Below are 56065 nucleotides of genomic sequence, written 5' to 3'. Positions count from 1 at the left end.
CGCCGGGCTCCTCGCCCGGGCGGACCGTCACTCCGTGCAGCTGGAGCAGCCCGCGGACCACGCGGACGTCACGGATGTCGGGAACGTTGCGCAGGCGGCTGGGGCCGCTGCCGAGCAGGGCGGCGACCATCGCCTTGGGCACGAGGTTCTTCGCGCCGCGGACGCGGATCTCGCCCTCCAGCGGGGTTCCGCCGTGGACAAGCAGGACATCGTCTGTGCCGGTCATGAATCTCGCGTTCCGAAAGTGGGGTCCGACGGGTGGCCAGAGAAAAGGGTAAGGGCCCATGAGACCCCGATCGGGTGCCTCATGGGGCCTGTCAGATGTAATGAATTCGGCACAACACCCTCTGTTCCCATGATCTTGCGGAGCGTCACCGTCCGCTTGTTCTCGCGGTGCGGCCCGGCGCCGCGGCCCGGTCCGTCCTGAACTGCGGTGGGGGCCGCCTTCCCGCCATCCCGTCCGACAACCCCCGCGAACGCCGAAGATGCGGGATCATGTGTCGCATGACCGAGGTGTCCTCGCTCACAGGACGGCTGCTCGTGGCCACCCCCGCGCTGGCGGATCCGAATTTCGACCGCGCGGTCGTCCTGCTGCTCGACCACGACGACGAGGGCTCGCTCGGCGTCGTCCTCAACCGGCCCACGCCGGTCACCGTCGGCGACATCCTCGCCCCCTGGGCCGCCCTCGCCGGCGAACCGGGCGTCGTCTTCCAGGGCGGCCCCGTCTCCCTCGACGCGGCCCTCGGCGTGGCGGTGATCCCCGGCGACGAGGGCCCCCTCGGCTGGCGGCGGGTGTACGGCGCGATCGGCCTGGTCGACCTGGAGACCCCGCCCGAGCTGCTCGGACCGGCCCTCGGCTCGCTGCGGATCTTCGCGGGGTACGCGGGCTGGGGCCCCGGCCAGCTGGAGTCCGAGCTCGACGACGGTGCCTGGTACGTGGTCGAGTCGGAGCCCGGCGACGTCTCCTCGCCGCACCCCGAGACGCTCTGGCGGCAGGTGCTGCGACGGCAGCGCGGCGAACTCGCGATGATCGCCACGTACCCCGACGACCCGTCCCTCAACTGAGGCCCCGGCCTTTCAGTACCCTTGGCGGTTATGAGCACTCTCGAGCCCGAGCGCGGGGCAGGTACGGGAACCCTCGTCGAGCCGACGCCGCAGGTGTCCCACGGTGACGGCGACCACGAGCGCTACGCCCACTACGTCCAGAAGGACAAGATCATGGCGAGCGCCCTCGACGGCACGCCCGTCGTGGCGCTGTGCGGAAAGGTCTGGGTGCCGGGGCGCGACCCCAAGAAGTACCCGGTCTGTCCGATGTGCAAGGAGATCTACGACTCCATGGGCGCCGGCGGTGGCGACAAGGACAAGGGCGGCAAGGACAAGTAGTACGGCCTTGACGTCGGGGCGGCCCTTCCGCGGCCCCCGTCGTGCGTGCTTCGGCGCGTGCGGCGGGGGCCGTTTCGCGTTCCGGGGGGGCGGCGCTTCTGCCGGGCGAAGTGGTCGAGACCTCTTGTCGGCCGGCCCGGGACGCCCCTAGTCTCACGCATGTTGTGCGGTGCGAAACGCTCATTGCGCATGATGCAACGGATGTGTGAGGACTGACGCGATGACCTTCCCCCCGGACCTGATCCCGGCGCCCCTGTCCGCCGAGTGCCGGAGCGGCGCCCCGGGCCGCCGCCCGCTCGACGGGCGGACCACGCTCGACGCCGGCCCCGGCACCGAGGCCACCGCCCGCTGGATCCGTGCCGCCCTCGGGGCGGCCACCGGACTGCCGCTCGCCGACGGCGCCGGGCCGCACGCGATCCGGCTGCGGATCGCCGGGGGGACGGCCGGAGGACGCGGCCCGGAGGCGTACCGCCTGACCACCGAGGACCCGGACGCCGCCGTCGTCATCGAGGGCGGCGGCCCCGCCGGGGTGTTCTGGGGCGCCCAGACCCTCCGCCAGCTCCTCGGCCCCGACGCGTACCGCAAGGCGCCCGTACGGCGGGACGGGACCTGGGGCCTGCCGTACACGACGGTCGAGGACGCCCCCCGCTTCGGCTGGCGCGGGCTGCTGCTCGACGTCTCCCGCCACTTCCTGCCCAAGGACGACGTCCTGCGGTACCTCGACCTGCTCGCCGCCCACAAGCTGAACGTCCTCCACCTCCACCTCACCGACGACCAGGGCTGGCGCGTCGAGATCGAGCGCCACCCGAGGCTCACCGAGGTCGGAGCCTGGCGGGCCCGCACCAAGTGGGGGCACCGGGCCTCGCCGCTCTGGACGGAGACCCCGCACGGCGGCTTCTACACCCGGGACGACATCCGCGAGATCGTCGCGTACGCCGCCGAGCGGCACGTCACCGTCGTCCCCGAGATCGACCTCCCCGGCCACGCGCAGGCCGCCATCGCCGCCTACCCCGAACTCGGCAACACCGACGTCGTCGACACCGCGGCCCTCACCGTCTGGGACACCTGGGGCGTCAACCCCAACGTCCTCGCCCCGACCGAGGCCGTCCTGCGCTTCTACGAGGGCGTCTTCGAGGAGGTCCTCGACCTCTTCCCGTCCACCTTCGTCCACGTCGGCGGCGACGAGTGCCCCAAGGACCAGTGGAAGGCCTCCCCGACCGCCCAGGCCCGCATCGAGGAGCTGGGCGTGGGCGACGAGGACGGCCTCCAGTCCTGGTTCATCCGCCACTTCGACCGCTGGCTCGCCGCCCGAGGCCGCCGCCTCATCGGCTGGGACGAGATCCTGGAGGGCGGCCTCGCCGAAGGGGCGGCCGTGTCGTCCTGGCGGGGGTACGCGGGCGGGATCGCCGCCGCCGAGGCCGGCCACGACGTCGTCATGTGCCCCGAACAGCACGTCTACCTCGACCACCGCCAGGCGCCCGGCGAGGACGAGCCGATGCCCATCGGACACGTCCGCACCCTGGCGGACGTCTACCGCTTCGAGCCCGTCCCGCCCGGACTCTCCCCGGAGGCCGCCGCCCACATCATGGGAACCCAGGCCAACGTCTGGACCGAGGTCATGGAGAACCGCTCCCGCGTCGACTACCAGGTCTTCCCGCGCCTCGCCGCCTTCGCCGAGGTCGCCTGGTCCGCGCTGCCCGCGCCGGAGGCGCGCGACCACGCCGGTTTCGAGCGCCGCATGCGCACCCACTACCGGCGCCTGGAAGCCCTCGGCGTCGACCACCGCCCGCCCACCGGGCCCCGCCCCTGGCAGCGGCGGCCCGGAGTCGTCGGCCGCCCCCTGGAGGGCACACCCCCGAACGTGTGAGAGACCCCCCGTCCCCCCGTCACCCAAGAGCGGCGAAACGGAAGTCGCCGTCACACCCGGGGCGTCCCGGACGGAACAGTCCTTCGCGGACCCTCGCTCCGGACTGCTCGGAAGATGTGCCAGAGTTGCCACGTCCGGCCTGTGAGCACGTACGGTACGCCCACACGCAGGCGCGACGGCCGGGCACAGTCGGGGACCACCGGGACACCGGGAAGGGGCAGCGGGTTGACCACGCACGCACCACAAACAACGCAGTCCGTGACGCTGCCCGCCTCGCTCGACGAGGCCGTGGCAGCCCTCACGGCCATGCCGGCCGCCGTGCCCGTCGCCGGTGGCACCGACCTCATGGCGGCCGTCAACAAAGGCCAGCTCCGCCCCGCCGGACTCGTCGGCCTGAGCCGCATCAACGAGATCCGCGGCTGGCAGTACCAGGACGGGCACGCCCTCCTCGGCGCGGGCCTCACCCACGCCCGGATGGGCCGCCCCGACTTCGCCGCCCTCATCCCGGCCCTCGCCGCCGCCTCCCGCGCGGCCGGACCGCCCCAGATCCGCAACGCGGGCACCCTCGGCGGCAACATCGTCACCGCCGCGCCCACCGGCGACTCGCTGCCCGTCCTCGCCGCCTTGGAGGCCGACCTCGTCGTCCTCGGCCCGCTCGGCAGCCGCGAGATCCCCGTCTCCCACCTCCTCGCGGGCCGTGACCTGCTCGCCCCCGGCGAGCTCGTCGGCTTCGTCCGCGTCCCGCTGCTCCACGCCCCCCAGGTCTTCCTCAAGGCCACCGGCCGCACCGGCCCGGCCCGCGCCACCGCCTCCGTCGCCGTCGTCCTCGACCCGGCCCGGCGCGGCGTGCGCTGCGCCGTCGGCGCCGTCGCGCCCATGCCGCTGCGCCCCCTGGAGGCCGAGCGCTGGATCGCCTCGCTGGTGGACTGGGACAACGACCGGGGGCTCGCGCCGGAGGCGCTCGCGGCGTTCGGCGAGTACGTCGCCGCCGCCTGCATCCCGGACCCGCCGGGCGACGAACAGTTGCCGCCGGCCGTACTGCACCTGCGGCGCACGGTCGCCGCACTCGCCCGACGGGCACTGGGGAGGGCACTGGCATGAGCGACGAGCACGCGGGTCAGACGGGCGGCTGGGAGCCGCTCCCGCAGAGCGAGGGGTACGACGGCGACGCGACCGCCTTCGTCCAGCTGCCGCCCGACTTCATGCTGGACGGCGTCCCCCTGGAGGCGCCGGGCCACGGCTACGTGCCGCCGATGATCACCCCGCTCCAGCCGCTCGCCCCGCCCGCTGCGCCGGACCCGGCGGCGACGGGCACCTGGACGGTGCACGTCCCGACGGAGGCGCAGCAGACGCAGTACTTCGAGGGGTACGAGGGGGGCGAGTACGGGGAGCGGGACGGCTCGCTTCAGGAGGGTCCGTTCCAGGAGGGGCCGTTCCAGGACGGTGCGTTCCAGGACGGTGCGTTCCAGGACGGTGCGTTCCAGGAGGGGCCGCTTCAGGACGGCCCGTTCCAGGGCGGTTCGCTCCGGGAGGGTTCGCTTCCCGGCGGGGAGCACTTCCGGCCGCCGGCGTACGTCGAGAACGCCGTCGAGCACGTCGAGGACCCGCAGGCGACGGCCGAGTGGCGCTTCGACGAGGCCACGGCGTCCGCCGCCGACCCGGGCTCCACGGGCCAGTGGCAGATCCCCGCAGTCCCGGACACGGCCGGGCAGGCGGGACCGGGGGAGCCGGGGGAGCCCGAGGAGGCCCCGGCGCCCGCCGCCCCGTACGCCGAGGCCCCGGCGACGCTGCCGGGCGGCGCGCCCGCCCCCTGGGCGCTCCCGGAGGAGCCGCCGGCGCAGGAGCCGGAGGCGGTCCACGAGGCCGTGCCGGAGGCGGTCCCCGAGGCCGTACCGTCGCCCGCTCCGGACGAGGAGGCCCCCGCGGCCCCCGTGCCGACCGTCGTCGTCGACCCGGAGACCACGGACGGCGTGAACGTCACGGACGTCACGGACAGCAGGGACAGCGACGAGCACCCCCACACCTCGTACACGCTGCGGGTCAACGGGACCGACCGTCCCGTCACCGGCTCCTGGATCGGCGAGTCGCTGCTCTACGTCCTGCGCGAGCGCCTCGGCCTCGCCGGGGCCAAGGACGGCTGCTCGCAGGGCGAGTGCGGCGCGTGCAACGTGCAGGTCGACGGCCGGCTGGTCGCCTCCTGCCTGGTGCCCGCGGCGACCGCCGCCGGAAGCGAGGTGCGGACGGTCGAGGGCCTCGCGGTCGACGGCGAACCCTCCGACGTGCAGCGGGCGATGGCCAAGTGCGGCACCGTCCAGTGCGGCTTCTGCATCCCCGGCATGTGCATGACCGTGCACGACCTCCTGGAGGGCAACCACGCCCCCACCGAGCTGGAGACCCGCCAGGCCCTCGCCGGCAACCTCTGCCGCTGCTCCGGCTACCGCGGCGTGCTCGACGCCGTCCGGGACGTCGTCGCCGAGCGCGAGGCCGCCGCGGCGGCCACCGCGCCCGAAGCGGCCGACGAGGTCCGCGTCCCGCACCAGATTCCCCACCCGCACGACGGAGGCATGGCGTGAGCAGCGACGCGACGACCGCGGCTCTGGACACCCCCGATCAGGAACAGGCCACGCGCGGAATCGGCGCCTCGCTCCCGCAGGCCGAGGCGCGGGCGAAGACCGAGGGCACCTTCCCGTACGCCTCCGACCTGTGGGCCGAGGGGCTGCTCTGGGCCGCCATCCTGCGCTCGCCGCACCCGCACGCGCGGATCGTGTCGATCGACACCACGGCGGCGGCCGCCATGCCGGGCGTACGGGCCGTGGTGACGGCCGCCGACGTGCCGGGCGCGGCGACGTACGGCCGCAGGGTCGCCGACCGGCCCGTCTTCGCCTCCGACCTGGTCCGGCACCACGGCGAGGCCCTCGCGGCCGTCGCCGCCGACCACCCGGACACCGCGCGCCTTGCGGCCGCGGCGATCGCCGTCGAGTACGAGCTCCTCGAACCCGTCACCGACCCGGAGAAGGCCTTCGCGGCCGAGGCGCTGCACCCCGACGGCAACCTGATCCGGCACATTCCGCTGCGCTTCGGCGACCCGGAGGCGACGGGCGAGGTCGTCGTCGAGGGCCTGTACCGGATCGGCCGCCAGGACCCGGCGCCGATCGGCGCCGAGGCGGCCCTCGCGGTTCCGCGCCCCGACGGAGGCGTCGAGCTCTACACGGCCTCCACCGACCCGCACACCGACCGCGACCTGGCCGCCGCCTGCTTCGGCCTGCCGCCCGAGCAGGTCAAGCTCGTCGTCACCGGAGTCCCCGGCGCCACCGGCGACCGCGAGGACCCGGGCTTCCAGATCCCGCTGGGCCTCCTCGCGCTGCGCACCGGCTGCCCGGTCAAACTCACCGCCACGCGCGAGGAGTCCTTCCTCGGCCACGCCCACCGCCACCCCACCCTGCTGCGCTACCGCCACCACGCGGACGCGGAGGGACGCCTGGTGAAGGTGGAGGCGCAGATCCTGCTCGACGCGGGCGCGTACGCCGACTCCTCGTCCGAATCCCTGGCGGCGGCCGTGGCCTTCGCCTGCGGCCCGTACGTCGTCCCGCACGCCTTCGTGGAGGGCTGGGCCGTCCGCACCAACAACCCCCCGTCCGGCCATGTGCGGGGCGAGGGCGCGATGCAGGTGTGCGCGGCGTACGAGGCCCAGATGGACAAGCTGGCCGCGAAGCTGGGCGTGGACCCGGCGGAGCTGCGCATGCGGAACGTCATGGCGACCGGCGACATCCTGCCGACGGGTCAGACGGTGACGTGCCCGGCCCCGGTGGCCGAACTCCTCGCCGCGGTCCGCGACTTCCCGCTCCCCGCCCTCCCCAAGGACACCCCCGAGGGCGACTGGCTGCTGCCCGGCGGCCTGGAGGGCGCGGGCGAACCCGGCGCGGTACGGCGGGGCGTGGGCTACGCGCTCGGCATGGTGCACATGCTGGGCGCCGAGGGCACCGACGAGGTCTCGACGGCCACCGTCCGCGTCGTGGACGGGGCGGCGACGGTCATCTGCTCGGCCGTGGACACGGGCTCCGGATTCTCCACCCTCGCCCGCCAGATCGTGCAGGAGACCCTCGGCATCGACGAGGTCCACGTCGCCCCCGTCGACACCGACCAGCCCCCGGCGGGCCCGGCCGCCCACGGTCGCCACACATGGGTCTCGGGCGGCGCGGTCGAACGCGCGGCGAAGATGGTCCGTACGCAGCTACTGCAGCCGCTGGCCCACAAGTTCGGCATGTCGACCGAGCTGCTCCAGATCACGGACGGCAAGATCACCTCGTACGACGGAGTCCTCTCGACGACCGTCACGGAGGCGATGGACGGCAAGGAACTCTGGGCCACCGCCCAGTGCCGCCCCCACCCCACCGAACCCCTCGACGAGTCCGGCCAGGGCGACGCCTTCGTCGGCCTCGCCTTCTGCGCGATCCGCGCGGTCGTGGACGTCGACATCGAACTCGGCGCGGTACGCGTGGTGGAGATGGCCGTCGCCCAGGACGTCGGCCGCGTCCTCAACCCCGCCCAGCTGGCCGCCCGCATCGAGGCGGGCGTCACCCAGGGCGTCGGCGCGGCCCTCACGGAGAACCTCCGCACGGCCCGCGGCCTGGTCCGGCACCCCGACTTCACGGGCTACGCACTCCCGACATCCCTGGACGCCCCGGACATTCGCATCGTGAAACTCGTCGAGGAACGCGACGTCGTGGCCCCCTTCGGCGCGAAGGCGGCGAGCGCCGTCCCCGTCGTCACCTCACCCGCCGCAGTGGCCTCAGCCGTGCGCGCGGCGACGGGCCGCCCGGTCAACCGCCTCCCGATCCGCCCCCAGGCGGCGGTCGCCGTGCCCAATTCGTAACCGTGTGATGTCCGTTGCTTGTGCAACCGAGAGGTGCGGACTGTCGTCGTTCTTGACTACAGTGGACTTCTAGACTTGTGCCGTACACGGCATGGTGGTTCACCGGGGGAGGAGCGCGAGCATGCTTGCTGCGATGGAAGGAATGGCGTCCGGGATGCGGACGCAGGCCGTCAAGTACAGCGCCGACTCCATGCAGAAGTTCAAGCAGCGTGTCGACGAGCTCATCGAGGAGCTCAACGGCTCCCCCGCGAGCGCCGGCAAGCTGAAGTCGGATCCGGTGTCCCGCGCCCAGTTCGGCGGGGGCGGCGCGGCCTGGGCCGAGGCCCAGGACGCCTACGCGGCGTACGACGAGACCCTTCACCGCCTGGTGGAGCTCTCCAGCCTGCTCAAGGACTGCCTGGAAGGGCTCGGGATCGCGGTCGTCGCCTCCAAGAACGGCATGGAGGCCATGGACGACGACATCAAGCGCAAGATGATCCAGATCCACCAGCGGACGTACGACGCCAAGCAGAAGGCGGACAAGGAAGCGGGCCGCAGCGAGCCGAACAGCGACGGCAGCGGAGCGACCGAGGGCGGCGGCGCCTTCAAGTAGGCGGGCGCGAACGGAATTTCGGGGACACGGGGAAGAGGCGGCACATGAGAATGGAAGAGGGCGGCAGGGGCGGGGCGACCAACTTCGCCGCCATGGACCACGGCCAGATGGTGGCGTGGCTGGACGAGGCGAGCCACGCTCAGGTCAACGAGGCGGCACGGCGACTGATGAGCGTCTCGGACCAGATGCACACGATCGCCGAAGACCTGCGCGCCAGCATGAGGAACATGGACTGGGAGGGCGAGGCCGAGAAGGCCTTCGTCGAGTGGGCCACCGACGTGGCCAACTCGACCACGCGGCTCTCGGAGTACAGCAAGCGCGGGTCCACGTGCATGACGGACAACGCCACGGCCATCGCCTCGGCGCAGAGCGCCATGCCCCGGGACCTCCCCAAGCCGAGCGCCAAGGAGGAGCTGGATCCCGCCGCCGCCGATGCCGCCGCGAAGAAGCAGCAGGCGACCAAGGAGGCGGCGGCACGCGAGATGTACCGCCTCTCGGACGCGTACGCGTGGTCGAGCTCCCAGATGAGGGGCGACCAGCCGCCGACGTTCCCGCCGCCGCCGGGGGCGTTTGTGCCGGAGGACAATGGCTCGTACGGGGGCGAGAGCTCGTACATCGGCTCCACCCAGCAGAGCGGCAGCCACTCCACCGGCACGGACACGAGCACGAGCACGGGCACACACACCACCCGCCCGCAGTCGGACACGCACTCCACGACCGACACGACCACGACCCAGCCGACGGGTGACACGACCCGGCCTACGCATGTGATCAAGCCCGAGGTCCGGCCCGACGCCCCCGTGGACCTCGGCATCGACAGCGTGGAGACCCTGCCGAAGCCGGACACCACCGGGCCGACGACGCACACCCCGGGCGGTCCGCCGCCGCTCACCAAGCCGGACGGCGGTACGCCTCCGTTCGTGACGACCACCGGTGTTCCCCCGCTCACCGGGAAGGGCGTTCCGGGGCTCCCGGGCCCCACCTCGCCCTTCACCGGCGGTACCGGCAACCCCCGCAACCCGGTGACCGGCGGCCTCCGTACCACCCCCGGCATGCCCCGCGAGGGCATCAGCGGCGGCCGCCAGGTTCCCAGCACCATGGGCCGGCCTCAGACCGGCATCCCGCGCAGCACCGTCATCGGCAACGAGCCCACCGGACAGAACCGGACGGGCATGGGCCGCGGCATGGGCGGCGCCCACGGCATGGGCGGTCCCATGGGCGGCGCGGCCGGCCAGAACGGCATCACCGGCGGCCGGCGCCTCGCCGGCGAGACCGGCGGAGTCGTCGGCGGCAAGGCGCAGCGCGCCGGTGCCGCGGGTGGCGGGAAGCCCTTCACGGCCGGTGGCTCGGGCCTCGTACGCGGAAACGCCGCGAAGCCGGGCGAGCGCGAGGAGCAGAACGGAGAGCGTCCCGACTACCTCGTCGAGGACGAGGAGACCTGGCAGCAGGGCCGCCGCGTGGCGCCGCCCGTCATCGACTGATCAGCGCGAGGAAGCAGATGCGTACCAGCAGTATTCGTCGGAGCCGTGTCCGAGCCACCGCCTCGGCCGCCTTGGGGATGCTGCTGGTGGGCATCGCTTCCGTTCCCGCCCACGCGGAGAACTTCCGGTCTCAGCAATGGCACCTGGACGCCATGGGCGCCGAGGAGATCTGGCAGCTCAGCACCGGTAAGGGCGTCACCGTCGCGGTGATCGACTCCGGTGTGGAGAAGGACAATCCAGACCTCCGCGGCCGGGTGCTTGAAGGCAAGGACTTCGCGTCGCCGGAGGAGTCGGGTGACCAGTTCACCGACTACGACGGTCACGGTACGGGTATGGCCGGCCTGATCGCCGGCACCGGAGTAAGAGACGGCGGGAACGGGGCCTTCGGCTTGGCACCGGGCGTCAAGATCCTGCCGGTGCGCGTTCCCGGGCTCAAGGGGGGCGACGTCAACATGGTGGAAGGCAGCGAAAGATTCAACCGCGTCATCCCTCCGGCGATCAAGTACGCGGTCGATTCCGGTGCCAAGGTCATCAACATGTCCCTGGGGAATAACGAAGGCTCGCAGGCGCTCACCGATGCGGTGAAGTACGCGCTGGACAAGGGGGCTCTCGTCTTCGCCGGCGTCGGGAACGATGGCGACAAGGGCAATTCGGTCAAGTATCCGGGAGCGACCCCCGGTGTGGTCGGTGTCGGTGCCGTCGACAACAAGGCGCAGCGCATTCCGATGTCCCAGCACGGCGACCAGGTCGACATCGTCGCTCCTGGCGAGGACTTGATTCACGCCTGCGGTGGCGGCACAGGCATGTGCAAGTCCAGCGGTACCAGTGACGCCACCGCCCTTGCCTCCGCCGCCGCCGCGCTGCTCTGGTCGAAGCACCCCGACTGGACCAACAACCAGGTCCTGAGGGTCATGCTCAACACCGTCGCCAAGCCCAAGGGGGGAGAGAAGCGCAGTGACTTCGTCGGTTACGGCGCCATCCGCCCCCTCCGTACGCTGAAGACCCCCGGCGACCCCGGCCCGGCCGACGTCCGGCCGATCGACGACCTCGCCGAGGCGCCGACCGCGACTCCCACACCCTCCAGCAAGGGTGACCTCCCGTCGGCAGACCCGGCACCCTCGAAGTCCTCCGCCGCGCCTGCCCCGGCCCCCCAGGCGGCCGCCAAGGACGACGGCGGCAACACCGGCCTCTGGATCGGCCTCGGGATCGGGGCCGCCGTCCTGATCGGTGCCGCCGTCGCCGTACCCGTACTCCGGTCGCGGCGGGGCTGAGTCCCGCCCCCTGCCCTCGGCCGTCCGTAACTCACTCATGGGGAAGTAGATGTCGTTCGACGAGGAGTGGAGCCAAGTCCGCAGCCAGACGGCGGCGATGAGGCTCAACAGCGTGCCCGCCGAAGGTGGCGGCGGTGGTGGAGGTGCCAGCGACTACAAGGTGACCTCCGCCGACCTCAAGGCCATCGGCAACGAGGCCCAGGAGCTCTTCCACTGGTTCGAGCGGGACGCCTTCCACGCGGGCGCCCAGACCGGCACCGCCGCGAAGAGCCTCGACGGCGACGGGTTCCTGACCGGATCGGCGATGTGGACGATGTGGGACACCTGGCGCGACCAGGCCGAGGCGCTCCTCAGCGCCTGCGCCCACATCCACAACCACCTCGAGGACACGGTCATCAGCCACACCAACCATGAAGAAGTGCTCGTCACGAACTTCTCCATGTCCGAGATCGACAAGCACTTCACATAAGCCGGAGCCGGTGACGGCCACGACGATCGCGCACGGCTGACGAGGGAAACAGATGCTGAAGTTCGACCAGGTCCTCCATGCCAACCTCAGCGGCCTCAAAGAGGCCGTCACCGTCTGGGGGGAGACGGTGTCCAAGCTGGAGAAGACCAAGGAGAAGGCCGAGACCGGCCTCCAGGGCAAGGCCGACAAGGCCGACTGGAAGGGCGAGAACGCCGGTGTGACCCAGGCGTTCGTCCGCAAGACCGCCAAGGAGTTCGGCGACGCCCTCACCGAGGCGCGCAGCATCCGCAACATCCTGCGGGACGCGGAGAGCGAGTTCCAGGCCGCGAAGACCGAGCTGGAGAAGCTCGTCGCGGAGGCCCCGGGCAAGGGAATGCGAATTGATCAGGAGGGCGTCGTCAGCCATCTGATCCGCCCCGACAGCCGGTCCAAGGACTACGACGGACCTAAGCCCGAGGTAGCTGACTTCGAGGCGATGAACGCGGCGATCAAGGCCGCGATCGACCGGGCGAACAACGCCGACGACGTCGCCTCCCGCGCCCTGCGCGGACTCGTCGGCAGCGACAAGATGAACTTCTCCGGCACGAGCTACGACTCCCTCAAGGCCGCCTCGAAGGCACAGGACGCCGAGGACGCGCACGCCGCCTACGAGCTGTACAAGAAGGGCGACGACGCCACCCCCCAGGAGATCGACAAGCTCAACGCCCTCTTCAAGGCCAACCAGAAGGACCCGTACTTCGCCGAGAAGTTCGCCCTGGAGGTCGGGCCGAAGGGCAGCATGGAGTACTGGGCCGACATGGGCGACCCGAGCGACGGCTCCCGGCTCGGCGTCGACCACCGCGACAAGCTCAAGGAACTCCAGACGAACTGGAGTATGACGCTCGCCACCGCGACCCATTCCACGAGCCCCGAGATGGAGCAGTGGAAGGCCGACGTCATCAAGGCCGGCAGCGAGCCGATCCAGACGCGCGGCACCAGCCCGTACGGCTTCCAGGTCATGAGCAACCTGATGCGGGTCGGCGACTACGACGACAAGTTCCTGAAGGACTACGGCACCGGGCTCGTCGTCACCGAGCGGAAGATGACGCACGACGGCGCGCTGACTCCCGCCCGGGCCTGGCATGCGATGGGCGGCATGCCGAGCCACCTGAACTGGCAGGGTGGCGGCCTCGGCGACGACCCCATGGTCGGCTTCATGGAGGGGCTGGGACACAACCCCAAGGCGTCGACGGACTTCTTCAACGGCAACATCGACCTCACGCCCGAGAACACCAAGGACGACAAGAAGCTCGACCCGTTCGACTACTTCACCAAGGACCGTGAGTGGCCCGAGGAGTTGAACGACAAGGGTGACCGGACCAAGGAGCCCGGCTACAACGCGCTCGGCCACGCCCTGGAGTCCGCGACCACCGGCCACCCGTACGACGCCGAGGCCGAGGGCCTCAAGGACGTGCGGACCAAGGAGAACGCGGAGGTCATGCAGAAGGTCGTCGAGCGGTACGGCAGCGACCCGAAGTACATGCACCAGCAGCCGGGCATCGACGACAGCCTCGGCAAGATGGGCGCTGCCTACATCGACGAGCTGAACCGCTCCCTGGAGACGGACAGCGACACGACGATGGAGGAGAAGAGGGACTCCCCCTTCGGCTCCAACGATGCCCACGGCAAGTCCCGATTCGGCGACGAGTTCGACACCAAGCTGCTCTGGAACCGCGGCGACGCCGTCAACTTCATGGGCATCGTGGCGCAGAGCGAGACCGGTCACTCGACACTCTCGGCAGCCGAGATGCTGTATACGACGAGCGTCCTCGACGAGGTGGGCCCGAAACCCGGACCTACCTACGACGAGCGGGACCTCACCGACGTGAAGACCGCTGTGCGGATCGGGTCAGAGGCGCAGGGAATCATGGACGAGACCCGCATGGCGCAGATCGACAAGGACTACGAGAAGGACTCCGAGGAGCACAAGAAGGCCATCGGCAAGACGACCGAATGGGTCAAGTTCGGCGTCGGAGCGGTCGCAGCAGGCGGTGTCGTCGCCCTGACCGGCGGTGCAGCCGGCGTACTCGTACCGTTGGCTGCCGAGACAGTGGGCGGTGCCGTGACGACCTTCATCGGCATGGAAGCCGACGATGTGGCGGAGAAGTACGAGAAGGACGAACTGCTCAAGAAGAACTCGGACGAGCTGAAGGCGAACGCACTGGAAACGGGCAAGCAGAACTCGCTCAGGCCGGGCACTGCCTACGCGACCGCTCCCGGCTGGAGCAGAGAGGCAAGCAACGACCTCGACGAGCTACTGGTCAAGTACACCCTGGACTCCCGCTTGCACGGCCACGACAACAACCTCCCCGACCCGTACGAGAAGAAGTGACACACATGCGCTCTGCGCTGGCACGAATCGGATCGGTCGTCGCCATCGCCGTGTTCCTCACGAGCTGCTCCGGCGGTGGCGACGCTACGGAGGCGCCGGAAGGTCTGTCGGCGAGCGCGGTCTGCGGAGGCTTCGCCAAGGACGCCGGAGCCACGGCCGCACTCAAGGCCGCCACGGGAAGCGAGCGCTTCGACGATGATCTGTCGACACCCCAGAAAGCCGTCGACGGACTGCGCGATGCGACCCGTGCACCGCTTGCCGACTCCTACCGGCCGCAGCCGGTGCCGTACTGCTGGCTCCTGCCTGCCGGGGGCGGGGAGAAGACCCTCATCGTGAAGTTGAGCCCGACCAATAAGGCCCCGGGGTTGACTCCCGGGCACGCCAAAAGGGTGACCTCCTACGCTTCGGGACTGCGGGCTTTCTCCTCCTCCGGGCTTGGCTTCCTCTATTTCCCCTGCGGCCTCAAGGAACCCGCCCATGACTTCGTCGTCGAAGTGCAGGTCTGGGGGCCCCCGGGGGTCCCGGAGACGGACCTGGCACAGCGGACCCGGCTGATCACCCTCGCCAACGCGGCGGCCCAGAAGGTCTCGGCGGAGCTGGGCTGCCAGGGGGACCGGCTTGCGACCGGGGTACCGGTGGCCATCCCAAACCCCTCCTCGACCCCGTGAGAACCCCCGTCTACACGTTCGTGCTTCCGGTCGCCGCCCTCGCGTTGGCGGCGACCGGCTGTACCTCGGTCACCGACGAGGCATCCGGCAAAGGCCGCTCGGCCGCGGAGGTCTGCGGGGGCTTCGCCAAGGAGCCCGGCGCGGCCTCGGCGCTCCAGGCCATCGCCGGCAAGGACGTCCGGCTGACGGCCGACCGGTCCGAGCCGGACCGGGTCCTCGACGAGCTGCGGAAGGCGGCGCGGACGCCGCAGGGCGGCAAGCAGCGCATGGAGGGCATCCCGTTCTGCACGCTGGAGGCGGCCGGGGACGAGAAGAACGTCCTGAGCATCACCCTCCGCGAGGCCCTCGCCGTCCCGAGGGGCGAGGCCGCGAAGGCGTCCGTGACGGCCTACTCCACCGGGCGCCTCGCGACCTCGTCCGACCTCTTCGCCTCGGTCTACTTCACCTGCCGGACGCCGGCGCCGGCCCACGAGGTCGTCCTCGCCGCCGAGCTGGAGCGCGCGGACGAGAACGAGGCCGACCACGCGGGCATCAGGGACGAGCAGATCACCCTGGCCAACGCGGCGGCCCGGCACGTCGCCGCCGAGCTGGGGTGTACGGGGACGGGGCTGGTGAAGGGCGTGCCGGCGAAGGCGCGGCCGTGAGGGGCGCAGAAGCGCCTCTCACTCGCCGTAGACCGGCATGGCCGCGATCCTGCCGCCGCGTGCGATGAAGACGCGGTGGGCGTCGCTGACGAGCTGGTAGGGGCCCTCGCGCTGCATCTCCATGGTGAACAGCGTTTCAGCGGTGATCTTGTTGACCACCCGGACGGCGCTGTCGTCGGGTTCGGGCAGCCAGGCCGTCATGCCTTCCACCGCCGGGGCGGTGAGAGTGCCTTCCGGGCTGCCGTATTCGCCCAGGATCTCCGACCACTCCGTGCTCGCGCGGCCGCCTCCGGCGATCGTGCTGTAGCGGACGGCCCAGTAGGCGTCGACGGCGACGACGGTGTCGCCGTCTGCGGTCGGACTGCCGAAGCCCAGCTGCGGCTGGACCAGGTTGCGCGTCCTCTCCTCCCATACGGAGTCGCCCTTGTCGAGGCGTCTGGCCGCCAGGTTGGGGCCGCCGAGATAGACGGTGTTGCCGCTGATCGAGGGGGCCTGACCGTGGGTGCCCTGGCCCACGAGCTTCCACGTGGTCTCGCCCGTCGTGGTGTCGACGACGTCGACCAGCCCGTCCCGGCCGTGGATCACGAGCCGCTTCCCGCCCGTGGCGGCCTTCGCAGGGCCGTTCGGGGAGCGTGGGGAGGCCATCGGACGGGTCCAGGCGATGGCGAGCGTCCAGGCGTTCACGGCGCGCAGCTGGTTGTCCTCGGTCACCACGTAGACATGGGTGTCGTCGGCGGCGAGGACGTCGCCGACATCGCCGCCGGTCTGCCAGACCGGCGCGCCGGTGGAAGCGACGAACGCGTTCAGGACGCCCTTCTCGTCGACACCGACGACGAGTCGGTCGGCGACGGACACGAAACCCGCGTCCGCGGCGATGTCCTTCGCTCGCCATCGCTCCTTGCCGTTCGTGACGGAGAGGGCGAGCAGGCCGCCCGTCTTCGCGTGTACGACCAGCACGTCCCGTACGGGGAGCGGGAGGCGGCCGTTCGGGGCAGTGACGTCGAGAGGGCCCCACAGAGTCTTCGGAGGCTCCTCCGGCTTGCTGTCGATGAGTGAGATGAAGGCCGCCTCCGGGGTGGCGACGGCCGGCGGCACGTCCGCCGTCGGGGACTTCTCGCCGTTTCCGCTCAGCCACCAGGTCCCGCCACCCACGCCGAGCACGGCCACGCCGGCCGCCGTCATCGTGAGGAAGCGGCGCCGGGACGGCGCGGAGGAGGGCACGGCGGTGTCCTCGGGTGCCGCCAGGCGCTTCGTGGCCGTCTCGCGCCGCTTGACGTCCTCGGCCAGCGGGCCCTTGCGCCAGGCGCGGTCGGCGCCCTTCGGCGGGGCGAACGCCTCCGCGATCTGCGGGGGAGCCGGGCGGAACGCCGGGTCCTTCGCCAGGCACGGCCCGATCAGCTCCCGGAGCTCCGGCGGCACCAGGCTCAGGTCCGGCGCCCCGTGCACGACCTCGTACTGGACCGCCGCCACGTGCGCGCCGTCGAAGGCACGCCGTCCGCTCGCCGCGTACGCGAGGACCGCGCCGAGCGAGAACACGTCCGAGGCCGGGCCGACGCGCTGTCCGAGGACCTGCTCGGGAGCTCCGTACCCCGGGGTGACCGGGATCTGGCCCGTCGTCGTGAGCGTGAGGCCGTGCTCGGGGCGGGCGATGCCGAAGTCGATGATCCGCGGGCCGGTGGAGGTGAGCACGATGTTCGCGGGCTTGAGGTCGCGGTGGACGAGACCCGCCGCGTGGATGTCGTGCAGCGTGTGCGCCAGCCGGGCGGCGAGGGTGCGGACCGTCGGCACGTCCATCGGGCCGTACGTACGGACGGCCTCGTCGAGCGTCGGGCCGGCGAGGTACTCGGCGGCGATCCACGGCCGTCCGCCCTCGGTCTGCGTGCCGAGGACCCGGGCCACGCCCTTGCTCGTGACGGCCCGCGCCATGTCGGCCTCGCGGACGAACCGCTGCGCGAGGTGCCGGTCGTGGGCGAGTTCGGGGCGCAGGACCTTGACGGCCGCGGTCGTACCGGCGTCGTCCCGGCCGATGTACACCTTGCCCATGCCGCCCTCGCCGAGGACGCCGAGGAGCCGGTACGGGCCGAGCCGGAGCGGGTCGCCGGCGGCGAGGGGGTGTGCGGTCACGAGAACTTCCGGGTCGGTGGGAGAAGGAGGGCGCATGGTCAGGCGAGCGGGATGGCCACGACGGACGACGGGCCGGCCCCGAGGATCCGGGCCCGTGCCCTGTCGACGACGTACCGGGTCGCGTCCGTCGGGAAGACGAAGTCCGAGCGGTGGGTCGCCCGGTCGACCGCGCTCAGCCCGCCCCGGACGGGGGCGTACACGTACTTCGTCCCGACCACCGGGACCGAGTGGAAGTCCGGGGACAGGCTGCGGCCGGAAGGGGCCTCCTCCCAGCGCGCGGCGCCCTTGTCGGCGCTGACGACCACGAGACCGCGGCCGGCCTCGTTGGCGTGGACGAGACCGCCCGAGACGGCCGGCATGCCGAAGACGGAGCCCTTGCCGTGTTCCCAGGCGACGGCGCCGTCGGCGAGGCGCAGCGCCCTGAGACGGTCGCCGCCGAGGTACACGTGCCGGTCGTCGGTCGCCAGCTGGCCGGGACGGAAGTAGAGGGAGTCCTCGAGCGGGAGGCTCCGCTGCCACAGCCGGCGCCCGGTGCGCACGTCCCGTGCCTGGAGGTCGAAGGAGTCGAGGTCGTCGCTGTTCCTGCCGAGGACCAGCAGATCGCCGACGACCCGGGACAGCAAGGGGCGGGCGTTGTGCGAGGCGAGAGGCTGCCGCCAGATCTCCTTGCCCGTGCGCAGGTCGACGGCGAGCAGGTGCCGGCCGTGCTTCGGGTCGTCCGTCTGGCGGCCGACGAGCGAGGCGGCGAACAGCCGCCCTCCGGACGCCGCGAGGAGGGATGTGCCGAACGAGGAGCCCTCGAAGCCCTTGAGTTCGATGAGCGGGGCCGTCTCCTTGCCCGTGCGGGGCGCGAAGGTGCGGATCTGCAGGGCGGGCGGGCCGTCGCTGGGGCCGTCCGACGTGTAGAAGCGGGTTCCGTCCGTGATGATCTGGTTCGGCTCCGGCATCATGCTGGTCCACAACTCGGTACCGTTCCGCGTGTCCAGCGCCCGGAAGGACACCGTCTCCGCGAAGCCCACGACGTCTCCCGCGAGCAGCGGCGTGATGCTCTCCTCCCGGTCCAGCGACTTCCCCCGCCACAGCGCCGCCGGCGCCCCGTCCGAGGCCGTCGTCGCCGGGATCGCGGTCGGGCCGGTGGCGGACGGGCTGCTTCCGGCGTCGGTCCGGGAGCCCAGCCACGCCCACGCCCCGCCACCCGCTCCCGCGAGCCCGATCAGAGCGGCGCCGCCCGCCGAGAGCAGACGGCGCCGCGAGACCGGAGTGCTCGGGACCGTCGCCGTCGTCGCGGATTCCGCCGGTGCCGGCAGGCGGTGGGGCGTGTGCAGCCACACGTCCGTCGCCCGGCGGGCGATGTCCGCGAGGAGGAGGGGCGGCAGGTGGTCCGCGAAGTCGCCGTGGCCGTCGTGGAGGTGGTTCGTCAGGGCGCCCGTGGTGGAGCGGGACGACGGGTCCTTGGACAGGCAGGCCGTCAGGAGGGGGAGGAGGGCCTCCGGTACGCCGGTGAGGTCGGGGTCGGCGTAGCGGACGCGGTAGAGGAGGTCGGCGGGGGAGCCGGTGCCGAAGGGGCCGTGGCCGGTGGCGGCGAAGACGAGGACGCCGGCCAGGGCGAACACGTCGCCCGCCGCGGTGTGTTCCTCGCCGCTCGCCTGCTCCGGCGACATGAAGGCGGGCGTGCCGGCCGCCGCCCCCGTGCGGGTGAGGTGGTCGTCGCCGGCCGCGCGGGCGATGCCGAAGTCGATGATCTTCGGGCCGTACGCGGTGACGAGGACGTTCGAGGGCTTCAGGTCGCGGTGGACCACGTCCGAGGAGTGCAGCTGGGCGAGGGCCCCGGCGAGTGCGGCGCCGAGGGCGCGGACGGTCGGTTCGGGGAGGGGGCCGCCGAGCGCGACGGCGTCGTCGAGCGGCGGCCCGAGGACGTACTCGGTGGCCAGCCACGGCGTCTCGGCCAGCGGGTCGGCGTCGACGACGGCCGCTCCGTGCCGTGCGCCGATGATCCGCGCCGCGTCCGTCTCCAGGCGGAAGCGGCTGCGGAAGGCCGGGTCGGTGGCCAGGCGGGCGTGCACGGTCTTGAGGGCGACCGTGCGGCCGCCGGGCGTGCGCGCCAGGTAGACCGTGCCCATGCCGCCGGAGCCGAGGCGGGCGAGGAGACGGTACGTGGCGACCGTGGCCGGGTCGTCGTGGGTCAGGGGCGACAGCATGAGGTCAGGTCCGGGAGGGGGTGTCGGGGGCGTCGGCGGGGAGTTCGGCCGCGAGGAGTTCGGACGACTGGCGGGCCAGCGCCGCCACCACCCGGCCCGGCAGCCAGCCGGGCGTGAGCAGGGCGCCGGCCGAGTTCAGGACCGTCTGGTGCGGGGTGGGCGGCGCGAGGGCGGCCGTCAGGTGGGCGGCGGTCGGGCGGTCCGCCGGGTCGCGGGCCAGGCAGGAGGAGAGCACCGGCCGCAGTGCGGGCGGGAGTTCGTCGCGTTCGGGCACGGTGTGGCCGGTCGCGGCGTACGCGAGGACCGCGCCGAGGGCGTGGACGTCACCCGGCGGGCGCGGGCGGCCGCCGGTCGCCTGCTCGGGCGCGAGCGCGCCCGGGTCGAGCCCCGGCAGGCCGGTGCGCGGTTCGCCGTCGGCCGAGGCGGCCCGTACCGCGCCGAAGCAGGTCAGCCGGGGGCCGTCGGCGGTGAGCAGGACCGCGGCGGGGGAGACCCCGGCGTGGGTGAGGCCCTGGGCGTGCGCGGCGGCGAGCGCCTCGGCGAGGGCGGTGCCCACGGCCCGTACGGTCGCCTCGGGCAGCGGCCCGCCGTGGACGGCGAGGGCCACGGGGAGGGGGAGCGCGGGGAGGTAGGGGGTCGCGTACCAGGGGGGTTCGCCCGGGGCGGCCAGCTCCGTCACCGGTGCGATCCAGGGGCCGAGGAGGCGCCGGGCCGCGTCGGCCTCCGTGGCGAAGCGGGCCGGGTCGGCGCCGGGCAGCGGGGCGCTCAGGAGGACCGTGCGCTCCCCGTCGCCCGTACGGGCGACGAACCGGCGGCAGGGGACGGCGGAACCGGGCCGGCCGGGCCGGTCGGGCGGATCGAGGCGGGTGATCAGCCGGTACGGACCGATCCGGCGCGCGGATTCCTCCCGCGTGCGCGACTGTTCCACGTGTACGTTCCCCCGTCGTTCCGGCGCCCCGTGGCGACGGGGCGGGACGAGCCTATCGAGACGGGAGGGGAGGGCCGCGGCCGGGAGCACGGCGGCCAGGGCCGGGCCGGGTGGTCGGGCCTGGAACGTCCGGGCTGTCCGAGTTGCGAAGGTGAAGCATGCGTGTGTACGTCGTGATGAGCTCGCACCTGCCGTATTTCCCTTGCGGGGAGTGCTCGAACGGATGCCCGGGGGCTAGGATCTCGGTGCTTCACCGGCCGTGAAACTTGCTGAGGCGAAGCCGGAACGGTCAACGGTCAACGTCGCGAGGTCGCGGAAGCAGCGGGGGAGAGCATGTCGTTCGAGCAGGAGTGGGCGTCCGTACGGTCCGCCTCCACGGCCAACGTGGACACGAGGCTCAACCAGGTCGCCCTCGAACCCGGCGGTGGCGGCGCCGACCTGAGTGTCGACCAGGACAAGCTCGGCGCCATCGGCAGCGCCGCGTACGCCCTGCACGGCCGGCTGGTCAAGGACGGCAACCACGCCCGTACGAGCACGACGGAGGCGGGAACGGGCCTGGCCGGCCACGGCTTCCTCACCGGCTCCGCGCTGACGACCGTCCAGGAGACGTGGAGCTCGCAGCTGAACACGCTGCTCGACGCCTGCGCCAACATCTCCAACCACCTGGACTACAGCGCCGCCTCGCACGCCGAGGAAGAGGCGGACATCGCGGCCGCCCTCTCGGCGTCCAGGATCAACGAGTACCTCAAGTAGGCGGGGGACCTGCTGTGCTGACTTTCGACAACGTCTACCAGGCGCCGCTGGACAAGATGAAGGCCGCGGCCGACGACTGGGCCGCGATGAAGGGCAAGCTCGACACCCTCGCCCGGGACGCGCGGTCGACGATGGCCGCGAAGGCCGGGGACGACTACTGGCGCGGGGTGAACGCCGAGGTCACCAAGCCCTTCGTGGACAAGACGGCGAAGGAGTTCGGCGACGCCGCCAAGGCGGCCGACGGCATCCACAAGGTCCTGGAGGACGGCTACAACGCCTTCAAGAAGGCGAAGGACGAGCTCAAGAAGACCGTCGAGACGGAGGCCCCCGCCAAGGGCTTCCGGGTGAGGTCCGACGGCACGGTCGAGGCAGTCGATTCGCTGCTGGGCACGCATGCGTACCACTCGGCCGGTACCGGGCTCGCGCGGACGGTGAACGTGCTGATCGAGGATCAGGCGAGGGAGGGCAGGCCGCCGGGGCATCCCTCGATGTGCGAGGTCACCACCGAAGCCTCCCCGAGGAGCGGGATCGACATCGACGTCTGGCTGTACGACCGCGGCGCACTCTATGACGACGGCGCTGCCAAGTGGTGGACCAGCGGCCGGTACCTCTACGAGATGGGCCGCGAGACGAGCACGGACAACAAGTCGGCCTCCCTCTTCGTCCAGTGCACCAGCCCGCGCTTGAAGGGGTCGGACAAGCAGCCGGCCCCCGTCGGGGCCTCGCTCGAGTTCGACAAGCCGACAAAGGGCTCCTACCCCGCCAGCACCCCCGCCACCCGCGAGGCCTACCTCACCGTCCTCCACTCCGTCACGCTCGCGGTCGTGAAGAAGCCGGGCTGCGAGAACGACGCCGGGCTTCCCGAGACGCCCGTCTTCACCGGGAAGAAGTGGCGCGGCGAGAGTAGTGATCGGTGACGTCCCCGTCGTTCCGGCGCCCCCTGACGACGGGGCGGGACGAGCCTGTCGAGGCGGGCGGGGAGGGCCGTGGCCGAGCGGCAGGAGCTGATCCGCGAGATCGAGTCCTCGTACAACATGGGCGCGAAGAGCGTCGACGACCTGACGGCGAACAAGTGAGGCGGACGGTGAGCAACACGCGCAGGCTGTCGGGGATCGCCGTCGGCGCTCTGGCGGCCGTCCTCGTCGTGACCGGATGCTCCGGAGACGGGGACGGTGAGCGGGAGAAGGGCGCGGAGGCCGTGTCGCCGGCTGCCCTGAAGAACTGCGGGCAGGTGTTCGGGGAGCAGAACGTCGCGGCGCTCCGGGCCGGCCTGGGGGACGGTTTCCAGCTGCACGACCGCTCGCTCACCGAGATGAAGGAGCGGATGCTCACGGAGGCGCAGGTCTGGGATCCCGACACGGACAAGCTCTCGCGCACGACCTTCCGGCCCTGCCAGATCGAGGGCCGGATCGACGGGGAGCAGGCGTGGGTCAGCGCCTCGGTCGGCTGGTCGATGTACGACGTGACCTTCGTGACCGAGGGGAAGCACGCGCGTGAGTTCCGCGAGGTGGCGAAGGGGGTCTATCTCGACCGTATCGGGAGGAGCGAGGGCCCCTCCCTCATCATGCCGTGCACGGTCCCCGGCACTCGGGCCGGACAGGGCGAGGAGCTGCCGCTTCGGGTCTCCGTGGACACGGACCGCGCAGCAGCCCGGCCCGTGTCCACGGATCAGCTGCTGAAGGCGCTCGCGGAGAGCACCCGGGAGCTGCTCGGGTGCGCCGAGAAGGTCACCGTGCCGGAGAAGCTGCTGCCCTGAGGGCGCGGGGAAGTGGCAGGAGGCCGCTCAGTCCTCGGCCGTCTCCACGGCCGGGGACAGCTGGGACAGGAGCAGGACCGTCGCGCGGGTGATCAGGGCCGCGAGGAGGATCGTCGCGAGGCCCTCGACGTGCAGGTAGCCGATCTTCGGGCCCAGCCAGGACAGCAGCCACCAGATCAGGGCGTCCTGGGCGAAGCCGGCGAGGCCGAAGACCAGGAGGGCGGGGAGCGGGACGCGGCCCGAGGGGCCGATGAAGATCAGCTGGGTGAGGACCGTCATGACGACGGCCGCCATCAGGACGGCGAGGACCGTGTCCATGGTCTCCGTGCCGCCCAGGGTGATGCCGGGCAGCAGGCCGCAGGCGAGGCCCACGCCGACGAGGACGCCCAGCTTGCGTCTGCCTTGATCGTTCATGGGCGGACTGTCGCACACCGGGCCGCGGATTGTGAAGATCCCGTGAGCTCCCACGAAGGAGCTCGTCTGGAGACCGTGATCGGAATCGAACCGACGTAACTCGCTTTGCAGGCGAGCCCCTCAACCACTCGGGCACACGGTCGTGTTGTGCACTGGTACGACCGTAGGGCGGCGCCGGGAGGGGCTCAAGGGTTCCGGGAGGCGTGCCATACGACTGCCACACCGCCGCAACATTCCGTTCGCGGTCGTACGTCCAAGGGCCGAGGAGGACCGGGACTCCTGACAGGAGCCATCCCGGGGTTCGCCTCTTACCCTGGGGGAATGAGCGCCCTCGAACCCCGCGACGCCGACGTCGCCCCCGCCCCCGGACCCCCGGCCCCGCACGACGAAGCCGAGGGTTCCGTCCTCGATCCGGCCCACCGGGCGCTCAGCATCGGCATGGTCTCCGTCGTCCTGCTCATCGCCTTCGAGGCGACCGCCGTCGGCACCGCCATGCCCGTCGCCGCCCGCGAACTGCACGGCATCCCGCTCTACGCCTTCGCCTTCTCCGCGTACTTCACCACCAGCCTCTTCGGCATGGTCCTGGCCGGCCAGTGGTCCGACCGGAGCGGCCCGCTCGCGTCCCTCACCACCGGCATCAGCGCCTTCGCCGCCGGACTGCTCCTCTCCGGAACCGCCGGCGCCATGTGGATGTTCATCCTCGGCCGGGCCGTGCAGGGCCTCGGCGGCGGCCTCGTCATCGTCGCCCTGTACGTGGTCGTCGGCCGGGCCTACGCCGAACACCTCAGGCCCGCGATCATGGCCGCCTTCGCCGCGAGCTGGGTCGTGCCCTCCATCGTCGGCCCCCTCGCCGCAGGAACGATCACCGAGCAGCTCGGCTGGCGCTGGGTCTTCGTCGGCATCCCCGTCCTCGTCGTCTTCCCGCTGGCCCTCGCCCTCCCCGCGATACGCCGCACCGCCTCCGGGCCCGCCGACCCGGACGCGCCCCTCGCCTCCTGGGACCGGCGCCGGATCGTGCTCGCCCTCGGCATCTCGGCGGGCGCGGCCCTCCTCCAGTACGCGGGCGAGGAACTGCGCCCGCTCGCCCTCCTGCCCGCCGCGGCCGGGCTCGCGCTGCTCGTGCCCGCCGTCCGCGGGCTGCTGCCGCGCGGCACCTGCCGGGCCGCCCGCGGCCTGCCCTCCGTCGTCCTGCTCCGCGGCATCGCCGCGGGGTCCTTCATCGCCGCCGAGTCCTTCATCCCCCTGATGCTGGTCTCCCAGCGCGGCCTCAGCCCCACCCTGGCCGGCTTCTCCCTCGCCCTCGGCGGCCTCACCTGGGCGCTCGGCTCCTGGATCCAGTCCCGGCCGTGGACGGAGCCGTACCGGGAGCGGCTCGTCGTCCTCGGCATGGTCCTCATCGCCCTCGCGATCGCCGGTGCGCCCGGTGTGCTGATCGCGTCGGTGCCGGTGTGGACGGTCGCGGTCGTCTGGGCCTTCGGCTGCCTCGGCATGGGCGCGGTGATCTCCTCCACCAGCGTGCTCCTGATGAAGCTCTCCGCCCCCGAGGAGGTCGGCGCCAACTCGGCCGCGCTCCAGATCTCCGACGGCCTCTCCAACGTCCTGCTCCTCGCGGCCGGCGGCGCGGCCTTCGCGGCGCTCGGCGGCGGCGCGGTGGGCCACGCGATGGACGCCGGCGCGACCACCGGCTCCCACCCGGCCGCCTTCGCGGCCGTCTTCCTGCCGGTGGCGGGGGTGGCGGCGGTGGGGGTGTGGGTCGCGACGCGGCTGCGGGAGGTGCCGGAAAGCCGATGACACCGGGCGGTACCACGCGGTACCGTGGGGTATGGCTGGTCTGAATGTCAGGTTCACAGAAGAAGAGCTGGACGCGCTGCGCGAGCGGGCGGAGGCCGAGGGACGCAGCATGCAGTCCTTCGCCCATGACGCCGTGGTCCGGGCCATAAACGAGCACTCCCGCCTCTTCAACGAGGCGGCCGAGCACGTTCTCAAGGTCAGCGAGGAGCTGAACCGGAGGCTCGCGTGACGTACTACCTCACCCTTCCCGAGCTGCTGAACCTGGCAGCCCGGCTGGGGACGGACGAGGTGCGGGACTACGGCCTGCTCGACTCGGCCCTGGCGCGCCCGCAGTCCAGCGTCTTCGGCCAGGACGCCTACCCCGACGTGTGGCAGAAGGCCGCCGCGCTCATGGAGTCTCTGGCCCGCAACCACGGCCTCGTGGACGGCAACAAGCGCATCGCCTGGTACGCGACCTGGGTCTTCCTGCACCTGAACGGGCACCCGCTCGACGCGGACTTCGACGTCGACGAGGCCGAGTCGTTCGTCCTGGACGTCTGTCAGGGGGCCCTCGACGTCCCCAAGATCGCCGCGCAGCTCCCGAGGTTCGCGCGCTGAACCGGGGCCGGGCCGTGTGGCGGATGTGATGCTCGCCGCACGGCCCGAGGTCACAGCGCCGCCCGCTCCGTGTTCGATCGAGGTTCCGCCCGGGCCGCCGGTAAGGTGGCCCGGTTGTCATATCTGGACGAGCGTCGAACCCGGAGATCGTGACTACCACCACCGCCACCTCCTCCCATCACCTTTCTCCCGCCTTCCCCGGCCGGGCCCCTTGGGGTACCGCCGGCAAGCTGCGCGCCTGGCAGCAGGGCGCCATGGAGAAGTACATCCAGGAGCAGCCCCGTGACTTCCTCGCGGTCGCCACGCCCGGCGCCGGCAAGACCACCTTCGCGCTGACCCTCGCCTCATGGCTGCTGCACCACCACGTCGTGCAGCAGGTCACCGTCGTCGCCCCCACCGAGCACCTGAAGAAGCAGTGGGCGGCCGCCGCGGCGCGGATAGGGATCAAGCTGGACCCGGAGTACAGCGCCGGCCCGCTCAGCAAGGAGTACGACGGCGTCGCCATCACCTACGCGGGCGTCGGCGTACGGCCCATGCTCCACCGCAACCGTTCCGAACAGCGCAAGACCCTCGTCATCCTCGACGAGATCCACCACGCCGGAGACTCCAAGTCCTGGGGCGAGGCCTGCCTGGAGGCCTTCGAGCCCGCCACGCGGCGCCTCGCGCTCACCGGCACCCCCTTCCGTTCGGACACCAACCCGATCCCCTTCGTCACGTACGAGGAGGGGAACGACGGCATCCGGCGGTCGTCGGCCGACTACACCTACGGCTACGGCAACGCTCTCGGCGACGGCGTCGTCCGGCCGGTCATCTTCCTCTCCTACAGCGGCAACATGCGCTGGCGCACCAAGGCCGGCGACGAGATCGCCGCCCGCCTCGGCGAGCCGATGACCAAGGACGCCGTCTCGCAGGCCTGGCGCACCGCGCTCGACCCCAAGGGCGAGTGGATGCCGAACGTCCTGCGCGCCGCCGACCGGCGGCTGACCGAGGTCCGCAAGTCCATCCCGGACGCCGGCGGCCTCGTCATCGCCTCCGACCAGGACTCGGCCCGCGCGTACGCCAAGCTGATCCGCGAGATCACCGGCACCAAGGCCACCGTCGTCCTCTCCGACGACGCCGGCGCCTCGAACCGCATCGACGAGTTCAGCGAGAGCACCGACCGCTGGATGGTCGCGGTCAGGATGGTGTCGGAGGGCGTCGACGTCCCCCGCCTCTCCGTCGGCGTGTACGCCACCACCATCTCGACCCCCCTCTTCTTCGCCCAGGCCGTCGGCCGCTTCGTGCGATCCCGCAGGCGCGGCGAGACCGCGTCCGTGTTCCTTCCCACGATCCCCAGCCTCCTCGGTTTCGCCAACGAGATGGAGGTCGAGCGCGACCACGTCCTCGACAAGCCGAAGAAGGCCGGCGAGGACGAGGACCCGTACGCCGAGTCCGAGAAGGAGATGGCCGAGGCCGAGCGCCAGCAGGACGAGGACACCGGCGAGCAGGACATGCTGCCCTTCGAGGCGCTGGAGTCCGACGCCGTCTTCGACCGCGTGCTGTACAACAGCGCCGAGTTCGGCATGCAGGCCCACCCCGGCAGCGAGGAGGAGCAGGACTACCTCGGCATCCCCGGCCTCCTCGAACCCGACCAGGTGCAGCTGCTCCTCCAGAAGCGCCAGGCCCGGCAGATCGCGCACAGCCGCAAGAAGCCGGACACCGAGGCGGACCTCCTGGAGCTTCCGGCGGAACGGCGGCCTGTCGTTTCCCACAAGGAGCTGCTCGAACTGCGGAAACAGCTCAACACGATGGTGGGTGCGTACGTTCATCAGAGCGGCAAGCCCCACGGCGTGATCCACACCGAGCTGCGCCGGGTCTGCGGCGGACCGCCGAGCGCCGAGGCGACGGCGGGGCAGATCCGGGAACGGATCAAGAAGGTCCAGGAGTGGGCCACCCGCATGCGGTGATCCGACACGTCCGTGACCGAGGCCCGTACGCCGCCGCGCGTACGGGCCTCGCGCGTCCCGCTCGCGCATCCCATGAGGACGGGAGCGGGCCCGGAGGCCGGCCCCCACGGTCGGCCTCCCGCCGCCTCCACGCTACGTGCACGACATAACCGATCTTGTCCGCCAAAGTCCCTCGTCCGACCGACGAAGGTCCCGAAACGTCTTCATCCGGTCGCCTGCGCCCGGATTCTGGACGAGGTCTTCCGCTCAGCGGAGCGCGCCGCTACTGTCCCGGCTCACAAGCATTCGCCCCGTGGCAGCGCCGCCGCGGAGCGCAGCCGGTGTACCCCTTCCTGCCGGCGGCCTCTGACGTGCGTCGCCGCGGGACCGGCGCCGTAACTCCGTGAGAGCCCGCCGCCACTCACCCTGAAGGAGAGGGCGTCGTGACCGCGGAGACCTCCCAGACGCTCGACCGGGGACTCAGAGTCCTCAAACTGCTCGCCGACACCGACCACGGCCTGACGGTCACCGAGTTGTCCAACAAACTCGGTGTCAACCGGACCGTGGTCTACCGGCTCCTCGCCACGCTCGAGCAGCACGCCCTCGTCCGCCGCGACCTCGGCGGACGCGCCCGCGTCGGCCTCGGCGTGCTGCGGCTCGGCCGCCAGGTCCACCCCCTGGTGCGCGAGGCCGCGCTGCCCGCGCTGCGCTCGCTCGCCGAGGACATAGGGGCGACCGCCCACCTGACCCTCGTCGACGGCGCGGAGGCGCTCGCCGTCGCCGTCGTCGAACCGACCTGGACCGACTACCACGTCGCCTACCGGGCCGGCTTCCGACACCCGCTCGACCGGGGCGCTGCCGGCCGTGCGATCCTCGCCGCCCGCCAGGGCGGGCTGACCGAACCCGGCTTCACCCTCACCCACGGCGAACTGGAGGCCGGCGCCAGTGGCGCGGCCGCGCCCCTGGTCGGCGTCACCGGCGTCGAGGGCAGCGTCGGCGTCGTCATGCTCGCGGACGCGGTACCGGAGCGGGTGGGCCCGCGAGTGGTGGACGCGGCCCGGGAGGTCGCGGACGCGCTGCGCTAGGGCGCGCGGCAACGAGCCCCGGGCGCGAGCTGCGCCCGCGGGGGCGGTGCCCCCGCCGCCCCGCCCGTGTGGGCAATCGTCCCGCCCCGGCGGAACGAATGCCCACAATGGCCCGGTAGGCGTTACCGTCTCAGGAGTTCGCCCAGGGGCGTCGGCGTGTGGTGGACCGATCTGCCCGTGCGGGTCGTCGTGAGCAGCTCCGCCGCCCGGAGCGCCGCCGCGTGCTCCGAGGCCGTCGCGTTGCTGACGCCGAGGCACCGGGCCAGCTCCGTGGTCGTGCGGGGTTCCGTCAGGAGCCGCAGGAGTTCGGCGCGGGTCCGGCCCAGGACCCCGGCGAGGGCTTCCGAGCCGTCGGACGCCCCGGAGGGGGCGAGCGGCAATCCCCCGCCCGCCGGGTAGGCCAGGACCGCCGGGCGGCCCGGGAGGTCCTGGACGAGCGGGCCGCCCCGCCAGTGGAAGGTCGGCAGGAGGACGAGGCCGCGCCCGGCGAGCCGCACCTCGCGAGGGGCCCCGGGCCATTCCCAGACGCCGTCACGGAGCCCCGGCGCCAGCGCCGTCAGCGCCGCCCCCAGGCCCCGCTCGGCGACCGTCAGCGCGTGCCGGGTGAACTCCCCCCGGTGCAGGTCCTGGACCCGCCCCCACACCGGTGCCAGAACCGTCTCGTACGCCGCCCGCTGCGCCCGTTCCAGCACCCGCCACGCCCCCTCCTCCCCGTCGTGCAGGCCCCGGACCCACGGCGGCGGGACGGCGCGCTGCCCCGCGTACACCCGTTCCAGCTCGGACCGTACGAACTCCGGCCGGGCCGCCTCCCGGATCAGCGCGAGGCCTTCCTCCCGCGTCTCGCCCAGGACGTCGAGGAAGTACGGCGCCGTCCCGCCCGGCACCAGGTCCGCGAGCGGCTCGGCCGCGCGCGGCAGAGCGCGCAGCAGCCTGCCCCGCCAGCGCCCGAAGAGCAGCTCCTCGTGCGGGGCGCCGAGCATCATCAGCGCGGCGTGCAGTTCGGGCACGGGGGACGGGCGGGGCGCGAACCGCACCCGCGTGTAGTCCTCCGGCGTGAAGTGGATGCGCAGCAAGCTTCCCCCGGTTCGCCAGCCTTTCGGGCGAGGCCTCAACCTTCGCGCCGCACCCCGCCCCGCCCAAGGATGCCGTGCATGACCAAGCACCCCGCACCCAGCCGCCGGACCGTCGCCAAGAGCGCCCTCCTCGGTGCCGCCGCCGTCCTGCTCGGCCCCGCCGCAGCCCGGGCGGCGGAGGAGACCGCCGCTCTCCGGCTGCCCGCGCCGACCGGCCCCCACCGAGTCGGCCTCCGCACCTTCGCCCTGACGGACACCTCCCGCGACGACCCGTGGGAGCCCGGCGCCCGGGAGGTGATGATCAGCGTTCTCCACCCGGCCCGTACCGTCCGCGGCTTCCCGCGCGCCCCGCAGCTCACCCCCGCCGAGGCCCGGGAGTTCGCCGGCCTGGCGCCCCTGGTGCACCCCGGTCTTCCCGCCGCCGGCGTCGACTGGGGCGCGGTCCTCACCCACGGCCACGTGAACGCGCCTCCGCTCCCCGGGCGCCGCCCGGTGCTGCTGTACTCCCCGGGCGGCGGCGACTCCCGGACCCTCGGCACGACCCTCGCCGAGGACCTCGCGAGCCACGGCCGGGTCGTGGTCCTCGTCGACCACCCGGGCGACGCCAGCCAGGTGGAGCTGCCGAGCGGGATGCGCTGGACCGCCCTTCGGGGGAATCCGGACCCCGAGACCTTCCGCACCATGATCGACACCCGGGTCGCGGACCTCCGCTTCGTCCTCGACCGGCTCGGGGACCTGCCCCTCACCCCCGTCATGGACCTGCGCCGGATCGGCGTGTACGGGCACTCGGCGGGCGGCACCGCCGCCGTCCACGCCCTGGCCTCCGACGACCGGATCGCCGCCGGCGTCAACCTGGAGGGCTTTCTGGACCTCGATCCGGGGCTGGTGGCGGGCCTCGACCGGCCCCTGCTCATGTTCCGTACGGACGGATTCGAGTTCGCCGACCGTCTCGAACGCTCCTGGGCCGGCCTGCCGGCCCGGCGCGTCCTGCTGACCGACGCCAACCACTGGGTCCTCAGCGACTACGCCCACCTCGTCCCGCAGCTCCAGGCCGCCGGGCTCGTCACCGCCGGAACCAGGGCCGCGCTCGTCGGAGCGGGGGACACGGCGACGACGGCCCTCGTGCGGCACGGGGTGCGGGCCTTCTTCGATCACCGGCTCCGGGCGCCCGCGCCCCCGACCCGGCCCCGGCGCGCGCCCCAGTAGATTGGGGGCGTGCTCTCCAGCCTCTCCCGTCCCCGCGCCCTCGCGCTCTGCGCCCTGCCCGTCGCCGCCCTCTTCGCCGTCGTCGGGCTCGCGCCGCTGCCGTACGCGATCGCGCAGCCCGGCACGACCGCCGACGTGCTCGGCGAGGACAAGGGACGGGAGGTCATCACCGTCACCGGCGCCCCCGTCCGGCCCACCCAGGGGCAGCTGCGGATGACGACGATCATCGCGACCGGGCCGTCCACCGACGTGGACCTCGGCGACGTGGTCGACGCCTGGTTCCGTGCCGACCGGGCCGTCCTGCCGCACGACTCCGTCTACCCCTCGGGGAAGTCCGACGCCGAGATCGAGAAGCACAACCTCGGGCAGATGAAGGAGTCGCAGGACGCCGCCACCCTCGCCGCGCTCGGGTACCTGAAGAAGGATCCCGGGAAGGTGAAGGTGACCCTGCACCTCGCGGACATCGGCGGGCCCAGTGCCGGGCTGCTCTTCTCCCTCGGCATCGTCGACAAGCTCGACGGCGACGGGGACGGCGGCGACCTCACCGGCGGCCGGATCGTCGCCGGTACGGGGACGATCGAACCGGACGGCTCGGTCGGCGCGGTCGGCGGGGTCTCCCTGAAGACGCAGGCCGCCGCCCGGGACGGGGCCACCGTCTTCCTCGTCCCGAAGGACGAGTGCTCGGACGCCCTGGCCGAGCAGCCGAAGGGCCTGCGGCTGGTGCCCGTCACCGAGCTCAGCGACGCGGTGGCGTCCCTGCGGGCCCTGGAGCAGGGGCAGGAATCGAAGGTTCCGTCCTGCTGACGTCCTCGGCGGCGCCGTCGGCAGCGACGTCGGCCAGGTCGGCGGGGCCGGTCTTCGGCGGGGCGTCCATGCCGCGCCAGGCCGGGAAGACCATCGGCGAGAGCGTCGCGAGGAAGTAGAGCGCCCCGATCCCGAGCAGTGTCGCCGTCAGTCCGGCCCGCTCGACCAGGAGACCCGCCACGAGTCCGCCCAGCGGGGTCGTGAGCAGCACTCCCGCCGTACTCGCGCCCATGACCCGGCTGCGCAGCTCGTCGGGCACCTGCTCGTAGGCGACGGTGGTCAGGATCGGGTTGAGGACCCCGACGCCGAACCCCGACGCCGCCACCGTCACCAGGAGGGGCGCGGTGGTGTCGGTGAGGGCGGCCACCACGTACGGCGGGGCGCCGCCTATCAGGAAGCCCGCCGTGAACACGGCCCGGCGCGGGAAGCGCTCCCCGACCGCCCCGTAGAGCAGGGCGCCCGCGAGGGCGCAGCCGGCGAAGACCGAGACGAGCAGGCCCTGCGCGGCGGGTCCGCCGAGCTCCTCCCGGGCGTGGACCGGCAGCAGCACCGAACTCCAGCTCTGGTTGAGGCCGTTGGTCACCATCACCATGACCGTGATCCCGAGCATCAGCCGGGCGCGGAACAGGAAGGAGTACCCCTCGCGCAGATCGGCGCGGTAGCGGGCGACGGAGAGGCGTGGTCCCTCGCGCAGCGGCTCCGCCGACGGCACCCCGCACAGGGTCGCGGTGACGAGCAGCGCGGAGACGGCGAAGGTGGCCCCGTCGACGTACAGCACGGTGCCGGGGCCCATGAACGCGACGAGCAGTCCGGCGATCGCGGCGCCCGTCATCCGGGCCCCGCGCGCCACCGCGTCGTACAGGCTGGCGGCCCGGGTGAGCGATGTCCCGGCGCGCCCGGCCAGGTCGGGGACGAGCACGTACCGGGCCATCTCGCCGGGCGCGTGGAACAGGCCCGTGACCGCCATCAGCGCGCAGAGCATCCAGAACCGGAGGAGACCGGTCTGGTGCAGGAGCGGGATCGCGGTGAGCGCGAGGCCGCAGACCAGGTCGGACGTGACGCTGACCCGGCGGCGCCCGAGGCGGTCGATGACCGGGCCGCCGGCGACGGCGGCGAGCACGACGGGGACGGCCGCGCAGAAGGCGACCAGTCCGGCCTTGCCGGGGCTTCCCGTGGTCTCGAGCGCGAACCACGGGACGCCGATGAGCGTGAGCGAATTGCCGGTGACCGACACGGCGTTGGCGGCCAGGACGCCGGCCAGCGGAGTGCGGTCGTTCTGTTCTGTCGTCACCTGATGTCCCCCCGATCCCCCGGTTCGGTCACGCGGCCAGGGCGGCCGGGTGGCGGGCGGGGGTGTCCGGTCGGACGGCGGCGGCCTCGCGCCGGAGCTCCTCGGCGGTCAGCGCGTGCAGCAGGAGGGGGATGTCGGCATGCATGATGCGGGTCCTTCCGTGGGCGTGGGCGGTGACGGTGCGGTCGTGCGGGTCGTGCGGCGGGTCCCGGGTCAGTCCTCGCGCTGCGGGAAGGCGTGGAAGTGGATCCGTACGCGCTCGGCGTCCGGCGCGTCCTTCTCCTCGACGTCCCGGTACGAATCGATGAGGGCGTGTATCCGTTCGTCGAGCTCGCGCAGCTTTCCGGGCGGCAGGCGGAGCGTGAAGTCGCTCATGTCGGAGGCGCCGAGCCAGCTCTCGTGCCAGTCCTGGTGGGTGCCGAGGTAGGTGTTGAGCTCCTGGGTGTGGATGTTCGCGATCTCGTGGGTGTAGACCGCGATGGCGCCCCGGACCTCCGGGTCCGGGTTCTTGTAGAGCGACTCGTCGACGGTCGTGCTCTGCCGGGCCGCCTTCCACCAGCGCTCCCGGCCCTTGCCGAGTGTCGGGTCGTCCTCGACGAAGCCGTGGGCCGCGAGCTGGCGCAGGTGGTAGCTGGTCGCGCCGCTGGACTCCCTGAGCCGCTCGGCCAGTTGGGAGGCGGTGGCGGGACCGTTCCGGCGCAGGCTGCGCAGCAGCTGGATCCGGAGCGGGTGGGCGAGCCCGCGCAGGGAGCGCGGGTCCAGGGCGTTGCTCAGATGCTCTTCGGGCTCGGACATACCTGAATCGTAGAGTTGCAAAGAAGGAGTTGCAAGAGGTTCTTTGCAACTCCTTCTTTGCACGGACCCTTCTGCGTGGCCCCCTTGCGTCTACTCGCTCGCCGCCTGCTCCACCAGCGGGATGATCCGCAGCGGGACCGGGTTCTCCATCACGATCGCCGTCGACGCCCGCACGATCCCCTCGAAGGCCACCACCCTGTCGATCACCCGCTGCAGGTCCGCGTTCGAGCGGGCGACGAGCCGGCAGAGCATGTCCCCGTGGCCCGTCGTCGTGTGCAGTTCCAGGACCTCCGGCACCGTCGCCAGATGCCCCCGCACATCGGCGCCCTGGCCCTGCTTGATCTCCAGGGTCGCGAAGGCCGTCACCGGATACCCGAGCGCCGCCGGATCCACCTGCGGGCCGAACCCGCGGATCACCCCGCTCGCCTGGAGCCGGTCCAGGCGGGCCTGCACCGTGCCGCGCGCCACCCCCAGGCGCCGGGAGGCCTCCAGGACCCCGATGCGCGGCTCTCGCGCGAGGAGCGCGATCAGCCGGCCGTCCAAATGATCGATCGCCACAGCGGCCTCTCCATGGTCAGGATGTACAAGTCGCACGGCCATACTCGCCGGTCGCTGTACACCTTGACCAGTGGATAAGCGAACTCTTGCGCACCTTGCCGAACGGCGGGACATTGCTGCCATGGCAGATACCTCGATGACTATCGATCCCAACCCTTCCACCGCGCGCGAGGCCGATCCCTTCCCGGTCAAGGGAATGGACGCGGTCGTCTTCGCCGTCGGCAACGCCAAGCAGGCCGCGCACTACTACTCCACGGCCTTCGGCATGAAGCTGGTCGCCTACTCCGGACCGGAGAACGGCAGCCGCGAGACCGCCAGTTACGTCCTCACCAACGGCTCCGCCCGGTTCGTGTTCACCTCCGTCATCAAGGTCGCGACCGACTGGGGCCGCTTCCTCGCCGAGCACGTCGCCGAGCACGGCGACGGCGTCGTCGACCTGGCGATCGAGGTGCCGGACGCGCGTGCCGCCTACGCCTACGCCGTCGAGCACGGCGCCACCGGCATCACCGAGCCCTACGAGCTGAAGGACGAGAACGGCACCGTCGTCCTCGCCGCCATCGCCACGTACGGCAAGACCCGTCACACCCTCGTCGAGCGCTCCGGCTACGACGGCCCGTACCTGCCGGGCTTCGTCTCCGCCAACCCGATCGTCGAGCCCCCGGCCAAGCGGACCTTCCAGGCCATCGACCACTGCGTCGGCAACGTCGAGCTCGGCAAGATGAACGACTGGGTCGGCTTCTACAACAAGGTCATGGGCTTCACGAACATGAAGGAGTTCGTGGGCGACGACATCGCGACCGAGTACTCGGCGCTGATGTCGAAGGTCGTCGCGGACGGCACCCTCAAGGTGAAGTTCCCGATCAACGAGCCGGCGATCGCGAAGAAGAAGTCGCAGATCGACGAGTACCTCGAGTTCTACGGCGGCGCCGGCGTGCAGCACATCGCCCTCGCCACCAACGACATCGTGGCCTCCGTGCGGACGATGCGGGCCGCGGGCGTGCAGTTCCTCGACACCCCCGACTCGTACTACGACACGCTCGGTGAGTGGGCGGGCGAGACGCGCGTGCCCGTCGAGACCCTGCGCGAGCTGAAGATCCTCGTCGACCGCGACGAGGACGGCTACCTGCTGCAGATCTTCACCAAGCCGGTCCAGGACCGCCCGACCGTCTTCTTCGAGATGATCGAGCGTCACGGGTCGATGGGCTTCGGCAAGGGCAACTTCAAGGCGCTGTTCGAGGCGATCGAGCGGGAGCAGGAGAAGCGCGGCAACCTCTAGCCGCCGCCTGTGAGGGGCTCCGGGACCAGGTCCCCGGGGCCCCTCACGCATGCGCCCCGCCGCTCCCGCACGGCGGCCCCGGCCCGCACGGCGGGCGGGTTCAGTTGCGGCGTGGCGGTGCCGGCTTCGTGCGGAGTTCCGGCGGGGGACCGTCCGGCAGCTCGCCCAGGGCCGCCAGGGACACCTCCGCCCGCCGGGCGTGCAGCGGGGAGAACTCCGGGTTGATCCGCAGGGCCTCCGCCAGGTGGCGGCGCGCCGGGCCGGTCTGTTCGAGCGCCCGCTCGATCTCGCCCCGGTGGTACGCGAAGAGCGCGCTCCGCAGCCCCTCCTCCGTGGCGATCTTCGCGTACCCCAGCGCCTCCTTCGAGGCTCCCGAGCGGTGCAGGGCCCAGCCCAGCGCGTCCGCCACCCGCACCGAGCGGTGGCCCCGCGCCCACTCCGCCCGCATCCGGACGACCGCCGCCGCCGGCTCGCCGTGGTCCGCGTCGAGCAGCCCGAGAGCCACCTCCGCCCCCGTCCACGTGCCCGCCCGCAGCCGCTCGTACAGGGCCCGCGCGTTCCCGTCGAGGCCCAGCGACTCGTACAGTTCGCCCGCCTCCAGGAGGTACTCCGGCAGCGGCAGCCGGACCAGGGCCGCCCGCCACTCGCGCACCGCCTCGTCCGTGCGGCCGAGGGCCGCGAGCGCGCGCGCCCGGCCCGCGAAGGACGGCCCGTGGTCCCGTACGAGCCGCAGCGCCGCCCCGAACCGTCCGAGGGCCTCCTCCGCTTCGCCCCGCTCCCACGCCAGGTCCCCGAGCCGCGCGAGGGCCGCCGCCTTCTCCGTGTCCGTCTCCGCGAGCGCCGCCGCGTCGAGGGCCGCCGCGTCGGCGTCCTCGCGCCAGCCCCGGTCGCGGTAGGTCTGCGCGGCCCTGGCCCGCACCACCGCGCCCGCGTGGAGCCCCTCCAGGCTCTCCATGGCCTTCCGGGCCGCCTCGTACTTCCCGAGGCCGTTGTACGCGTCCATCAGGACCGGGTACACGGCCCATCGGCGCGGGTCGGCCTTCCGCACCCGCTCGCCCCACTCCTCGGCCGTCTTCCAGTCGCCCCGCGCCCCGGCGAGCGCCCCGAGCCCCAGCTGCGCCTCCAGGTTGCCGCGGGCGGCGGGCCGTTCGGCGAGCGAGCGGCGCAGTGCCCGCTCGGCCCGCGGATAGTCACGTACGTCTCCGACCCGGCTGCCCCGCTCCGTGTACGCCGCGCCCAGCTCGGCCCAGGAGGCCTCGTCGTCCGGATGGGCCCGCAGCCACTTCTCCCGGTCGGTGATCAGCGCGGCCAGGTCCGGCAGCGCGGCCTGCGCGCCCGCGTGGGCCGCGATCGTCGCCCGCTCCGCCGGCCCGGGCGGGGGCGGGCCCTGGCCGGCGAACTCCGGGACGTACAGCAGGGCCGTCGCCGCGAGCACCGCGCCCGCCCCGGCCGCCAGGACCGTCCTCGACACGTTCTCGGTCTTCATGGCGCTCACTGTGCGCCCGCCTCCGCCTGTACGAAGAGCACACGAAGCGCTCGCTCCGGCGGGTTCACACCGATGGCCCCGGGTGCCACGCTGGACGCATGGACGATCTTCAGAAGGACGATCTTCAGGGGCTCCACGAGGCCCTCGGGGCCGGACTCCCGGCCGAGGCGCTGCTCACCGATCCGGACGTGACGGCCTCCTACGCGCGCGACATGGCGAGTTTCTGCGCGGCCGACACCCCCGCGGCCGTCGTGCTCCCGCGCACGGTCGAACAGGTCCGGCACGTCATGCGCACCGCGACCGAACTCCGCGTCCCCGTCGTCCCGCAGGGCGCCCGCACGGGCCTGTCAGGCGGCGCCAACGCCTCCGACGGCTGCATCGTGCTCTCCCTCGTCAAGATGGACCGCATCCTGGAGATCAACCCGGTCGACCGGATCGCCGTCGTCGAACCGGGCGTCGTCAACGCCGTGCTGTCCCGCGCCGTCGCCGAACACGGCCTGTACTACCCGCCGGACCCCTCCAGCTGGGAGACCTGCACCATCGGCGGGAACATCGGCACCGCCTCCGGCGGCCTGTGCTGCGTCAAGTACGGGGTCACCGCCGAGTACGTGCTCGGTCTGGACGTCGTCCTCGCCGACGGCCGGCTCCTGCGCACCGGCCGGCGTACGGCGAAGGGCGTCGCCGGATACGACCTGACCCGGCTCTTCGTCGGCTCGGAGGGCAGTCTCGGCATCGTCGTCGGGGCCGTGCTCGCGCTCAAGCCGCAGCCGCCGGCGCAGCTCGCCCTCGCCGCCGAGTTCCCCTCCGCGGCCGCCGCCTGCGAGGCCGTCTGCGCGATCATGGAGCGCGGCCACACCCCGTCGCTGCTCGAACTCATGGACCGCACCACCGTCCAGGCGGTCAACAAGCTGGCGCGCATGGGGCTGCCGGACACCACCGAGGCGCTGCTCCTGTGCGCCTTCGACACCCCGGACCCGGCCGCCGACCTCGCCGCGGTGGGGGAGCTGTGCACGGCGGCGGGCGCCACCGAGGTCGTCCCGGCTGCGGACACCGCCGAGTCCGAACTCCTCCTCCAGGCGCGCCGGCTCTCCCTCACCGCCCTGGAGACGATCAAGTCCGCGACGATGATCGACGACGTGTGCGTGCCGCGGACGCGGCTCGCCGAGATGCTCGACGGCACGGCGGCGATCGCGGACAAGTACCGCCTGACCATCGGCGTCTGCGCGCACGCGGGCGACGGCAACACCCATCCCGTCGTCTGTTTCGACCACACCGACGAGGACGAGTCGCGGCGGGCGCGGGAGTCCTTCGACGAGATCATGGCGCTCGGCCTCGCGCTCGGCGGCACGATCACCGGCGAGCACGGCGTGGGCGTCCTCAAGAAGGAGTGGCTGGCACGGGAACTGGGCCCGGTCGGTCTGGAGCTCCAGCGGGGGATCAAGGCCGCCTTCGACCCGCTGGGGCTCCTCAACCCCGGAAAACTCTTCTGAATCCATCGGGTCCACGCGCACGCGTACGGAGCTCACAGCTCGCCGTCCTGGGACTCGTCCGACGGCCACGGGTCGCGCAGCCACAGCTCGTCGGCGACCACGGTGGTCGCCAGGAGCTCCGCGAGCCCGTCGTCGATGCCGAGCCGCTCGGACTCGGTGCCCGGCGGCACCGCGCGCAGGGTCCGCTCCAGCCAGGCGGACACCTGCGCGGACGGGGCTTCGAGCAGGGCGTCGCCGTCGGGGGAGGAGAGGGCCATCAGGATGACGCTGCGGCCCTCGACCTTCGTGGGCCAGATGCGGACGTCCCCGTGGCCGCAGGCCCGGAAGACGCCCTCGACGAGCAGCTCGCGCGCGAAGGTCCAGTTGACCGGGTGGTCCGTGCCGATGTGGAAGGTGATGTGGACGGCGTACGGGTCGTCGGTCCGGTAGGCGAGCCGGGCGGGGACGGGGACGGAGCGCTCGGGGGAGAGGACCAGCTTCAGCTCCAGCTCGCGCTCGACGGTGGTGTTGTCGGTGTTCTGCATGGCCGTGCTCCTTCTCGCGGACGGGCCCCGGGCGGGCCTTCACCCGGAGAGAGCGGGGTGGTCGCGGTTCATTACGCGACTTCGGGAAGTTTTTTCGGGAAGTTTTTCCGGGAGGTCCGCCGGGCAGGATGCAACGGCCCGAACATCACGGGGAGTGATCGATTCCGGTGCGCGTCCCCCCGAAGGCGGGCTTTATCGTGGGCTCTTTGTTCCCTCGGGGACGTTCTTCGTTACTGTCCTCCTTGGGTGCGGCACGCCCGGCGCGCTGCCGTGCGGATCAAAGGCGTTGTGACTGAACGGAGTCGGGGCAGTGGCTACTCCTCCTGGAGGCGGCGGAGAGGTACCGCAGGCGGGGTACTACCCGGACCCGTCCATTCCCGGATACATCCGGTACTGGAACGGGGGTGCGTGGGTGCCCGGCACGAGCCGGCCCGCCCCCGCGGACGGCGAGGTTCCGCCGCACCCGCCCGCCTCGGCGATCCCGGCCGGTCCCATCCTGGCCTCCAGCCCGGCCCCGGCCCCGGCCGTGTCACCGGCGACCGCCACGCCCGCGCAGTCGGCGGCGCCCGTCCAGTCGGCCGCGCCCGCGCATCCGGCTGCGGCCGTTCAGTCCGCCGCGCCCGCGCATCCGGCTGCGGCCGTTCAGTCCGCCGCGCCCGTTCAGTCCGCCGCGTCCGCCGTGGCCCCCGCGCAGGTGCAGGCCTCCGCGCACGTGCCCGCCCAGGCGCAGCCCCTCGCATCCACGCCCGCCTCCGCCCCCGTACCCACGGTGGAGGAGACCGGGCCCGTCTTCCTCGACGAGGAGCCGCTCGCGCCGGAGCCCGCGTCGGCCTGGCAGGCGGACTCCTCCCGTCAGACCGGCTTCGGTGGCGACCTCGACCAGAAGGTCTCCTGGGGCACGCCCCGCACGCCCGACCCCCGTACCCCGGCCGAGTGGCCGGTCGCGGGCGGGAGCGAGCCGGAGGAGGAGCGGCCCCCCGCCCAGGCGTCCCCCGCCCAGGCGTCCCCCGCCCCGACGCCCACCGCCCCGGCATCCGCCGCCTCGGCGTCCCCCGCCCCGACGCCCGCCGTCGATCCCCGGGCGACCGGGGGAGCGGCGCGCCTCGGAGGCATGCCGGTCACCCCGATCCCGACGCCCTCCCCGGCACCTCAGCCCCAGCCCCAGCCTCAGCCCCAACCGGCCCCGGCCCCCGCACCGACGGCCCCGGCCCCCGCCGCTGCGGCCCCGGCCCCGGCCCCCGCACCGACGGCGCCGGCCACCCCCTCCTGGGGCCAGCAGCAGCCGCAGGCCCAGGTCCAGCCCCAGGAGCAGCAGCCCGTCCTCCCGTGGAAGCCGCCCGTCGAGGACGTGTTCCAGCAGGCGGCCCGTGCGCAGGCCGCCGCGCGCCCCGCCGGGCTCGGCAGGCGGCTGGTCGCCCGGCTGATCGACAGCGTCGTCCTGGGCGCGCTGGTCGGCGCGGCCTCCATGCCCTTCGTGACCGCGGCCGTCGACCACATCGAGGGCAAGATCGAGGCGGCCAGGCAGTCCGGCACCACCGTCCAGGTCTGGCTGCTCGACTCCACGACCTCCGTCCAGTTCGGCATCGCGCTCGCCTCGCTGTTCGTCCTCGGCGTCCTGTACGAGGCGCTGCCCACCGCCAAGTGGGGCCGCACCCTGGGCAAGAAGCTGTGCGGGATCGAGGTGCGGGACATCGAGGCGCACGAGCCGCCGACGTTCGGGAAGGCGCTCCGCCGCTGGCTCGTCTACAGCGTCCTGGGACTCCTGGCCATCGGGGTCGTCAACGTCCTGTGGTGTCTCTTCGACCGCCCCTGGCGCCAGTGCTGGCACGACAAGGCGGCCCGCACCTTCGTCGCGCGCTGAGCGAGCGCCGTCCCTCGAACGGGCGGTGAATCCTTGCGGGGCCGTCCCGCCCGGGATGCACTGCCCCCATGAGCACCGACCAGCCGCCGCCCGGCCAGCCGCCCGAGGACGACCCCTTCAGCAAGAGGCCTCCGGAGCCGCCGCCGGGCGGTCCGCCGCCGTCGGGGCCGCCCCCGGGAGGACCTCCGCCGGGGAGCCCGTACGACTCCCCGTACGGCGGCGGCTCCCCGTACGACGACATGCCCCCGCCCCCGCCTCCGTACGGCAGTCCTTACGGCGGCGGTTACGGCGGAAACGATCCGCTCTCCGGGATGCCGCCGCTCGCGGAGACGGGCCGGCGCGTCCTCGCCCGGCTGATCGACTGGGTGATCATCGCGGTGCCGCTCGCGATCATCGGCATCCCCTTCGACATCTACCAACGGGCGACCCGGGACGGCAACGACTTCGGGGACACGGTCAACAGCCTCAACGGCGGCAGCCAGCTCGTCTTCCAGATCATCACGATCGTCGCCTACGTCGCGTACGACACCGTGCTGACGGCCAAGAACGGCCAGACCATCGGCAAGAGGCTGATGAAGCTGCGGGTCGCGATGCTCAACGACGGGACGACGCCGCCGATGAGCCAGTCGCTGTTGCGCGCCGTCGTGCTCTGGCTTCCCGCGCTGATCTGCTGCGCCTGCCTGTGGCCGCTGCTGATCCTGATCCTGATCGTGGTCGACAAGCCGTACAAGCAGGGTCTGCACGACAAGGCGGCGAAGACGGTCGTCGTCACCGTCCCCCAGTAGGGACGACAACACAGCAATACGGACGAAGTATTACGAACCGATCCGGGTATCGGCCCCCGCGCCCACGCGCTGGGCCGGCACCCGGATCTCTTCGTCCACGGGGGTGTTGACGGGCCGCCCGCGTACCGGCATCGTCACCGCCACGAGAGTGCCGAGCAGCAGGCCTGCGGTACAGATCACCGCGATGCCCAGGGTCGTCGTGGTACCGGAGAGCAGCAGCAGGGCGACGGTCGAGAGGACGACGGTGGCCGAACCGTAGGTGAGCTGTGCGGCGTTCGGACGCTGCATGACGGGTACCGCCCCTCGAGACTTCGGTTCGACTCTACGACGGTGGATGCCCGGAGGGTGCGACAGGTAAGCGTGACCTTACCCACGGTGCCGGTGCACGGGGGGCGCACGGGGTCACGGAATCGTCAATCTTCCTTCACCGTGCGCCCGCTGAGTGTTCGATAATCGGAAAATCGATCCTGCATAGTGCAGTTGACCCGTGCAAGTCAAGATCTGTCTTTTCTCGCCCCACTCCGGTCGAATGTCGTCACTTGTGACGCGCGACCCCCGCCGGACGGACACCCCACCTTCGGTCCGAGGGCGTGGGCGCCGGGGAGGACAACACCAAGTGACCAACAGACGACGGGCGATCAGAGCGTCCGCAGTCGTCGTGGCGCTCGCGGCTACCGCCGCCACCGCCTCGACCTTCACCACCGCCTGGGCCGACAACCACGGCAGCGTGACGCCGGCCGGCATCCAGACCGTCGACAAGACGGCGGTCGACCACGACCTCGACGGCCCGTTCAGCGAGCAGCAGGAGCAGCAGCGCAAGGCTGCCCTGGAGCAGGTGCTCAACGGCGAGTCCAAGGTCGAGAACCGGGGCGGCTCGCAGGTCGTCAAGCTCGGCGCGAAGAAGTACGTCGAGCTGGGCCGCGAGAAGACCGACAAGATCTTCACGATCCTCGTCGAGTTCGGCGACCAGGTGGACAACACCACCCTGGTCGACCGCAAGGACGACGACACCACCGAGCTCAAGCCGAAGTACGGTGGCGAGCCCGGCCCGCTGCACAACCGCATAGCTCAGCCGGACCGTGCGAACGACAACTCCACGGCCTGGCAGGCGGACTACAACCAGCAGCACTTCCAGGACCTGTACTTCGGTACCGGCAAGGACGCCAAGGGCAAGCAGAAGCAGTCCCTGAAGACGTTCTACGAGCGCACCTCGTCCGGCCGCTACTCGGTCGACGGCGCGGTCTCCGACTGGGTCAAGGTCCCGTACAACGAGGCCCGTTACGGCTCGAACTACTGCGGCCAGACCAACTGCGCCAACGTCTGGGACACCGTCCGCGACGGTCTCAACGCCTGGGTCGCCGACCAGAAGGCCAAGGGCCAGACCGACGCCCAGATCAAGGCCCAGCTGGCCACGTACGACCAGTGGGACCGTTACGACTTCGACGGCGACGGCAACTTCAACGAGCCCGACGGCTACATCGACCACTTCCAGCTCGTGCACGCGGGCGAGGACGAGTCGGCCGGCGGCGGCGCCGAGGGCAAGAACGCCCTGTGGGCCCACCGCTGGTACGCCTACGGCACCAACGCGGGCAAGACCGGCCCCGCGAACAACAAGGCCGGCGGCACCCCGATCGGTGACACCGGCATCTGGGTTGGCGACTACACGATGCAGCCGGAGAACGGCGGCCTCGGCGTCTTCGCGCACGAGTACGGCCACGACCTCGGTCTGCCGGACCACTACGACACCTCCGGCGGCGAGAACTCCACCGGCTTCTGGACCCTGATGTCGTCCGGTTCCTGGCTCGGCCAGGGCAAGGACTCCATCGGTGACATGCCCGGCGACATGACCGCCTGGGACAAGCTCCAGCTCGGCTGGCTGAACTACGCCAAGGTCAACGACTGGCAGCGCGCCACCAAGACGACCCACAAGCTGGGCGTCTCGGAGTACAACACGAAGAACCCCCAGGCGCTCGTCGTCGAGCTGCCGAAGAAGGTCGTTCCCACCGACGTCGTGGCTCCCGCCGAGGGCGCCACCCAGTGGTGGAGCAACATGGGTGACGACCTCAAGAACACCCTCACCCGCTCCGTCGACCTGACCGGCAAGACCTCGGCCTCCCTGGAGCTCCAGGGCTGGTACGACATCGAGCTGGACTACGACTACCTCTACGCCGAGGCGTCGACGGACGGCGGCGCCAACTGGACGGCGCTGAACGGCACCGCCGACGGCGTGGCCATCCCGAAGGACGCCTCCGGCGCCCCGGCGCTGACCGACGTCTCCGGCACGCACAAGAAGCTCGTCTACGACCTGAACGCGTTCGCGGGCAAGAAGTTCGACCTCCGCTTCCGCTACCAGACGGACGGCGGCGCGGGCGGCAAGGGCTTCACCGCCGACGCCATCACGCTGACCGCCGACGGTGCCGCCGTCTTCTCGGACAACGCCGAGAACGGTGACAACGGCTGGACCGCGAAGGGCTTCTCGCGGATCGGCAAGGGCTTCACGAAGGAGTACGAGCAGTACTACATCGCGGAGAACCGCCAGTACGTCTCGTACGACTCGACCCTCAAGGTCGGCCCGTACAACTTCGGTTTCACGGGTGACAAGGCCGGCTGGGTCGAGCACTACCCGTACCAGAACGGTCTGCTCATCTGGAAGTGGGACCTGTCCCAGAAGGACAACAACACCTCCCAGCACCCCGGTGTGGGTCGGGTCCTCCCGATCGACGCCCACCCGAGCCCGCTGAAGTGGTCGGACGGCACCCTGATGCGCAACCGCGTCCAGGCGTACGACTCGCCGTTCAGCCTCTCCCGCACGGACGGCTTCCAGCTGCACAACAAGGGCGTCGCCACCTGGGTCCCGTCCCAGGCCGGCAACCCGGTCTTCGACGACCGCAAGGGCGTCTACTGGTTCGCCGAGACCCCGCTCGCCGGTGTCCAGGTAACTGACACCAACACCAAGATCCAGGTCGTCAAGGAGCCGAAGGATGGCCAGACGATCACGGTTCAGGTCGGTCCCTCGACCAAGTAATTAGCAAAACCGCAGGTCAAAGCATGATCGGCCGTCGCCCTCTAGCGGGCGGCGGCCGTTCGTGTTTAGGTGCGTCTGACCAGTTCTTATTGACATCCGATCCACGGGGGAGTGGTTCCGCATGCCCAACGGAGGGTTCTGCAAACTGCCGGGAGGCAGTGTGGTGGTCGCCATAGGGCTGCCCAGCCCGGCCGGCGACGGCGTCACCGTCCGCTTCCTGGTCCACGCCGCCAACCGCGCCCGCGCCCTGACCCGGCTGCGGAACCTGGGGCTGCGGGCGGTCTACCTCCGCGGCAACTCCGAGCCGCCCACCCCGGACGAGGTCACCGCGGTCCTGCACCACCCGGACGGCCTGCTGTGGCGCAGCACCGTCCACGAGCTGTGGCACCCCGTACGGACCCTCCCGAAGGCGCCCGCCGCGTAGCCCTACGCGACGACCGGCTTGCGTAGCCCTGCGCCACGACCGGCTCGCGCAGCGCTACGCGACGACCGGCTTGCCCGTCAGCCGGACGCCCGCCGCCCGGAGCTCCTCCAGGGCCCGCCCCGTGGTCTCCTCGGCCACGCCGGCCGTCAGGTCGAGCAGGACGTGGGTCCGGAAGCCCTCCCGCGCCGCGTCCAGGGCCGTGGCCCGGACGCAGTGGTCGGTGGCGATGCCGACCACGTCGACCTCGGTGACGTCCCGGGAGCGCAGCCACTCCGCGAGCGTCTCCCCGTTCTCGTCGAGCCCCTCGAAGCCGCTGTACGCCGCCGAGTACGCGCCCTTGTCGAAGACGGCGTCGATCGCCCCGCTCGCGACGGCGGGCGCGAAGTTCGGGTGGAAGCCGACGCCCTCCGTGCCGGCCACGCAGTGCACCGGCCAGGAGGACGCGTAGTCCGGCTCCTCGCCGGCCGGGGCGAAGTGCTCGCCCGGGTCGACGTGGTGGTCGCGGGTGGCGACGACGTGCCGGTAGGAGGTGCCCGCCGTCTGGCCCACCAGGTCGGTGATGGCGGCGGCGACGTCCGCGCCGCCGGTCACCGCGAGGCTGCCGCCCTCGCAGAAGTCGTTCTGAACGTCCACAACGATCAATGCGCGGTGCATGGCGGGTGTCCTTAGCGGGTCGGGAGGGAATTCTTCGAGCCTAGAGACTTCCCCCTCCCGGCGGGAGGGGGCGTCACCGAGGACTCCTGTGCGTACGGGGTCAGGCGTACTCGGTCGGCAGGACCGGCTCGCCGCGCGACAGCTGCATCGCCGACATCGGCAGCCCCGCCCGGGCCGCGATGTGCCGCGACCTGGCGGTCTCCAGGGGCTCCCGGGCCACCACCTCGCCGCCCTTGACCAGCTCGACGAGCAGCTGGTGGTCGGCGAGCTCCGGCGGGACCGGGCCGGTGCCCACGACCTCCGCCTCGGCGACCCCGGCCGCGTCGGGCCGGCGCGCCGCCCACTTGCGGCCGCCGACGGAGGCCTTGCCGCCCAGCGACTTCTTGGCCACCGGCACCAGGGGCGCCTTCGGGTCGGCCGAGGCGGCCCGGGCGACCAGCTTGTAGACCATGGAGCAGGTCGGGTGGCCGCTGCCGGTGACCAGCTGCGTGCCCACCCCGTACGCGTCGACCGGGGCCGCCGCGAGCGAGGCGATGGCGTACTCGTCGAGGTCCGAGGTGACCACGATCCTGGTGTCCCGGGCGCCCAGCTCGTCGAGCTGGGCCCGCACCCGGTGGGCGACGAGCAGCAGGTCGCCGGAGTCGATCCGTACGGCCCCCAGCTCGGGTCCGGCGATCTCGACGGCGGCGCGGACGGCCTCGGCCACGTCGTACGTGTCGACGAGCAGGGTCGTGCCGCGTCCCAGGGTCTCCACCTGGGCCCGGAAGGCGTCCCGCTCGCTGTCGTGGAGCAGGGTGAAGGCGTGGGCGGAGGTGCCGACGGTCGGGATGCCGTAGCGGAAGCCGGCCGCGAGGTCGGAGGTGGAGTCGAAGCCGCCGACGTAGGCGGCGCGGGAGGCGGCGACGGCCGCCAGCTCGTGGGTGCGGCGGGCGCCCATCTCGATCAGGCGCCGTCCGCCGGCGGCGGCCGACATGCGGGAGGCGGCGGCCGCGATGGCCGAGTCGTGGTTGAGGATCGAGAGGATCACGGTCTCCAGGAGCACGCACTCCGCGAAGGAGCCCTCGACGCGCAGCACGGGGGAGCCGGGGAAGTACACCTCGCCCTCGGGGTAGCCCCAGATGTCGCCGGAGAAGCGGTAGCGGGCGAGCCATTCCAGGGTCGGCTCGTCGACGATGGAGCGTTCCCGCAGGAAGCCCAGGACGGCGGGGTCGAACCGGAAGTTCTCGACGGCGTCCAGGACCCGGCCGACGCCCGCGAGGACGCCGTAGCGCCGCCCCTCGGGCAGCCGCCGGGTGAAGACCTCGAAGACGGAGCGCCGGTCGGCGGTGCCGGCCCGCAGGGCCGCCTGGAGCATGGTCAGCTCGTACTGATCGGTGAAGAGCGCGGTCGACGGCACGTCCACCGGCAGCCCAAGGTCCGCAGCGTTCATGTCAGCGATGCTAGCGCAGAAATCGTCAGAGTGACGAATAGTGGGTCCGGGGGCGTGCCCTGTTGGGGGGCCCATGGGCGCGCCCCGTTTGCGCGACCGCCCCCCAGGGGTGACAACATGGGGTGAGTGAGCGTCGCGCCTATTGAGATCGAACGTACGGAATCGGCCGAGGAGGTCTCCGCGGTCGTCGAACCCGACGTGCCCTGGGTGACCCTCGTGCACAACGATCCGGTCAACCTGATGAGCTATGTGGAGTACGTCTTCCAGTCGTACTTCGGATACTCCAAGGACAAGGCGCACAAGCTGATGCTCGACGTGCACAACAAGGGCCGCGCGGTGGTCTCCAGCGGCACCCGCGAGGAGATGGAACGGGACGTGCAGGCGATGCACGGCTACGGCCTGTGGGCGACGCTCTCCCAGGACCGCTTCTGATGGCCGGGCAGTTCGAGGCCCTTCCGGGCGGCGGCGCGGCCGTGGCGCTCGACGACGTCGAGATCTCCATCCTCCGCTCCCTCGCCGTCCAGCTCATGGAGCTGATCGGCCCGGGCGACGAGCCCGCCGCGGACGAGGACCCGCTGGCCGCGCTCTTCGCCGAGGGGCCGAGCGAGCCGCCGTCCGACCCCGCCCTCCGGCGCCTCTTCCCCGACGCGTACGGGGACGACAGCGAGGAGCTGCGGGCGGCCGCGTCCGACTTCCGCCGCTACACCGAGAACGACCTGCGGGCCCGCAAGCGCGAGGACGCCCTCGCGGTCGTGCGCGCCCTGGACTCCCTCTCCGCCGAGGCGGCGGGGGAGGGCGGCGCGGTCCTGAAGCTCACCCCGGACGAGTCCCGGTCCTGGCTGGGCGCGCTCAACGACCTCCGGCTGACCATCGGCACCCGCCTGGAGGTCACGGACGACGAGGACAGCGAGCAGCTGTACCGGCTGCCGGACTCCGATCCGCGCAAGCCGATGGTGATGGCGTACCTCTGGCTGGGGGCGCTCCAGGAGTCCCTCGTCGGGACCCTGACGGTCTGAGTTCGCGGGGTGTTCGCTCAGCGGACGCTCAAATCCGGATAACGAATGCGTTATCAGAGCGTCCGCCTGGCCATCTTGCGTCCTCTATGTCCGTATTTTTTTGTGGTGTGCGCCACACCCAACTCCGTCGATCACCCCCCACGCCGTGATAAATCTTCACGACCACTCGGGCACGCCACCCCTGTCCCCGAGGGCGCTTGGGCCGGCTGACCGCCGGTAGCACTCCATCCACATCCGGGGGGATCAGGATCTGATCCGCGGCAGACGCACTCGCAGTCGCGCGGATCAGCATGGAGAAAGGCGCACCACCATGACCTCAGTGCAGGTCGACAAGCAGCACGACGGCAATGAGGCCGCGGACCCCGCCTCGGGCGAGGGTTACCACCGGGCACTCGGCGCCCGCCAGATCCAGATGATCGCGATCGGCGGCGCCATCGGCACCGGGCTCTTCCTCGGCGCGGGCAAGGGCATCTCCATCGCGGGACCCAGCCTGATCCTCGCCTACGCCATCGCGGGCCTCGTCATCTTCTTCATCATGCGGGCGCTCGGCGAGCTCCTCATGTACCGCCCGGTGTCGGGCTCCTTCTCGGAGTACGCCCGCGAGTTCATCGGCCCCTTCGCGGGCTTCGCGACCGGCTGGACGTACTGGCTCTTCTGGGTCGTCACCGGCATCACCGAGGTCACCGCCGCGGCCACCTACATGACGTACTGGTGGGACATCCCGCAGTGGCTCTCCGCCCTCGTCTTCACCGTGATCCTCTACGCCGCCAACCTGATCTCCGTGAAGCTCTTCGGTGAGCTGGAGTTCTGGTTCTCCATGGTCAAGGTCACCGCGATCGTCGGCATGATCCTGATCTGCGCCGGCATCCTCACCCTCGGCTTCTCCGACGCCGGCGACACCGCCTCCGTCACCCACCTGTGGGACCTCGGCGGCTTCTTCGCCGGGGAGAACGGCATCGGCTCGACCCTGATGACCCTCCAGATGGTCATGTTCGCGTTCCTCGCGGTCGAGCTGGTCGGCGTGACGGCGGGCGAGTCGAAGGACCCCAAGACGGTCCTGCCGAAGGCGATCAACACCGTGCCGTGGCGCATCGCCGTCTTCTACGTCGGCGCGCTGATCATGATCCTGTCGGTCGTCCCGTGGACCGAGTTCAAGCCGGGCGTCAGCCCGTTCGTCGCGGCCTTCGAGAAGATGGGCCTCGGCGTCGGCGCCGCGATCGTCAACTTCGTCGTCCTCACGGCGGCCCTGTCCTCCTGCAACTCGGGCATGTACTCCACCGGCCGCATGCTGCGCGACCTCGCGCTCAACGGCCAGGGCCCGAAGGTCTTCACCAGGCTGACGAAGTCCGGCACCCCGCTGGTCGGCACCACCGTCTCGGCCGCGCTGATGATGGTCGGCGTCTGGGTCAACTACCAGTGGCCCGGCGAGGCGTTCAACTACGTCGTCTCCTTCGCCACCATCTCCGGCATGTGGGCCTGGATCGTCATCCTGATCTGCCAGATCCGCTACCGGCTCAAGGCCGACCGCGGCGAACTCCCGCAGTCGCCGTTCAAGGCGCCCGGCGGCATCTGGTTCAGCGTCTTCTCGCTCGCCTTCATCGGCATGGTCGTCGTGACCATGGGCATGGACGCGGACAACCGGGTCGCGCTGTACGGCGCTCCGGTCTGGGGTCTGATCCTCGCCGTCTCCTACCTGGTCCTCAAGGCCCGCAACCCCCAGGGCGCGGCCTTCGCCAAGCGCTCCTGACCCTCCTGACCTGCAAGGTCTCAGCATCCGGGCCGCTCCGTACCAAACCTCGGTACGGAGCGGCCCGTCTGCTTATCCTGTCGGCATGCTGACCATCACCCAGGCCCTGTACGACCAGATCGTGGAGCACTCCCGCGCGGACCACCCCGACGAGGCCTGCGGCGTGGTCGCGGGCCCCGTCGGCAGCGGACGCCCCGAGCGGTTCATCCCGATGCTCAACGCCGCCCGCTCGCCCACCTTCTACGAGTTCGACTCCGGGGACCTGCTCAAGCTCTACCGCGACATGGACGACCGGGACGAGGAGCCCGTCATCGTCTACCACTCGCACACCGCGACCGAGGCCTACCCGTCCCGCACGGACATCTCGTACGCGAACGAGCCGAACGCCCACTACGTCCTCGTCTCCACCGCCGACACCGACGGCGCCGGCCCCTTCCAGTTCCGCTCCTACTCGATCGTCGACGGCGTCGTGACCGAGGAAGAGGTCAAGGTCGTCGAGGCGTACGAGTAAGACGTCGTCCGGAAGCGCGCGACATAGGCGGAGGGCGTCACCCCGACGTGCCGGGCGAACGCCCTCCGCAGGCTCTCGTCACTGCCGAGCCCGCTCCGCGCCGCCGCCCCCGTCACGCTCGCCCCGCCCTCGAGCAGCATCCGCGCCGCCTCCACCCGTACCCGCTCCACGTACCCCGCCGGCGTCGCCCCGACCTGCTCGCGGAACAGCCGCGCCAGATGCCGGGCGCTCATCCCCGCCCGACGCGCCAGCGCCGACGCGCTGTGGTCGGCCGCCGGATCCGCCGCGACCGCGTCCAGGAGCGGGCGCACCACCGGGTGCCGGGTCGGGGGAGTGCGCGAGGCCGCCGAGAACTGCGACTGCCCGCCCGGCCGCTGGAGGAACACCACCAGGTCCCGCGCCACCGCCCGGGCCGCCTCCGGCCCCCGGTCCTCCTCCACGAGCGCCAGGCACAGGTCGATCCCGGCCGTCACCCCCGCCGAGGACCACACCTCCCCGTCCCGTACGTGGATCGCGTCCGCGCTCACCCCGACCGCCGGATACCGCCGGGCGAGGGCCTCCGCGTGCTCCCAGTGGGTCGCCGCCCGGCGCCCGTCGAGCAGCCCCGCCGCCGCGAGTGCGAACGCCCCCGTGCACACGGACGCCACCCGGCCCGACCGCGCCGCGAGCCCCGCCACCTCCGGGGCGACCGCCACGCACCGCTCCACGTCCACCGCCCCCGGGACGATCAGCGTGTCCGCGCCCGGCACCTCCCCGGCCGCGCGGTCCGCGCCGATCCGCAGCCCGCACGAGGTCCGTACGCCCCGCCCGTCCGGCGTGCACACCCGCACCTCGTAGCCGGACCCGGCCGTCGAGAACACCTCCAGAGGCGCGGACACGTCGAGCAGCCGGACCCCGTCGAAGGCGAACACCCACACGTCGTGCGTCGTCGTCATGTGTCCGATTCTGTGGGATGCCTGTCTCCGAGGACATGGCGGGCCCACGGCCCCGACGGCGAGGCTTGCCCCATGAACCCGATGACGCTCGTCCCCGACAGCAAGCTCGCCACCGCCGCCACCGAACTCGTCCGCGACACGGCGAGCGAGCTGATCTACGACCACTCCCGCCGCGTCTACCTCTTCGGCGCCCTCCAGGGCCGCGCCCGCGGCCTCGCCTTCGACCCCGAACTCCTCTACGTCGGCGCCATGTTCCACGACCTCGGCCTCGGCGAGGCGCACCGGACCAGCGGCCGCCGCTTCGAGGTCGACGGAGCCGAGGAGGCCGCCGCCTTCCTCCGCTCCCACGGCGCCGACGAGGACGCCGTCCGCCGCGTCTGGACCGCGATCGCCCTCCACACCACCCCCGGCATCCCCGCGTTCATGGAGCCCGAGGTCGCCCTCGTCACCGCCGGCGTCGAGTACGACGTCCTCGGCATCGGCTACGAGGACCCCACCGCCGTCACCCCCGGGGACCGCGCCGCGATCGTCGCCGCCCACCCCCGCCCCGACTTCAAGCGCCGCATCCTGGCGGCCTTCGCGGAGGGCATCTCGCCCAAGCCGGACACCACCTTCGGCAACGTCAAGGCCGACGTCCTGCGGCATTTCGTGCCCGGATTCGTCCCCGGGGACTTCGTGACGACGATCCGGGACTCCGCCTGGCCCGAGTGAAGGCGGCCCGAGTGAAGGACGCCCTCCACTTGTGTGGTCCGCCAGTCGGTCGGAAAGTATCCACGATGTGAGATCACATTCCGGAACCCGGACCGGGAATCGATACGATGAGCCCATGGTTTCCCACGACGTGAGCGAAGAGACTCCGAGCACCACCCTGCTCGTGGCACGCCTGCACGTCGACCTGTGCCGCCTCACCAGCGCGATGTGTACGACCCGCGCTGCGCTCTGAACGACGGCTGAGCGCACTTCACCGTACGACCCCCTCCGCGCGGGGCCACAGCAGCGCGCCCATCACGCCACTTCCGACAGGAGCCCACGCCATGGCCATCGAGGTCCGCATCCCGACCATCCTCCGCACCTACACCGACGGCGAGAAGGCCGTCGAGGGCAAGGGCGGGACCCTCGCCGAGCTCTTCGCCGACCTGGAGACCCGCCACAACGGGATCGAGGCGCGCATCGTCGACGACGGCAAGCTCCGCCGCTTCGTCAACGTCTACCTGAACGACGAGGACGTCCGCTTCCTCGACGGCATCGACACCAAGCTCACCGACGGCGACAACGTCACGATCCTGCCGGCCGTCGCCGGCGGCATGGTCTGATCCACATGCGTTACGACTCCTCGCTGGCCGCGGTCGGCAACACGCCGCTGGTCCGCCTCCCCCGGCTCTCGCCCTCGGACGACGTCCGCATCTGGGCGAAGCTGGAGGACCGCAACCCCACCGGCTCGGTCAAGGACCGCCCCGCGCTCCACATGATCGAGCAGGCGGAGAAGGACGGCCGCCTCACCCCCGGCTGCACCATCCTGGAGCCGACCAGCGGCAACACCGGCATCTCCCTCGCCATGGCCGCCAAGCTCAAGGGCTACCGCATCGTCTGCGTCATGCCCGAGAACACCAGCGAGGAGCGCCGCCAGCTGCTCGCCATGTGGGGCGCCGAGATCATCTCGTCCCCCGCCGCTGGCGGATCCAACACGGCCGTACGGGTGGCCAAGGAGCTCTCCGAGCAGCACCCCGACTGGGTGATGCTCTACCAGTACGGCAACCCGGACAACGCGGGCGCCCACTACGCCACCACCGGCCCCGAGATCCTCGCCGACCTCCCCTCCATCACCCACTTCGTCGCCGGCCTCGGCACGACGGGGACGCTGATGGGCGTCGGCCGCTACCTCCGCGAGCACAAGCCCGACGTCAAGATCGTCGCCGCCGAACCGCGCTACGACGACCTCGTCTACGGCCTGCGCAACCTCGACGAGGGCTTCGTGCCCGAGCTGTACGACGCCTCCGTCCTCACCACCCGCTTCTCGGTCGGCTCCGCCGACGCCGTCACCCGCACCCGCGAACTCCTCCAGCAGGAGGGCATCTTCGCGGGCGTCTCCACCGGTGCCGCCCTGCACGCGGCCATCGGCGTCGGCAAGAAGGCGCTCAAGGCGGGCGAGTCCGCCGACATCGCCTTCGTCGTCGCGGACGGCGGCTGGAAGTACCTGTCGACGGGCCTCTACACGGCCAAGACGACGGAAGAGGCGATCGAGACGGTCCAGGGCCAGCTCTGGGCCTAGGCTTCCGCGCCCGAACCCGCAGACCGCTAGGGGGTGTCTTGCCGATCAGGCCGGATCAGGGAGCGGCGTCTGGTGCCGTGCATCGCAAGGCGGAGGAGGGAGTCGACGCGGAGCGTCGGCGACCGACGACAACGCGGCGAGGCGCGGTGCCAGGCGTCGCGAGCCCGGCCTGATCGGCAAGACACCCCCTAGTGCGCGAGATGGCGGACCTGGTCCCACACGACCGGGTCCGCCTCTCCCACTCTCCGCCGGAACTCCCACACCGGCACGTCCCGCAGCTCGTCCGTCTCCAGGAAACTGGGCCGCCCCTGCGCGTCACCCACCGAACCGGGCGGCAGCGCGATCACCCCCGGCCGCTCGTCGTGGTACTTGCTGGTGATCTTGGCGACCAGCGCGTTGTCGCCGCGCAGCGCGAGGACCAGACACGGACGGTCCTTGGAGCCCGGACCGTCCTCGTACGGCACGTCGGCCCACCAGATCTCACCGGCCCGAGGCAACCGCTCCGGCAGCCGCCCGCGCGGCACCCGCCCCCGCGGCGCAGGCCGCGCCGGAGGCCGTACCCGGCCCGCGGGCCTCCGCCCCGACCGCTTCCACCGGTCGGCGAGCGCCACCACCAGTGCGATCACCACGACCGCGACCAGCGCGGGCCACCACGACGTGTCCATACCTCAAGAAGGTACCGGTGCGCGCCCCACCCCGCCGCCGCGCCCCGCCATCCATCCGAACCGGTGACAGAGCCCGTGAGTTCGCCCACAACGGGCCACCACGAAGGAGCGGTGGGCCCGGGTGCGCCTTACGCTCGACAGACCGCACAGCCTCCCCTCCCCCAGCGCGCTTTCCCGCACCCGTCCACGGAGGTTCTCGCTCCATGAAGCTCACCGTCGTCGGCTGCTCCGGGTCGTTCCCGTCCGCGGACTCGGCCTGTTCGAGCTACCTCGTCGAGGCCGACGGCTTCCGGCTGCTCCTCGACATGGGCAACGGCGCCCTGGGCGAGCTGCAGCGCCACATCGGTCTGTACGACCTCGACGCGATCTTCCTCAGCCATCTGCACGCGGACCACTGCATCGACATGTGCGGGTACTTCGTCGCCCGCTACTACCGGCACGACGGCGGGCGCTGCGACGCGCTCCCCGTCTACGCGCCGGAGGGCGCCGAGCAGCGGCTGACCACGGCGTACGCCGACACGCCCTCGGCCACCTCGATGAGCGAGGTCTTCGACTTCCACACGCTGAAGTCCGGCGGGAACTTCGAGATCGGCCCGTTCACCGTCCGTACGGAGAAGGTGTGCCACCCGGTCGAGGCGTACGGCATCCGGGTCGAGCACGGCGGCCGTTCGCTCACGTACTCCGGGGACACCGGGGTCTGCGACGCGCTGCACGACCTCGCCGACGGCACCGACCTCTTCCTCTGCGAGGCCTCCTTCACCCACGGCAAGGAGGACGTCCCGGACCTCCACCTCAACGGCCGGGAGGCCGGCGCCCACGCGACCCGGGCGGGGGTCGGCCGCCTGGTTCTCACCCACATCCCGCCGTGGACGGACGGCGAGCGGAACCTGCGGGACGCCCGCGAGGTCTACACGGGCCCGTCGGAGCTGGCGAGACCGGGCGCGGTGTACGAGGTTAAGAACGGGTAACTCCCGTGCGACCCCTTGAGTTACGTCTCTGTTAGCGCTCACAATGTGTCGCATTCGGCAGCCCGCCGCTCGTCGGGGCCGAC

The 56065-nt window shown here is 72.0% G+C and carries 54 protein-coding genes and 1 tRNA gene (1 of these 55 cut by a window edge); 38 read left to right on the top strand and 17 right to left on the bottom strand.

Annotation, left to right across the window (positions count from 1 at the left end):
• Nucleotides 1–226 carry the beginning of a UDP-N-acetylglucosamine 1-carboxyvinyltransferase gene (murA, locus tag ABZ318_RS13565; RefSeq protein WP_030692046.1) on the bottom strand. 1115 nt of this gene lie to the left of the window's left edge, so only the first 226 of its 1341 coding nucleotides appear in the window; the start codon lies at nt 224–226; its stop codon lies beyond the left edge, outside the window.
• Nucleotides 227–504: 278 nt separating this feature from the next.
• On the opposite strand from murA, the gene ABZ318_RS13560 reads away from it, so the two are divergent.
• From ABZ318_RS13560 to ABZ318_RS13500, 13 genes are all read left to right on the top strand, one after another.
• Nucleotides 505–1065 (top strand): YqgE/AlgH family protein, encoded by a 561-nt coding sequence (locus tag ABZ318_RS13560; protein ID WP_123452817.1) that lies wholly within the window; start codon nt 505–507, stop codon nt 1063–1065.
• A 30-nt stretch (nt 1066–1095) separates the two neighbouring features.
• Complete coding sequence (locus ABZ318_RS13555; RefSeq protein ID WP_015033918.1) at nt 1096–1383, top strand: DUF3039 domain-containing protein; 288 nt, start codon at nt 1096–1098, stop codon at nt 1381–1383.
• 220 nt (nt 1384–1603) lie between these two features.
• Complete coding sequence (locus ABZ318_RS13550) at nt 1604–3250, top strand: beta-N-acetylhexosaminidase (RefSeq protein WP_356902624.1); 1647 nt, start codon at nt 1604–1606, stop codon at nt 3248–3250.
• Between the two features lie 225 nt (nt 3251–3475).
• On the top strand, nt 3476–4351 hold the full coding sequence (locus ABZ318_RS13545; RefSeq protein ID WP_093875856.1) for an FAD binding domain-containing protein: 876 nt from the start codon (nt 3476–3478) through the stop codon (nt 4349–4351).
• A complete protein-coding gene (locus ABZ318_RS13540; RefSeq protein WP_356902623.1) occupies nt 4348–5823 on the top strand; it encodes a (2Fe-2S)-binding protein in 1476 nt (491 codons plus the stop codon). The genes ABZ318_RS13545 and ABZ318_RS13540 overlap by 4 nt, the downstream gene beginning before the upstream one ends.
• Nucleotides 5820–8123 (top strand): molybdopterin cofactor-binding domain-containing protein, encoded by a 2304-nt coding sequence (locus ABZ318_RS13535; protein ID WP_356902622.1) that lies wholly within the window; start codon nt 5820–5822, stop codon nt 8121–8123. The genes ABZ318_RS13540 and ABZ318_RS13535 overlap by 4 nt, the downstream gene beginning before the upstream one ends.
• Before the next feature lie 121 nt (nt 8124–8244).
• The gene (locus ABZ318_RS13530; protein WP_356902621.1) at nt 8245–8715 is read left to right on the top strand and encodes a hypothetical protein; all 471 of its coding nucleotides are present in this window, start codon (nt 8245–8247) and stop codon (nt 8713–8715) included.
• Nucleotides 8716–8759: 44 nt separating this feature from the next.
• Nucleotides 8760–10196, top strand: a complete 1437-nt coding sequence (locus ABZ318_RS13525; RefSeq protein ID WP_356902620.1) for a WXG100 family type VII secretion target — start codon at nt 8760–8762, stop codon at nt 10194–10196.
• Nucleotides 10197–10213: 17 nt separating this feature from the next.
• Nucleotides 10214–11467, top strand: coding sequence for a type VII secretion-associated serine protease mycosin (mycP, locus tag ABZ318_RS13520; RefSeq protein ID WP_356902619.1), 1254 nt, complete (start codon nt 10214–10216; stop codon nt 11465–11467).
• 49 nt (nt 11468–11516) lie between these two features.
• Nucleotides 11517–11936 carry a hypothetical protein gene (locus tag ABZ318_RS13515; protein WP_356902618.1) on the top strand — a complete coding sequence of 140 codons (420 nt, stop codon included), beginning with the start codon at nt 11517–11519 and terminating at the stop codon, nt 11934–11936.
• A gap of 52 nt (nt 11937–11988) precedes the next feature.
• Nucleotides 11989–14307, top strand: coding sequence for a DUF6571 family protein (locus ABZ318_RS13510; RefSeq protein ID WP_356902617.1), 2319 nt, complete (start codon nt 11989–11991; stop codon nt 14305–14307).
• Between the two features lie 5 nt (nt 14308–14312).
• Nucleotides 14313–14975 (top strand): hypothetical protein, encoded by a 663-nt coding sequence (locus tag ABZ318_RS13505; protein ID WP_356902616.1) that lies wholly within the window; start codon nt 14313–14315, stop codon nt 14973–14975.
• Nucleotides 14972–15619, top strand: coding sequence for a hypothetical protein (locus tag ABZ318_RS13500; protein WP_356902615.1), 648 nt, complete (start codon nt 14972–14974; stop codon nt 15617–15619). Before ABZ318_RS13505 ends, ABZ318_RS13500 begins: the two co-directional genes overlap by 4 nt.
• 18 nt (nt 15620–15637) lie before the next feature.
• Here the strand turns inward: ABZ318_RS13500 and ABZ318_RS13495 are convergent, their stop codons facing one another.
• Genes ABZ318_RS13495 through ABZ318_RS13485 form a run of 3 tightly spaced genes read right to left on the bottom strand, consistent with a single transcriptional unit; the run spans nt 15638 to nt 20869 of the window.
• Entirely contained in the window at nt 15638–17743 is a 2106-nt protein-coding gene (locus tag ABZ318_RS13495) for a serine/threonine-protein kinase (protein ID WP_356902614.1), read from the bottom strand.
• A gap of 38 nt (nt 17744–17781) precedes the next feature.
• A complete protein-coding gene (locus ABZ318_RS13490) occupies nt 17782–19941 on the bottom strand; it encodes a PQQ-binding-like beta-propeller repeat protein (RefSeq protein WP_356902613.1) in 2160 nt (719 codons plus the stop codon).
• A gap of 4 nt (nt 19942–19945) precedes the next feature.
• Nucleotides 19946–20869: a serine/threonine protein kinase gene (locus ABZ318_RS13485; protein ID WP_356902612.1), complete on the bottom strand. Its 924-nt coding sequence runs from the start codon at nt 20867–20869 to the stop codon at nt 19946–19948.
• Between the two features lie 333 nt (nt 20870–21202).
• Here ABZ318_RS13485 and ABZ318_RS13480 point away from each other — a divergent pair, with 333 nt between their 5' ends.
• The 3 genes from ABZ318_RS13480 (at nt 21203) to ABZ318_RS13470 (ending at nt 23378) form a co-directional block, all read left to right on the top strand.
• A complete protein-coding gene (locus ABZ318_RS13480; protein ID WP_356902611.1) occupies nt 21203–21622 on the top strand; it encodes a hypothetical protein in 420 nt (139 codons plus the stop codon).
• Between the two features lie 14 nt (nt 21623–21636).
• A complete protein-coding gene (locus tag ABZ318_RS13475; protein WP_356902610.1) occupies nt 21637–22539 on the top strand; it encodes a hypothetical protein in 903 nt (300 codons plus the stop codon).
• A gap of 167 nt (nt 22540–22706) precedes the next feature.
• The gene (locus tag ABZ318_RS13470; protein WP_356902609.1) at nt 22707–23378 is read left to right on the top strand and encodes a hypothetical protein; all 672 of its coding nucleotides are present in this window, start codon (nt 22707–22709) and stop codon (nt 23376–23378) included.
• A 27-nt stretch (nt 23379–23405) separates the two neighbouring features.
• On the opposite strand, the gene ABZ318_RS13465 is transcribed toward ABZ318_RS13470, so the two are convergent.
• Together ABZ318_RS13465 and ABZ318_RS13460 are read right to left on the bottom strand one after the other, a co-directional pair.
• Nucleotides 23406–23792 (bottom strand): hypothetical protein, encoded by a 387-nt coding sequence (locus tag ABZ318_RS13465; protein ID WP_356902608.1) that lies wholly within the window; start codon nt 23790–23792, stop codon nt 23406–23408.
• Nucleotides 23793–23859: 67 nt separating this feature from the next.
• A tRNA-Cys gene (locus ABZ318_RS13460) sits at nt 23860–23934 on the bottom strand.
• A 179-nt stretch (nt 23935–24113) separates the two neighbouring features.
• Here ABZ318_RS13460 and ABZ318_RS13455 point away from each other — a divergent pair.
• The 5 genes from ABZ318_RS13455 to ABZ318_RS13435 all read left to right on the top strand — a co-directional run bounded on the left by ABZ318_RS13455 (nt 24114) and on the right by ABZ318_RS13435 (nt 29190).
• Nucleotides 24114–25583: an MFS transporter gene (locus tag ABZ318_RS13455; RefSeq protein WP_356902607.1), complete on the top strand. Its 1470-nt coding sequence runs from the start codon at nt 24114–24116 to the stop codon at nt 25581–25583.
• Nucleotides 25584–25614: 31 nt separating this feature from the next.
• Entirely contained in the window at nt 25615–25812 is a 198-nt protein-coding gene (locus ABZ318_RS13450) for an Arc family DNA-binding protein (protein WP_093875870.1), read from the top strand.
• On the top strand, nt 25809–26180 hold the full coding sequence (locus ABZ318_RS13445) for a Fic family protein (RefSeq protein ID WP_093875871.1): 372 nt from the start codon (nt 25809–25811) through the stop codon (nt 26178–26180). Before ABZ318_RS13450 ends, ABZ318_RS13445 begins: the two co-directional genes overlap by 4 nt.
• A 149-nt stretch (nt 26181–26329) precedes the next feature.
• Nucleotides 26330–28126: a DEAD/DEAH box helicase gene (locus tag ABZ318_RS13440; RefSeq protein WP_030692023.1), complete on the top strand. Its 1797-nt coding sequence runs from the start codon at nt 26330–26332 to the stop codon at nt 28124–28126.
• A 422-nt stretch (nt 28127–28548) separates the two neighbouring features.
• The gene (locus ABZ318_RS13435) at nt 28549–29190 is read left to right on the top strand and encodes a helix-turn-helix domain-containing protein (RefSeq protein ID WP_041129456.1); all 642 of its coding nucleotides are present in this window, start codon (nt 28549–28551) and stop codon (nt 29188–29190) included.
• A 122-nt stretch (nt 29191–29312) separates the two neighbouring features.
• Here the strand turns inward: ABZ318_RS13435 and ABZ318_RS13430 are convergent, their stop codons facing one another.
• A complete protein-coding gene (locus ABZ318_RS13430) occupies nt 29313–30263 on the bottom strand; it encodes a helix-turn-helix domain-containing protein (RefSeq protein WP_356902606.1) in 951 nt (316 codons plus the stop codon).
• A gap of 78 nt (nt 30264–30341) precedes the next feature.
• On the opposite strand from ABZ318_RS13430, the gene ABZ318_RS13425 reads away from it, so the two are divergent.
• Both ABZ318_RS13425 and ABZ318_RS13420 read left to right on the top strand, forming a co-directional pair.
• Nucleotides 30342–31469 (top strand): acetylhydrolase, encoded by a 1128-nt coding sequence (locus tag ABZ318_RS13425; RefSeq protein ID WP_356902605.1) that lies wholly within the window; start codon nt 30342–30344, stop codon nt 31467–31469.
• Between the two features lie 9 nt (nt 31470–31478).
• Nucleotides 31479–32273, top strand: coding sequence for a S16 family serine protease (locus ABZ318_RS13420; RefSeq protein ID WP_356902604.1), 795 nt, complete (start codon nt 31479–31481; stop codon nt 32271–32273).
• Here the strand turns inward: ABZ318_RS13420 and ABZ318_RS13415 are convergent.
• From ABZ318_RS13415 to ABZ318_RS13405, 3 genes are all read right to left on the bottom strand, one after another.
• Nucleotides 32206–33564 (bottom strand): MFS transporter, encoded by a 1359-nt coding sequence (locus ABZ318_RS13415; protein ID WP_356902603.1) that lies wholly within the window; start codon nt 33562–33564, stop codon nt 32206–32208. The two genes, ABZ318_RS13420 and ABZ318_RS13415, sit on opposite strands and share 68 nt — an antisense overlap.
• A 213-nt stretch (nt 33565–33777) precedes the next feature.
• Nucleotides 33778–34359 carry a helix-turn-helix domain-containing protein gene (locus ABZ318_RS13410; RefSeq protein ID WP_356902602.1) on the bottom strand — a complete coding sequence of 194 codons (582 nt, stop codon included), beginning with the start codon at nt 34357–34359 and terminating at the stop codon, nt 33778–33780.
• 90 nt (nt 34360–34449) lie between these two features.
• Complete coding sequence (locus ABZ318_RS13405) at nt 34450–34917, bottom strand: Lrp/AsnC family transcriptional regulator (RefSeq protein WP_356902601.1); 468 nt, start codon at nt 34915–34917, stop codon at nt 34450–34452.
• 136 nt (nt 34918–35053) lie between these two features.
• Here ABZ318_RS13405 and hppD point away from each other — a divergent pair, with 136 nt between their 5' ends.
• Nucleotides 35054–36193 (top strand): 4-hydroxyphenylpyruvate dioxygenase, encoded by a 1140-nt coding sequence (gene hppD, locus ABZ318_RS13400; RefSeq protein ID WP_356902600.1) that lies wholly within the window; start codon nt 35054–35056, stop codon nt 36191–36193.
• Nucleotides 36194–36293: 100 nt separating this feature from the next.
• On the opposite strand, the gene ABZ318_RS13395 is transcribed toward hppD, so the two are convergent.
• Nucleotides 36294–37679, bottom strand: coding sequence for a hypothetical protein (locus tag ABZ318_RS13395; protein ID WP_356902599.1), 1386 nt, complete (start codon nt 37677–37679; stop codon nt 36294–36296).
• 98 nt (nt 37680–37777) lie between these two features.
• Between ABZ318_RS13395 and ABZ318_RS13390 the strand changes: the two genes are divergently transcribed.
• Nucleotides 37778–39169: an FAD-linked oxidase C-terminal domain-containing protein gene (locus ABZ318_RS13390; RefSeq protein ID WP_356902598.1), complete on the top strand. Its 1392-nt coding sequence runs from the start codon at nt 37778–37780 to the stop codon at nt 39167–39169.
• A 32-nt stretch (nt 39170–39201) separates the two neighbouring features.
• Here the strand turns inward: ABZ318_RS13390 and ABZ318_RS13385 are convergent, their stop codons facing one another.
• A complete protein-coding gene (locus ABZ318_RS13385; RefSeq protein ID WP_030691602.1) occupies nt 39202–39693 on the bottom strand; it encodes an SsgA family sporulation/cell division regulator in 492 nt (163 codons plus the stop codon).
• A 310-nt stretch (nt 39694–40003) separates the two neighbouring features.
• Between ABZ318_RS13385 and ABZ318_RS13380 the strand changes: the two genes are divergently transcribed.
• Together ABZ318_RS13380 and ABZ318_RS13375 are read left to right on the top strand one after the other, a co-directional pair.
• The gene (locus tag ABZ318_RS13380) at nt 40004–41554 is read left to right on the top strand and encodes an RDD family protein (RefSeq protein WP_356902596.1); all 1551 of its coding nucleotides are present in this window, start codon (nt 40004–40006) and stop codon (nt 41552–41554) included.
• 68 nt (nt 41555–41622) lie between these two features.
• Nucleotides 41623–42339 (top strand): RDD family protein, encoded by a 717-nt coding sequence (locus ABZ318_RS13375; protein WP_356902595.1) that lies wholly within the window; start codon nt 41623–41625, stop codon nt 42337–42339.
• A 30-nt stretch (nt 42340–42369) separates the two neighbouring features.
• Here ABZ318_RS13375 and ABZ318_RS13370 read toward each other — a convergent pair whose 3' ends face one another.
• Nucleotides 42370–42627 (bottom strand): hypothetical protein, encoded by a 258-nt coding sequence (locus ABZ318_RS13370; protein WP_356902594.1) that lies wholly within the window; start codon nt 42625–42627, stop codon nt 42370–42372.
• A gap of 328 nt (nt 42628–42955) precedes the next feature.
• Between ABZ318_RS13370 and ABZ318_RS13365 the strand changes: the two genes are divergently transcribed.
• The gene (locus tag ABZ318_RS13365) at nt 42956–45364 is read left to right on the top strand and encodes an immune inhibitor A domain-containing protein (protein ID WP_356902592.1); all 2409 of its coding nucleotides are present in this window, start codon (nt 42956–42958) and stop codon (nt 45362–45364) included.
• A 121-nt stretch (nt 45365–45485) separates the two neighbouring features.
• Nucleotides 45486–45788: a hypothetical protein gene (locus tag ABZ318_RS13360; RefSeq protein ID WP_356902591.1), complete on the top strand. Its 303-nt coding sequence runs from the start codon at nt 45486–45488 to the stop codon at nt 45786–45788.
• A 54-nt stretch (nt 45789–45842) separates the two neighbouring features.
• On the opposite strand, the gene ABZ318_RS13355 is transcribed toward ABZ318_RS13360, so the two are convergent.
• Together ABZ318_RS13355 and ABZ318_RS13350 are read right to left on the bottom strand one after the other, a co-directional pair.
• Nucleotides 45843–46442 (bottom strand): isochorismatase family protein, encoded by a 600-nt coding sequence (locus ABZ318_RS13355; protein WP_356902590.1) that lies wholly within the window; start codon nt 46440–46442, stop codon nt 45843–45845.
• Nucleotides 46443–46542: 100 nt separating this feature from the next.
• On the bottom strand, nt 46543–47871 hold the full coding sequence (locus ABZ318_RS13350) for a nicotinate phosphoribosyltransferase (RefSeq protein ID WP_356902588.1): 1329 nt from the start codon (nt 47869–47871) through the stop codon (nt 46543–46545).
• A 126-nt stretch (nt 47872–47997) separates the two neighbouring features.
• Here ABZ318_RS13350 and clpS point away from each other — a divergent pair, with 126 nt between their 5' ends.
• The 4 genes from clpS to ABZ318_RS13330 all read left to right on the top strand — a co-directional run bounded on the left by clpS (nt 47998) and on the right by ABZ318_RS13330 (nt 51145).
• Nucleotides 47998–48303, top strand: a complete 306-nt coding sequence (gene clpS, locus ABZ318_RS13345) for an ATP-dependent Clp protease adapter ClpS (protein WP_041129438.1) — start codon at nt 47998–48000, stop codon at nt 48301–48303.
• Nucleotides 48303–48887: a DUF2017 domain-containing protein gene (locus ABZ318_RS13340; protein ID WP_123452737.1), complete on the top strand. Its 585-nt coding sequence runs from the start codon at nt 48303–48305 to the stop codon at nt 48885–48887. The genes clpS and ABZ318_RS13340 overlap by 1 nt, the downstream gene beginning before the upstream one ends.
• Before the next feature lie 310 nt (nt 48888–49197).
• The gene (locus ABZ318_RS13335) at nt 49198–50634 is read left to right on the top strand and encodes an amino acid permease (RefSeq protein ID WP_356902587.1); all 1437 of its coding nucleotides are present in this window, start codon (nt 49198–49200) and stop codon (nt 50632–50634) included.
• A gap of 85 nt (nt 50635–50719) precedes the next feature.
• Nucleotides 50720–51145, top strand: a complete 426-nt coding sequence (locus ABZ318_RS13330) for a M67 family metallopeptidase (RefSeq protein WP_030691591.1) — start codon at nt 50720–50722, stop codon at nt 51143–51145.
• On the opposite strand, the gene ABZ318_RS13325 is transcribed toward ABZ318_RS13330, so the two are convergent.
• Nucleotides 51082–52080: a helix-turn-helix domain-containing protein gene (locus ABZ318_RS13325; protein ID WP_356902586.1), complete on the bottom strand. Its 999-nt coding sequence runs from the start codon at nt 52078–52080 to the stop codon at nt 51082–51084. The two genes, ABZ318_RS13330 and ABZ318_RS13325, sit on opposite strands and share 64 nt — an antisense overlap.
• Before the next feature lie 72 nt (nt 52081–52152).
• Here ABZ318_RS13325 and ABZ318_RS13320 point away from each other — a divergent pair, with 72 nt between their 5' ends.
• The 4 genes from ABZ318_RS13320 (at nt 52153) to ABZ318_RS13305 (ending at nt 54349) form a co-directional block, all read left to right on the top strand.
• On the top strand, nt 52153–52791 hold the full coding sequence (locus ABZ318_RS13320; protein WP_356902585.1) for an HD domain-containing protein: 639 nt from the start codon (nt 52153–52155) through the stop codon (nt 52789–52791).
• Between the two features lie 115 nt (nt 52792–52906).
• The gene (locus ABZ318_RS13315) at nt 52907–53023 is read left to right on the top strand and encodes a putative leader peptide (RefSeq protein ID WP_311319260.1); all 117 of its coding nucleotides are present in this window, start codon (nt 52907–52909) and stop codon (nt 53021–53023) included.
• Between the two features lie 91 nt (nt 53024–53114).
• Complete coding sequence (locus ABZ318_RS13310) at nt 53115–53393, top strand: MoaD/ThiS family protein (protein ID WP_356902584.1); 279 nt, start codon at nt 53115–53117, stop codon at nt 53391–53393.
• A 5-nt stretch (nt 53394–53398) separates the two neighbouring features.
• Nucleotides 53399–54349, top strand: a complete 951-nt coding sequence (locus ABZ318_RS13305; protein ID WP_356902583.1) for a cysteine synthase — start codon at nt 53399–53401, stop codon at nt 54347–54349.
• 188 nt (nt 54350–54537) lie between these two features.
• Here the strand turns inward: ABZ318_RS13305 and ABZ318_RS13300 are convergent, their stop codons facing one another.
• Nucleotides 54538–55014: a type II toxin-antitoxin system PemK/MazF family toxin gene (locus ABZ318_RS13300; protein ID WP_356902582.1), complete on the bottom strand. Its 477-nt coding sequence runs from the start codon at nt 55012–55014 to the stop codon at nt 54538–54540.
• A 203-nt stretch (nt 55015–55217) separates the two neighbouring features.
• Here ABZ318_RS13300 and ABZ318_RS13295 point away from each other — a divergent pair, with 203 nt between their 5' ends.
• Nucleotides 55218–55982: an MBL fold metallo-hydrolase gene (locus ABZ318_RS13295; RefSeq protein ID WP_356902580.1), complete on the top strand. Its 765-nt coding sequence runs from the start codon at nt 55218–55220 to the stop codon at nt 55980–55982.
• Nucleotides 55983–56065: the final 83 nt, after the last annotated feature.

The sequence above is a fragment of the Streptomyces sp. NPDC006197 genome (assembly GCF_040613865.1).
GTDB lineage: Bacteria > Actinomycetota > Actinomycetes > Streptomycetales > Streptomycetaceae > Streptomyces.
Note: the sequence above shows the minus strand (reverse complement) of the source record. Positions and strands in the feature narration are given on the sequence as shown.

What these genes read in the sequence shown, in the direction of transcription:
- ABZ318_RS13560 (WP_123452817.1), top strand. Translation starts at nt 505, where the DNA reads ATGACCGAGGTGTCCTCGCTCACAGGACGGCTGCTCGTGGCCACCCCC.
- ABZ318_RS13555 (WP_015033918.1), top strand. Translation starts at nt 1,096, where the DNA reads ATGAGCACTCTCGAGCCCGAGCGCGGGGCAGGTACGGGAACCCTCGTC.
- ABZ318_RS13550 (WP_356902624.1), top strand. Translation starts at nt 1,604, where the DNA reads ATGACCTTCCCCCCGGACCTGATCCCGGCGCCCCTGTCCGCCGAGTGC.
- ABZ318_RS13540 (WP_356902623.1), top strand. Translation starts at nt 4,348, where the DNA reads ATGAGCGACGAGCACGCGGGTCAGACGGGCGGCTGGGAGCCGCTCCCG.
- ABZ318_RS13530 (WP_356902621.1), top strand. Translation starts at nt 8,245, where the DNA reads ATGCTTGCTGCGATGGAAGGAATGGCGTCCGGGATGCGGACGCAGGCC.
- ABZ318_RS13525 (WP_356902620.1), top strand. Translation starts at nt 8,760, where the DNA reads ATGAGAATGGAAGAGGGCGGCAGGGGCGGGGCGACCAACTTCGCCGCC.
- mycP (WP_356902619.1), top strand. Translation starts at nt 10,214, where the DNA reads ATGCGTACCAGCAGTATTCGTCGGAGCCGTGTCCGAGCCACCGCCTCG.
- ABZ318_RS13515 (WP_356902618.1), top strand. Translation starts at nt 11,517, where the DNA reads ATGTCGTTCGACGAGGAGTGGAGCCAAGTCCGCAGCCAGACGGCGGCG.
- ABZ318_RS13510 (WP_356902617.1), top strand. Translation starts at nt 11,989, where the DNA reads ATGCTGAAGTTCGACCAGGTCCTCCATGCCAACCTCAGCGGCCTCAAA.
- ABZ318_RS13505 (WP_356902616.1), top strand. Translation starts at nt 14,313, where the DNA reads ATGCGCTCTGCGCTGGCACGAATCGGATCGGTCGTCGCCATCGCCGTG.
- ABZ318_RS13490 (WP_356902613.1), bottom strand. Translation starts at nt 19,941, where the DNA reads ATGCTGTCGCCCCTGACCCACGACGACCCGGCCACGGTCGCCACGTAC.
- ABZ318_RS13480 (WP_356902611.1), top strand. Translation starts at nt 21,203, where the DNA reads ATGTCGTTCGAGCAGGAGTGGGCGTCCGTACGGTCCGCCTCCACGGCC.
- ABZ318_RS13465 (WP_356902608.1), bottom strand. Translation starts at nt 23,792, where the DNA reads ATGAACGATCAAGGCAGACGCAAGCTGGGCGTCCTCGTCGGCGTGGGC.
- ABZ318_RS13455 (WP_356902607.1), top strand. Translation starts at nt 24,114, where the DNA reads ATGAGCGCCCTCGAACCCCGCGACGCCGACGTCGCCCCCGCCCCCGGA.
- ABZ318_RS13450 (WP_093875870.1), top strand. Translation starts at nt 25,615, where the DNA reads ATGGCTGGTCTGAATGTCAGGTTCACAGAAGAAGAGCTGGACGCGCTG.
- ABZ318_RS13425 (WP_356902605.1), top strand. Translation starts at nt 30,342, where the DNA reads ATGACCAAGCACCCCGCACCCAGCCGCCGGACCGTCGCCAAGAGCGCC.
- ABZ318_RS13410 (WP_356902602.1), bottom strand. Translation starts at nt 34,359, where the DNA reads ATGTCCGAGCCCGAAGAGCATCTGAGCAACGCCCTGGACCCGCGCTCC.
- hppD (WP_356902600.1), top strand. Translation starts at nt 35,054, where the DNA reads ATGACTATCGATCCCAACCCTTCCACCGCGCGCGAGGCCGATCCCTTC.
- ABZ318_RS13395 (WP_356902599.1), bottom strand. Translation starts at nt 37,679, where the DNA reads ATGAAGACCGAGAACGTGTCGAGGACGGTCCTGGCGGCCGGGGCGGGC.
- ABZ318_RS13390 (WP_356902598.1), top strand. Translation starts at nt 37,778, where the DNA reads ATGGACGATCTTCAGAAGGACGATCTTCAGGGGCTCCACGAGGCCCTC.
- ABZ318_RS13385 (WP_030691602.1), bottom strand. Translation starts at nt 39,693, where the DNA reads ATGCAGAACACCGACAACACCACCGTCGAGCGCGAGCTGGAGCTGAAG.
- ABZ318_RS13375 (WP_356902595.1), top strand. Translation starts at nt 41,623, where the DNA reads ATGAGCACCGACCAGCCGCCGCCCGGCCAGCCGCCCGAGGACGACCCC.
- ABZ318_RS13370 (WP_356902594.1), bottom strand. Translation starts at nt 42,627, where the DNA reads ATGCAGCGTCCGAACGCCGCACAGCTCACCTACGGTTCGGCCACCGTC.
- ABZ318_RS13360 (WP_356902591.1), top strand. Translation starts at nt 45,486, where the DNA reads ATGCCCAACGGAGGGTTCTGCAAACTGCCGGGAGGCAGTGTGGTGGTC.
- ABZ318_RS13355 (WP_356902590.1), bottom strand. Translation starts at nt 46,442, where the DNA reads ATGCACCGCGCATTGATCGTTGTGGACGTTCAGAACGACTTCTGCGAG.
- ABZ318_RS13350 (WP_356902588.1), bottom strand. Translation starts at nt 47,871, where the DNA reads ATGAACGCTGCGGACCTTGGGCTGCCGGTGGACGTGCCGTCGACCGCG.
- ABZ318_RS13340 (WP_123452737.1), top strand. Translation starts at nt 48,303, where the DNA reads ATGGCCGGGCAGTTCGAGGCCCTTCCGGGCGGCGGCGCGGCCGTGGCG.
- ABZ318_RS13335 (WP_356902587.1), top strand. Translation starts at nt 49,198, where the DNA reads ATGACCTCAGTGCAGGTCGACAAGCAGCACGACGGCAATGAGGCCGCG.
- ABZ318_RS13330 (WP_030691591.1), top strand. Translation starts at nt 50,720, where the DNA reads ATGCTGACCATCACCCAGGCCCTGTACGACCAGATCGTGGAGCACTCC.
- ABZ318_RS13325 (WP_356902586.1), bottom strand. Translation starts at nt 52,080, where the DNA reads ATGACGACGACGCACGACGTGTGGGTGTTCGCCTTCGACGGGGTCCGG.
- ABZ318_RS13320 (WP_356902585.1), top strand. Translation starts at nt 52,153, where the DNA reads ATGAACCCGATGACGCTCGTCCCCGACAGCAAGCTCGCCACCGCCGCC.
- ABZ318_RS13315 (WP_311319260.1), top strand. Translation starts at nt 52,907, where the DNA reads ATGGTTTCCCACGACGTGAGCGAAGAGACTCCGAGCACCACCCTGCTC.
- ABZ318_RS13310 (WP_356902584.1), top strand. Translation starts at nt 53,115, where the DNA reads ATGGCCATCGAGGTCCGCATCCCGACCATCCTCCGCACCTACACCGAC.
- ABZ318_RS13305 (WP_356902583.1), top strand. Translation starts at nt 53,399, where the DNA reads ATGCGTTACGACTCCTCGCTGGCCGCGGTCGGCAACACGCCGCTGGTC.
- ABZ318_RS13300 (WP_356902582.1), bottom strand. Translation starts at nt 55,014, where the DNA reads ATGGACACGTCGTGGTGGCCCGCGCTGGTCGCGGTCGTGGTGATCGCA.
- ABZ318_RS13295 (WP_356902580.1), top strand. Translation starts at nt 55,218, where the DNA reads ATGAAGCTCACCGTCGTCGGCTGCTCCGGGTCGTTCCCGTCCGCGGAC.